Annotated in this window: 53 protein-coding genes and 1 tRNA gene (1 of these 54 running past the window's edge); 41 read left to right on the top strand and 13 right to left on the bottom strand. The window is 32.0% G+C overall.

The features are described 5' to 3' along the window. Window positions 1–265 precede the first annotated feature (265 nt). The 4 genes from galU to ACJMLB_RS06130 all read left to right on the top strand — a co-directional run bounded on the left by galU (window position 266) and on the right by ACJMLB_RS06130 (window position 3,557). Entirely contained in the window at window positions 266–1,111 is an 846-nt protein-coding gene (gene galU / locus ACJMLB_RS06145) for a UTP--glucose-1-phosphate uridylyltransferase GalU (RefSeq protein ID WP_295606195.1), read from the top strand. A gap of 115 nt (window positions 1,112–1,226) precedes the next feature. Next, a complete protein-coding gene (locus ACJMLB_RS06140; protein WP_405324542.1) occupies window positions 1,227–1,772 on the top strand; it encodes a hypothetical protein in 546 nt (181 codons plus the stop codon). 55 nt (window positions 1,773–1,827) lie between these two features. Next, window positions 1,828–2,799, top strand: a complete 972-nt coding sequence (locus tag ACJMLB_RS06135; protein ID WP_295606201.1) for an NAD(P)-dependent oxidoreductase — start codon at window positions 1,828–1,830, stop codon at window positions 2,797–2,799. 77 nt (window positions 2,800–2,876) lie between these two features. Further along, window positions 2,877–3,557, top strand: coding sequence for a glycosyltransferase family 2 protein (locus tag ACJMLB_RS06130; RefSeq protein WP_405324539.1), 681 nt, complete (start codon window positions 2,877–2,879; stop codon window positions 3,555–3,557). 204 nt (window positions 3,558–3,761) lie between these two features. Here ACJMLB_RS06130 and ACJMLB_RS06125 read toward each other — a convergent pair whose 3' ends face one another. After that, a complete protein-coding gene (locus ACJMLB_RS06125) occupies window positions 3,762–4,658 on the bottom strand; it encodes an ABC transporter ATP-binding protein (protein ID WP_405324537.1) in 897 nt (298 codons plus the stop codon). 39 nt (window positions 4,659–4,697) lie between these two features. Next, window positions 4,698–5,477 (bottom strand): ABC transporter permease, encoded by a 780-nt coding sequence (locus tag ACJMLB_RS06120; RefSeq protein ID WP_295606211.1) that lies wholly within the window; start codon window positions 5,475–5,477, stop codon window positions 4,698–4,700. 346 nt (window positions 5,478–5,823) lie between these two features. Between ACJMLB_RS06120 and ACJMLB_RS06115 the strand changes: the two genes are divergently transcribed. From ACJMLB_RS06115 to ACJMLB_RS06065, 11 genes are all read left to right on the top strand, one after another. Further along, a complete protein-coding gene (locus ACJMLB_RS06115; RefSeq protein ID WP_295606213.1) occupies window positions 5,824–6,042 on the top strand; it encodes a TIGR04165 family Cys-rich peptide in 219 nt (72 codons plus the stop codon). 72 nt (window positions 6,043–6,114) lie between these two features. Next, window positions 6,115–7,254: a TIGR04083 family peptide-modifying radical SAM enzyme gene (locus ACJMLB_RS06110; protein WP_405324535.1), complete on the top strand. Its 1,140-nt coding sequence runs from the start codon at window positions 6,115–6,117 to the stop codon at window positions 7,252–7,254. Between the two features lie 304 nt (window positions 7,255–7,558). Beyond that, window positions 7,559–8,056, top strand: coding sequence for a hypothetical protein (locus tag ACJMLB_RS06105; protein ID WP_405324533.1), 498 nt, complete (start codon window positions 7,559–7,561; stop codon window positions 8,054–8,056). Between the two features lie 59 nt (window positions 8,057–8,115). Next, window positions 8,116–9,342, top strand: coding sequence for a hypothetical protein (locus ACJMLB_RS06100; protein ID WP_296869265.1), 1,227 nt, complete (start codon window positions 8,116–8,118; stop codon window positions 9,340–9,342). Window positions 9,343–9,664: 322 nt separating this feature from the next. Further along, window positions 9,665–10,057 carry a DUF356 domain-containing protein gene (locus ACJMLB_RS06095; RefSeq protein ID WP_296856808.1) on the top strand — a complete coding sequence of 131 codons (393 nt, stop codon included), beginning with the start codon at window positions 9,665–9,667 and terminating at the stop codon, window positions 10,055–10,057. A 224-nt stretch (window positions 10,058–10,281) separates the two neighbouring features. Next, a complete protein-coding gene (locus ACJMLB_RS06090; RefSeq protein WP_296856809.1) occupies window positions 10,282–10,785 on the top strand; it encodes a multiprotein bridging factor aMBF1 in 504 nt (167 codons plus the stop codon). 351 nt (window positions 10,786–11,136) lie between these two features. Beyond that, a complete protein-coding gene (gene pan / locus ACJMLB_RS06085) occupies window positions 11,137–12,411 on the top strand; it encodes a proteasome-activating nucleotidase (protein ID WP_405324531.1) in 1,275 nt (424 codons plus the stop codon). Window positions 12,412–12,768: 357 nt separating this feature from the next. Beyond that, window positions 12,769–14,502, top strand: coding sequence for a PH domain-containing protein (locus ACJMLB_RS06080; RefSeq protein WP_405324529.1), 1,734 nt, complete (start codon window positions 12,769–12,771; stop codon window positions 14,500–14,502). Window positions 14,503–14,596: 94 nt separating this feature from the next. Beyond that, window positions 14,597–15,832, top strand: coding sequence for a geranylgeranyl reductase family protein (locus ACJMLB_RS06075; RefSeq protein ID WP_405324527.1), 1,236 nt, complete (start codon window positions 14,597–14,599; stop codon window positions 15,830–15,832). Window positions 15,833–15,924: 92 nt separating this feature from the next. Beyond that, a complete protein-coding gene (locus ACJMLB_RS06070) occupies window positions 15,925–16,959 on the top strand; it encodes a TIGR01177 family methyltransferase (protein WP_405324525.1) in 1,035 nt (344 codons plus the stop codon). A gap of 207 nt (window positions 16,960–17,166) precedes the next feature. Further along, window positions 17,167–18,540 carry an MATE family efflux transporter gene (locus tag ACJMLB_RS06065; RefSeq protein ID WP_405324523.1) on the top strand — a complete coding sequence of 458 codons (1,374 nt, stop codon included), beginning with the start codon at window positions 17,167–17,169 and terminating at the stop codon, window positions 18,538–18,540. 76 nt (window positions 18,541–18,616) lie between these two features. Here the strand turns inward: ACJMLB_RS06065 and ACJMLB_RS06060 are convergent, their stop codons facing one another. After that, entirely contained in the window at window positions 18,617–18,985 is a 369-nt protein-coding gene (locus ACJMLB_RS06060) for a hypothetical protein (protein ID WP_405324522.1), read from the bottom strand. Between the two features lie 463 nt (window positions 18,986–19,448). Between ACJMLB_RS06060 and ACJMLB_RS06055 the strand changes: the two genes are divergently transcribed. From ACJMLB_RS06055 to ACJMLB_RS06020, 8 genes are all read left to right on the top strand, one after another. Continuing rightward, a complete protein-coding gene (locus tag ACJMLB_RS06055) occupies window positions 19,449–20,000 on the top strand; it encodes a helix-turn-helix domain-containing protein (protein ID WP_394349906.1) in 552 nt (183 codons plus the stop codon). 114 nt (window positions 20,001–20,114) lie between these two features. Next, a complete protein-coding gene (locus ACJMLB_RS06050) occupies window positions 20,115–21,788 on the top strand; it encodes an AMP-binding protein (RefSeq protein WP_405324519.1) in 1,674 nt (557 codons plus the stop codon). A gap of 138 nt (window positions 21,789–21,926) precedes the next feature. Continuing rightward, complete coding sequence (locus ACJMLB_RS06045) at window positions 21,927–22,181, top strand: ferredoxin family protein (protein ID WP_296856814.1); 255 nt, start codon at window positions 21,927–21,929, stop codon at window positions 22,179–22,181. Beyond that, window positions 22,182–23,348, top strand: coding sequence for a 3-methyl-2-oxobutanoate dehydrogenase subunit VorB (locus ACJMLB_RS06040; protein WP_405324517.1), 1,167 nt, complete (start codon window positions 22,182–22,184; stop codon window positions 23,346–23,348). It abuts the gene before it with no gap. 12 nt (window positions 23,349–23,360) lie between these two features. Beyond that, window positions 23,361–24,854, top strand: coding sequence for a 2-oxoacid:acceptor oxidoreductase family protein (locus ACJMLB_RS06035; protein WP_405324515.1), 1,494 nt, complete (start codon window positions 23,361–23,363; stop codon window positions 24,852–24,854). Window positions 24,855–25,104: 250 nt separating this feature from the next. Continuing rightward, entirely contained in the window at window positions 25,105–25,824 is a 720-nt protein-coding gene (gene nadE, locus ACJMLB_RS06030) for an NAD(+) synthase (RefSeq protein ID WP_405324513.1), read from the top strand. Between the two features lie 76 nt (window positions 25,825–25,900). Next, window positions 25,901–26,332 carry a very short patch repair endonuclease gene (locus ACJMLB_RS06025; RefSeq protein WP_405324511.1) on the top strand — a complete coding sequence of 144 codons (432 nt, stop codon included), beginning with the start codon at window positions 25,901–25,903 and terminating at the stop codon, window positions 26,330–26,332. A 528-nt stretch (window positions 26,333–26,860) separates the two neighbouring features. After that, a tRNA-Ala gene (locus ACJMLB_RS06020) sits at window positions 26,861–26,933 on the top strand. Window positions 26,934–27,068: 135 nt separating this feature from the next. Here the strand turns inward: ACJMLB_RS06020 and ACJMLB_RS06015 are convergent. The 5 genes from ACJMLB_RS06015 to ACJMLB_RS05995 all read right to left on the bottom strand — a co-directional run bounded on the left by ACJMLB_RS06015 (window position 27,069) and on the right by ACJMLB_RS05995 (window position 31,946). Then, the gene (locus ACJMLB_RS06015) at window positions 27,069–28,661 is read right to left on the bottom strand and encodes a putative glycoside hydrolase (RefSeq protein WP_405324510.1); all 1,593 of its coding nucleotides are present in this window, start codon (window positions 28,659–28,661) and stop codon (window positions 27,069–27,071) included. Between the two features lie 224 nt (window positions 28,662–28,885). After that, on the bottom strand, window positions 28,886–29,854 hold the full coding sequence (locus ACJMLB_RS06010; protein ID WP_405324508.1) for an alpha/beta hydrolase: 969 nt from the start codon (window positions 29,852–29,854) through the stop codon (window positions 28,886–28,888). A gap of 72 nt (window positions 29,855–29,926) precedes the next feature. Next, window positions 29,927–30,364: a cyclophilin-like fold protein gene (locus ACJMLB_RS06005; protein WP_405324507.1), complete on the bottom strand. Its 438-nt coding sequence runs from the start codon at window positions 30,362–30,364 to the stop codon at window positions 29,927–29,929. A gap of 28 nt (window positions 30,365–30,392) precedes the next feature. Continuing rightward, on the bottom strand, window positions 30,393–31,544 hold the full coding sequence (locus ACJMLB_RS06000; protein WP_405324505.1) for a cyclophilin-like fold protein: 1,152 nt from the start codon (window positions 31,542–31,544) through the stop codon (window positions 30,393–30,395). Between the two features lie 12 nt (window positions 31,545–31,556). Then, complete coding sequence (locus ACJMLB_RS05995) at window positions 31,557–31,946, bottom strand: winged helix-turn-helix transcriptional regulator (protein ID WP_405324503.1); 390 nt, start codon at window positions 31,944–31,946, stop codon at window positions 31,557–31,559. Window positions 31,947–32,194: 248 nt separating this feature from the next. Here ACJMLB_RS05995 and gatD point away from each other — a divergent pair, with 248 nt between their 5' ends. The 3 genes from gatD (at window position 32,195) to ACJMLB_RS05980 (ending at window position 36,508) form a co-directional block, all read left to right on the top strand. After that, window positions 32,195–33,502, top strand: coding sequence for a Glu-tRNA(Gln) amidotransferase subunit GatD (gene gatD, locus ACJMLB_RS05990; RefSeq protein ID WP_405324501.1), 1,308 nt, complete (start codon window positions 32,195–32,197; stop codon window positions 33,500–33,502). Between the two features lie 11 nt (window positions 33,503–33,513). Continuing rightward, window positions 33,514–35,451, top strand: coding sequence for a Glu-tRNA(Gln) amidotransferase subunit GatE (gatE, locus tag ACJMLB_RS05985; protein ID WP_405324499.1), 1,938 nt, complete (start codon window positions 33,514–33,516; stop codon window positions 35,449–35,451). 118 nt (window positions 35,452–35,569) lie between these two features. Further along, a complete protein-coding gene (locus ACJMLB_RS05980) occupies window positions 35,570–36,508 on the top strand; it encodes an NAD(P)/FAD-dependent oxidoreductase (protein WP_296869259.1) in 939 nt (312 codons plus the stop codon). Between the two features lie 156 nt (window positions 36,509–36,664). Here ACJMLB_RS05980 and ACJMLB_RS05975 read toward each other — a convergent pair whose 3' ends face one another. Both ACJMLB_RS05975 and ACJMLB_RS05970 read right to left on the bottom strand, forming a co-directional pair. Beyond that, window positions 36,665–38,143, bottom strand: coding sequence for an Ig-like domain repeat protein (locus ACJMLB_RS05975; protein ID WP_295607755.1), 1,479 nt, complete (start codon window positions 38,141–38,143; stop codon window positions 36,665–36,667). A gap of 89 nt (window positions 38,144–38,232) precedes the next feature. Continuing rightward, window positions 38,233–38,379: a hypothetical protein gene (locus ACJMLB_RS05970; RefSeq protein ID WP_296856820.1), complete on the bottom strand. Its 147-nt coding sequence runs from the start codon at window positions 38,377–38,379 to the stop codon at window positions 38,233–38,235. Between the two features lie 215 nt (window positions 38,380–38,594). Between ACJMLB_RS05970 and ACJMLB_RS05965 the strand changes: the two genes are divergently transcribed. The 5 genes from ACJMLB_RS05965 (at window position 38,595) to ACJMLB_RS05945 (ending at window position 42,985) form a co-directional block, all read left to right on the top strand. Beyond that, window positions 38,595–39,164, top strand: coding sequence for a GMP synthase subunit A (locus tag ACJMLB_RS05965; protein ID WP_295607753.1), 570 nt, complete (start codon window positions 38,595–38,597; stop codon window positions 39,162–39,164). Between the two features lie 62 nt (window positions 39,165–39,226). Then, entirely contained in the window at window positions 39,227–39,469 is a 243-nt protein-coding gene (locus ACJMLB_RS05960) for a hypothetical protein (protein WP_295607750.1), read from the top strand. Window positions 39,470–39,584: 115 nt separating this feature from the next. Then, on the top strand, window positions 39,585–40,511 hold the full coding sequence (gene guaA, locus ACJMLB_RS05955; protein WP_405324494.1) for a glutamine-hydrolyzing GMP synthase: 927 nt from the start codon (window positions 39,585–39,587) through the stop codon (window positions 40,509–40,511). Window positions 40,512–40,705: 194 nt separating this feature from the next. After that, window positions 40,706–41,902 carry a hypothetical protein gene (locus ACJMLB_RS05950; RefSeq protein WP_405324490.1) on the top strand — a complete coding sequence of 399 codons (1,197 nt, stop codon included), beginning with the start codon at window positions 40,706–40,708 and terminating at the stop codon, window positions 41,900–41,902. Between the two features lie 66 nt (window positions 41,903–41,968). Further along, window positions 41,969–42,985 (top strand): DegT/DnrJ/EryC1/StrS family aminotransferase, encoded by a 1,017-nt coding sequence (locus ACJMLB_RS05945; protein WP_405324488.1) that lies wholly within the window; start codon window positions 41,969–41,971, stop codon window positions 42,983–42,985. A gap of 87 nt (window positions 42,986–43,072) precedes the next feature. Here ACJMLB_RS05945 and cgi121 read toward each other — a convergent pair whose 3' ends face one another. From cgi121 to ACJMLB_RS05930, 3 genes are all read right to left on the bottom strand, one after another. After that, on the bottom strand, window positions 43,073–43,600 hold the full coding sequence (gene cgi121 / locus ACJMLB_RS05940) for a KEOPS complex subunit Cgi121 (protein ID WP_405324486.1): 528 nt from the start codon (window positions 43,598–43,600) through the stop codon (window positions 43,073–43,075). 99 nt (window positions 43,601–43,699) lie between these two features. After that, entirely contained in the window at window positions 43,700–45,244 is a 1,545-nt protein-coding gene (locus tag ACJMLB_RS05935) for a (R)-citramalate synthase (RefSeq protein WP_405324484.1), read from the bottom strand. Window positions 45,245–45,318: 74 nt separating this feature from the next. Then, window positions 45,319–46,257, bottom strand: coding sequence for an SDR family oxidoreductase (locus tag ACJMLB_RS05930; protein ID WP_405324482.1), 939 nt, complete (start codon window positions 46,255–46,257; stop codon window positions 45,319–45,321). A 377-nt stretch (window positions 46,258–46,634) separates the two neighbouring features. Between ACJMLB_RS05930 and ACJMLB_RS05925 the strand changes: the two genes are divergently transcribed. The 10 genes from ACJMLB_RS05925 to ACJMLB_RS05880 all read left to right on the top strand — a co-directional run. Beyond that, window positions 46,635–46,949, top strand: a complete 315-nt coding sequence (locus ACJMLB_RS05925; RefSeq protein ID WP_405324480.1) for an energy-converting hydrogenase A subunit A EhaA — start codon at window positions 46,635–46,637, stop codon at window positions 46,947–46,949. Beyond that, on the top strand, window positions 46,949–47,449 hold the full coding sequence (locus ACJMLB_RS05920) for a hypothetical protein (protein ID WP_296856828.1): 501 nt from the start codon (window positions 46,949–46,951) through the stop codon (window positions 47,447–47,449). Before ACJMLB_RS05925 ends, ACJMLB_RS05920 begins: the two co-directional genes overlap by 1 nt. A gap of 110 nt (window positions 47,450–47,559) precedes the next feature. Then, window positions 47,560–47,835: a DUF2109 domain-containing protein gene (locus tag ACJMLB_RS05915; RefSeq protein WP_296856829.1), complete on the top strand. Its 276-nt coding sequence runs from the start codon at window positions 47,560–47,562 to the stop codon at window positions 47,833–47,835. Between the two features lie 62 nt (window positions 47,836–47,897). Beyond that, entirely contained in the window at window positions 47,898–48,224 is a 327-nt protein-coding gene (locus tag ACJMLB_RS05910) for a DUF2108 domain-containing protein (RefSeq protein ID WP_405324477.1), read from the top strand. Further along, a complete protein-coding gene (locus tag ACJMLB_RS05905) occupies window positions 48,224–48,484 on the top strand; it encodes an EhaE family protein (RefSeq protein ID WP_296856831.1) in 261 nt (86 codons plus the stop codon). Before ACJMLB_RS05910 ends, ACJMLB_RS05905 begins: the two co-directional genes overlap by 1 nt. A gap of 60 nt (window positions 48,485–48,544) precedes the next feature. Continuing rightward, window positions 48,545–49,150, top strand: a complete 606-nt coding sequence (locus tag ACJMLB_RS05900) for an EhaF family protein (RefSeq protein ID WP_405324475.1) — start codon at window positions 48,545–48,547, stop codon at window positions 49,148–49,150. 4 nt (window positions 49,151–49,154) lie between these two features. Beyond that, window positions 49,155–49,832, top strand: a complete 678-nt coding sequence (locus tag ACJMLB_RS05895) for an EhaG family protein (RefSeq protein WP_405324473.1) — start codon at window positions 49,155–49,157, stop codon at window positions 49,830–49,832. Window positions 49,833–49,939: 107 nt separating this feature from the next. Next, complete coding sequence (locus ACJMLB_RS05890) at window positions 49,940–50,608, top strand: hypothetical protein (RefSeq protein WP_295607444.1); 669 nt, start codon at window positions 49,940–49,942, stop codon at window positions 50,606–50,608. 77 nt (window positions 50,609–50,685) lie between these two features. Then, window positions 50,686–50,901 (top strand): DUF788 domain-containing protein, encoded by a 216-nt coding sequence (locus ACJMLB_RS05885; protein ID WP_295607447.1) that lies wholly within the window; start codon window positions 50,686–50,688, stop codon window positions 50,899–50,901. A gap of 21 nt (window positions 50,902–50,922) precedes the next feature. Further along, window positions 50,923–51,207 carry the 5' end (the start) of a respiratory chain complex I subunit 1 family protein gene (locus ACJMLB_RS05880; protein ID WP_405324470.1) on the top strand. It continues 576 nt past the right edge of the window, so the window shows 285 of its 861 coding nt (coding positions 1–285); its start codon is at window positions 50,923–50,925; its stop codon lies off the right edge, out of view.

Raw genomic sequence — 51,207 nt, 5'->3', positions numbered from 1 at the left:
GGTGGTCGAGCGGTCAAAGGCGCTAGGTTGAGGGCCTAGTGGGTTAGTCCCTTCGCGGGTTCGATTCCCGTCCCCTGCACCATTTTTATAAATTATTTTTTGACTTATTTTAATTTTTATCATTTATTTTTGCATTTATAGGATTTCTTATTTTTTAAAGGCTATTTTTTCATCATATTTATATATTTTTATTAATAAAATTAATAATATATAAATTCTTTAATATTTAAGAATTTTATAATTCTAATTTATTTGAGGTGTAATGATGAAGGCGGTAATTCCAGCAGCAGGTTTAGGAACAAGATTTTTGCCTGCTACAAAAGCTCAACCAAAAGAAATGTTGCCTGTTTATGATAAACCAACCATTCAATATGTAATAGAGGAATCCGTAAACTCTGGTGTAGATGATATATTAATTGTTACAGGTAAAGGTAAAAGGTCAATTGAAGACCATTTTGACAGGTCCTTTGAATTGGAGCATCATTTGAAAACAAAAGGCAAAGAAGACTTTTTAAAGGAAATTGAGTATATCTCTGAATTGGCAGATATTCATTTCATAAGGCAAAAAAAGCAAAAAGGTCTTGGAGATGCTATTTATTGTGCAAAAAAACATATTGGAAATGATCCTTTTGTAGTTATGTTAGGGGATACAATCACTAAAGATGCAGTCCCATGTACAAAGCAATTAATTGATATCTATGAAAAATATGGCAAATCAGTTATTGCATTAGAAGAGGTTCCGGATGAAAAGGTAGAAAGATATGGTATTATTGGTGGTGAAGAGATTGAACCTAATATCTATAAAATCGATAAATTAGTTGAAAAGCCACCTTTAAGAGTTGCACCAAGTAATTTGGCAATTATGGGAAGATATGTTCTCACTCCTGATATTTTTGATTGCATTGAGAATGTAGAGCCAGGTTATGGTGGAGAAATTCAATTGACTGATGCATTGTCTAAATTAGATGAAATCTATGGTCAAGTATTTAAAGGCCAATCCTATGATATTGGTAATCGTATTGATTGGTTAAAAACTTCTTTAAAATTTGCTTTAGAAGATGAAAAAGCTAAAGAAGATATTTTAAATTTCATAAAAAATGAAATTATGTAATTGTTTATTGAATGAATTTTAGTAATATTGGATAATTTTTATTTCAATATTTTTTTTAATATTGGATAAATTTTTTAATTAATTTATTTAAGATATCCTTAATTAAAGTGATTCAATGATTAATGAAAAAAGTCCTCAGGAAGAGATTGAAGAATTAAAGATACAACTTTCCAATTATCGCAAGGAAAACCGTATTCTTAAGGAAAGGTGTGAATCTTATGAAGATAGGATAGAGCATTTTGCCATTGAAAGGGAAAATCTTTCAAGGGATATAATGCGTTTTGAATCATTGGAATTGGAAGTAAGGCAATATGATATTGAAGAGTTGGCTCTGGAAACTAAAAAATTGAATCATAGAGTGGATGTACTTAGAAGATATCTTAAGTCTGAAAGGGAGGATAATGAAAAATTAAATGAATTGATTAATAAATTAACAAAGCAGTTGAATGACGCCAATTATGAAATTGCTAATCTGGAAAGAGACTTGAGGAAATCACGGATTCGTCAGAATCAAAGGACATTCTTTTTGGAAAACCGTTTGGACATAGCGTATACAAAATTGGCTGAGATGAAATACACTTTAAATGAATTTGATGAATTAGGATTTTTTGAAAGGGTAAGAGGTAAAAAACCTAAAAGCTTAGAGAAAAATGACATTTAGTTTTTTGTTTATTTGAATTGGAATTTTATAATATTTATTGTTAAAGGTGTTTTTTATGGAAACTCAAAGAATTATGGTTACTGGTGGAAGCGGATTTATAGGAACTAATCTTGTAAATGAACTTAGAAATAGAGGACATGAAGTTTTATCTGTTGATTTATTGCATCATGAGGATGAGGCTGATTTATACTCTGATTCTTATTCTGACTATGTAAGAGGAGATATTCGTAACTATCGTCAAATGGAAAGAATCTTTGATGATAACGAAAAATTTGATTATGTTTACAACTTAGCTGCAGAATATGGAAGATGGAATGGTGAAGGATATTATGAAAACCTTTGGGAAACCAATGTAATAGGTTTAAAGAACATGATCCGTCTTCAAGAGAAATTAGGATTTAGAATGATTTCATTTTCATCTGCAGAAGTTTATGGTGATTATGAAGGAATCATGACTGAAGATGTTATGGAAAACAGGCCGATTAAGGATACCTATCAAATGAATGATTATGCTATTTCAAAATGGGCTGGAGAATTGATGTGCATGAACTCTGCAACCATGTTTGGAACTGAAACTGTAAGAGTTCGTCCTGTAAATTGTTACGGTCCTCATGAAGCTTATTCTCCTTACAAAGGCTTCATTCCTATTTTCATTTATAAAGCACTTCATGGATTACCTTATTCTGTTCATAAAGGTCATAAAAGAATTATTGATTATGTTGAAGATACTGCAAATACCTTTGCAAATATAGTTGATAATTTCATTCCAGGGGAAGTCTACAATGTTGGAAGCAAACAGGAATGGGAAATGACTATTGAAGAGTATTCTGACTTAGTTTTAGAAGCTGTAGGAATTGATGATTCATTAGTGACTTACACTCCTGCTGAAGCTTTCACCACTAAAGTCAAAACTATTGACTTTTCTAAAGCTATCCGTGACTTAAAACATGATCCTAAAGTTGATCCTAAAGAAGGAATCAGAAGAACTGTTGAATGGATGAAATGGTATTATAGGATTGAAGATTAATTCTTAATCTCAATTTTATAATCAAATTTTTTTACTATTTTTTTAATTTTTTAATTAATACATTTTTAAGTGATAAAATGGAAAGGATAGTGGCTATCATACCGGCTTACAATGAGGAAGATGCTTTACCTGATGTCATAGGTGGAACTTTAAGGCATGTAGATGAGGTTATTGTTGTTAATGATGGAAGCAGTGATAAGACTGCTGAAGTAGCTATTGGAGCAGGGGCTCGTGTGATTAGCCATAGCATTAATTTAGGCAAGGGTGAAGCATTGAAATCAGGTTTTAAAGCTGTGGATGATGATTCTATCATTGTTACAATTGATGGTGACGGTCAGCATAATCCTGATGAGATTCCTGATTTGATAATGCCAATTATTGAAGATGGTGCGGATTTGGTTAATGGTAGCCGGTATATGAATGGCCCTGAGGAAAACACTCCTGCATATAGGAGAGTTGGACAAAAGGTTTTGGATATTGCAACCAACATCTCTGCAGGAATTAAGATCACAGATTCTCAAAGTGGTTTCAGAGCATTTTCTTCAAGCGCTAAAGATTGTTTCAGATTTAAAGATACTGGTTTTGGAATTGAAAGTGAAATGCTTGTTGATGCTGCAGAAGCCGGTTTAAAAATAGTTGAAGTTCCTATTACAGTTCGTTATGATGTTGATGGATCAACTAAAGACCCTATAACTCATGGAGTAGGTGTTTTATTCAATATAACTAAAGATAAAGTTCTCAGAACATTTAAAAGATAGTTGATTCATTCTTTTTTTTAAATAATTTATTATTTTGAAAGAAAAAATAGATTCCCAAAAAAATTTAAGATAATTAATTTTTTCGAATAATAAAAAATAGGGGTGTTATAATAAATTTAAAATTAATTAATTTTTTGATAATAAAAAAAGATTTAGCTTAAAAAATAAGCTAAATGAAATCTTTTTATGAATAAACTAAAAAAATTAGAAACGTTTAGGTTTCAGTTTTTTGGTTTTTTCTTTGCTTGCATTTTTAGCGGCTTCTTCATATTTGTCACAAACAGAATTTACTTCGCCAATATCCACTACTTTTCCTTTATCAATCCAAATAGCCTTATCACATATATTTCTAATCTCTTTAATTGAATGTGAAACAAGTAAAACTGTTGTATTTGATTCCATCAATGATTTAATTTTTTCTTTACTTTTCTTTTTAAAGTTAATGTCTCCAACACCAAGAACTTCATCAAGAATTAGAATATCCGGATCAACGATTGTTGCTATTGAAAATCCAAGTTTTGATAACATTCCAGAAGAATAATTTTTTACAGGAAGATTGATAAATTCTCCAAGTTCTGAAAATTCAAGTATTTCATCATATTTTGATTTTAAGAATTCTTCATCATATCCAAGAATTGCACCATTTAAGAATATATTCTCTCTTCCAGAATAGTTTTTATCAAAACCTGCCCCTAATGATAAAAGAGGGGCTATGTTTCCATGAATTATTACTTCTCCTTCATCAGGGGTGTATACTCCAGAAATAATTTTAAGCAATGTACTTTTTCCAGCACCATTAAAACCTATAATTCCGATTTTTTCACCTTTATAGATTTTAAATGACACGTCATCAGTAGCTTTAAAAATAGTTTTTTTCTCTTTAGTCCTATTTAATGTCCTAATGACATATTCCTTTAGGTTATCAATCTTATCATTGCCTATTTTAAAACTTAAGGATACATGTCTTAATTCAATTGAGACATTATCCTCAGCACTGCTTTCTAAAAGTTTTTCTTCTTTTTTAGGTGAGATAATATTCTTAAAAAAATTGATAATTCTTTTTAATGCATTATCTTTTTCTTTTTCTTTTTCTTTGTTCATATTATCTCTCCATGATTATAATTATTAAAATTTCAATGTTTAGAGTTCTAGAGTAAGCTTATCTTGATACTTTCTGAATAAGATGATTCCTATAATGAATATTACTATAGAGAAAACAAAAGTAGTAATCATTATTTTTTGTGAAGGGAATCTTCCAAACATTATAAATTCTCTAAATTGTGCAATAATACCATAAATAGGGTTAAGTTCCATATATCCTCTAACTGGTTGTGGGACGATGCTCATTGGGTAAAATATTGCACAGGCATAAGTAAGTAAACTTGTAAAAATCTTGTATAAGTATTCCATATCAGTAAATTTGGTACATACAATTGCTAAAATTAACCCTACCCCTGTAATTAATATAAATAAAGTTGCAATAGGGATTATTGCAAATAGGGACATAAAATAAAAAGGGGATTTTGTAGCGATCATAATTGCTATCATTACTATCAATGACATTAGGAAATTAAGAAATTCAGAGCAAATGTTACCTAAAGCAAATATGTATCTAGGAACATAAATTTTTTGTAAAATGCTTCTATTCCTTTTTATTGAAGTCATTGCGGATTTTGTACCTGCATTGAAAAAGTCAAGAGTACATCTTCCTGCCATAAAGTAAACTGGGAAATTTTCAATACTTTTAGCAAATATTGTAGAAAATATTGCTGTTAAAATAGCCATTTGTATTAAAGGATTTAGAAAACTCCAAAGAATTCCCAGTACTGAATCTTTATATTTGGAAGTAAAATTCTTTTTAATTAATTGTCTTAATAAAAAATTTTCGCTTGTTCCTTTTTTCAAAAGTTCTAATGTCATAATGTTTACCTTATTAAGTAGAATAATAATATATTAAATATATCTTTTATAAGTATATAAAATTATTTATAATCTTTTATAATATTTATTTAGTAAAAGATTATATAATCTTTTGGATTTAAGTTATGATTAAATTTTACAAATCTTGGTATGTTTTTTTAGGGAAAACCTATATGAAAAATAAATAATTGAATATCTAAATTAATTAATTATTTAAAATCATTAAATTATTTAAATTAATTGAATTATCTAAATTATTTAAATTAATTAAATTATATTAATAATGACAAACAATATTATAATAATAAAATATAATTTTATTTTTAAAAATTAAGGAGAGATAAAAATGAAATTTGAAGATTTAATTGCAAAATGTCCTAAATGCGGTTCTACTGATAAGACTGCTCACAGGAGATTCATTGATAATCATCATGCACATGCTGAATTAAAGGAATTTAAATGTGACAATTGCGGATATGTTTTTGAAACTGGTAATGATGTGGAAAAATCAGAAGAGGAAACAATTAAAAAAGACCTCATAGGTGAATTAAATAAAAAATTGTAATATTTCTTTAAAGGATAAAAGCAAGTGCTTTCATTTGCTATATCTTTTTAAATTTATTTTTTGAGGGATTAAATGACTTTTCATGTAATGATCATACCAACTTTAGGATGCCCATCTAACTGTGCCTATTGTTGGGGTTCTGAAGAAAATGCAGAATTAATGGATATTGATGTTATAAATCAAATTGTCAAATGGCTAGCTAATTTCAGGGATGAACCTGTACATTTTACTTTCCATGGTGGAGAGCCATTGCTTGCAGGTTATGAATTCTATGAAAAGGCACTTCCATTGCTTAATGATGCAACCACTCATGAAACTGAAGGTTTTTCCCTACAAAGTAATTTATGGCTTTTAGATGAAGATATGGCTAAATTATTCTCAAAATATAATATAGCTATCAGTACAAGTATTGATGGTCCTAAAGAGATTAATGATTATCAAAGAGGTGAAGGATACTTTGATAAAACTATGAAATCAGTTAAATTAGCTATTGATAATGGCATACAAATCAACTTTGTTTGCACTTTCACTTCATATTCCAAGGATTTCTCCGATGAGATTTATGATTTCTTTAAGCAAAATGGATTGAACTTAAAAATTCATGCTGCTTTGCCGTCCTTGCGTGGGGATAATGCAGATCCATGGGCACTTCCTCAAGAGGAACATGGAAAACTGTTAATCGATTGGTTAGATAAGTACTTGTACGACTTGGATAAGTTTGTTATAATGGACTTGGATCATATTGCAAAAAGCAGTCTTAGAAGAGTGGGAACTTTATGTACTTTTAATGATTGTATGGGTACTACTCTTGCTGTAGGTCATGACGGTTCAATTTACCCTTGCTATCGTTTTGTTGGAATGGATGAATACGTAATGGGAAATGTATACGATGAGCCTTCCATGGAAGACTTGGAGAAATCTGAGGCATGGGAAAAACTAATGGAATTCAAGAATTTTGTTGATGAGGACTGTGCAGATTGCAAGTTCATTAAATTCTGCAGAGGAGGATGCCCATATAATGGAATAGTGGCAACCCAATCTCCAAGAACTGTAGATCCACAATGTGAAGCTTATAAGATGATTTTTGGTGAAGTTTCTAAAAAAGCTAATGAAGACTTTAAGAAACATGCTATGGCCGCATTTGGTGGAGCTCCAAGAGTTAGAAAAGAAGGAGACCCATTTTCAATCATGGATTTAATGACTAAAATGTAATTTCTAATTACTTTTTCTATTTTTTTATTATTTTCATTTTCTTTATTTTATTTTCTATTTTCTTTTCTTATATTAACTTATTTTAACTCTTTCTATAATTGTACAAACTCTTTTTATAGATAACTATTAATAATATGTAAATTAAATAAATATTTATATTATACTTTATTTACGATTCTATTGAATTGTAGAGTTAATATAATCTTAATTATTTATAGATTTATTTAAAAAGATTTATTTAAAAGCTTTTTAAAATTTATTTAAAAATTTTTTAAATAATAATTTATATTTATAGAGGCATGTTATGTTTTTTAAAATTAGGAGAGATACTTTAATAATTCTATTATTAGCTTTTATCTTAATTGTTTGTGGTAGATTGATTATCTATGTAGCATATGCATCCTCTGCTGAAGTCGCTGAAGGTGTACCTATTGCAGGTATTATCGTTAAAGGAAATGATATAGTTCCTATTGACAGTATTCGTTATAATGTTCAGAACTCTGGTTTAAGAGAAGGCAGTTATATTGATGGAGATATCCTTAAGACATCCATACGGGAGCTGCCCGTGACTGAGGCCGAGGCAAATGCGGAGAAATTTGTTCGAAGATCAACAATTCCAGGTACAAAAATCGCCCCTATTGCTGGTGCGGATGTTAGTGTAAATAGAGACACTGGTATTGTTACAGTTACTGTTATTGAAGATTTCTCAACCATTAATATTACAGGTAATAAGACTACAGCTGCTGATAGTTCAAATCTAGAAAAATCAACAAGTGTTTATAATTATAGTATTGCTGGATAGGAGGTTAAAATTTGAGTAAAAAGTCTTATAAAATCATAGGTTTAATATTTTTAGTTTTAATGCTCTTTTCAGTAATGGCTGCTGCTTCAGCTACTTGTAATGTAATTGTTATTACTGATCCAACCGGTGAAGACCCAAATGGTGCTGCTGCAGGAAGTATGTCCTTTGCAAACAACATGTTCCAATCTTCATTCATCATGTCAAAGAATGATGGATATGCTATGCTTTCCGGGGGGGAAGGTAACGGTACAGAAAGGAACTATGCGATTATTGATGCACTTGGAGCTATGCAACATGGTTCCAGCCCAGCAGCGGCTGCTGCTTTAGCAAGCGGTTTTGATGGTATTCGTCTTGTTATTGGTGGACCTTCAATGGGTGCAGCTATTGGTGGGGACTATAATGCATATCTTGTAGTGGTGGATAATGATGGAACAGTCAGAATCACCCACCATGAAGGTGGTGTAGTGCAATTGCCACAAGGCTCTAAAGGAGCTATTATTCACTTAAGGAACAGTCAAGGTAACCCTAAGATGGGTACTGCAGACCGTGTACGTAGAGAAACTGCAGTAAACATCGGAAAAATGATTAGGGATGGATATCCTGCTACCTATATCGTTGGAAAAGCTATGGAAGAAGTAGCTAGAGATTCTGGTGAGAAATATGGTGGAGGTGCAGTTAACCTTGTATCATTAATCAGTACTGGAGACATGTTCGTACCTAAAGAAGTTAACACCACAGGTTATCCTATGGATGAAAATTACTCTAAAGTATGTCTTGACTGTGGTTGGGCTACTGGATACCCTGATGCGGAAAACTATAATGTCTGTCCAATCTGTAATCATGAACTGGAAGTACGTTCTGCTACAGATGTTTTGATTAATGAGATTACAATATCCAAGGATTCTGTTTCTGTTTCAGTTTACGGAAGTGAAAAAGCCGGTCTGGCGGATATTACCCGGGAGGTAGTAAAAGCATCAGTTAAGAAGTATGGTTATAATGCATCGACTATAGCGGGTTCAATTAATAAGGGTATCAATAATGGTCTTATCGTTGGTGTAGATTATGTTGAGCCTAGCGATTTAAACGTTAAACCTGATGTCCGTGCTGTAGGTGTATATTATAATCCATTGCCTAATGGTAGAACTTCTCCTGCATGGAATTTGCCTATCAATTCCATAGTGCTTACTATTTTAGGTTCTATTCAAACAGCAATCGGGTTTGTTTTAATAGTCTTAGTTGTATTTAGAACAAGATTATTGAAATCATTCAGAGACCGTGTTTCATAAATTGGTTTTTAATCAATTTTTATTTTTTTATTTTTTTAACTTTTCATTTTTCTTCATAACAATTATTTTTTAAATTTTTTGTTCATTAATTATACTGTTTTTTATCTATTTTTCTATTTATTTAATTATAATTATTTATTATTCAATTTTTTTAAATCTTTATTTGTTTTTATTCAATATTTTAAGTCTTATTGTTTATTTTTTAATTTAATAAGTTTTTAATAGTAATATATTTAAATAAAAAAATATAAATTAATATATAGATTTTTAAATAATGTAAATCATTTATTTTATTTTTTTATTATATGATTATAGGGATAATATGGCTTTGGTATTAATTAGAGGAGAAAACAATTCAAAAATTCTTAATGCAATTGCAGATGTTGAAAGACATGCGAATTTAAATTTAACTACAAAACCTAAAAAGATTGATGCAAAATATGCAGATAAAATTGTTGAAAACATTTTAAAGGCTCCATTAAGAACCAAATCAAAAGTTGCTACTGCATTTCGAATAAAGGAAGACACTGCAACTGCAATTGTTCAAATCAAAAAGATCCATCCCCCTGCTCATATTGTTGTAATCAGCAATGATTATGAAGATTATAAAGATTTAAATAGATCATTAAATGATGCAAAAGTATTCAGAGGATATTACTCTGGCAAAAAGCAATCAACCCAAATGAAGGATTATAAAGCTAATAAGAGTGAATAAATTAGTATAATCCCTTTACTTTTTTTAATTTTTCTACTTTTTATGGCTATTTCTATTTTAATATTCTCTACTATTTTATGGCTATTTCTATTTTAATTTATTTTCTAATCCCAATTTCAATGTCTATTTTTCACTTATCTTATCTAGTTTTCAGTTAACTTGGTAAATGCCTTATTAGAATTATTTAAAAAGTATTATATAATTCAAAAATCATATATTTAAACATGAATTGTGAAATATGTGGTAAACCTATAGAAGGCAGACCTATAAGAACAAAAATAGATGGTTCAGTTTTAGAAGTTTGCAAGGAATGTTCTAAATTTGGTAGAGTACAAAAGGACACTCCTCTTGAGAGGAAATTTGTTTCTAGAAACAAAAAGGGAAATCCTCAAAGACCTCAAGCAAACAAACAGAATGTTCAAAGAAGACGCAGAGAAGAACCTATGGATGAATTGGTTGAAGATTATAATGTATTAATCAGAAAGGCTAGAGAATCTAAAGGTTGGACTAGAGAAGAATTAGGCGCTAAGATGTATGAAAAGGTTTCAGTAATTAACAGGATTGAATCTGGCAAGATGGAACCTGACATTAAATTAGCTAAAAAGTTCGAAAAGACTTTGGGCATCACTATAATTGAAAAATATGATGAAATGGATTTGGAATCATTTAAAAGTTCTGCATCAGGTCCAAATACATTAGGAAGTATTGTAAAGATCAAAAGGAAATAATCCTTTCACAATGTATTTTACAATATTTTCAATTTCATTTTTTCATGATTATTGTTCTATTTTTTTACTATTGATTCGATAATTTTTCATGAAATTATTTTTCGAAATTATTTTTCTTACTAAAATTAAGAAAAACTTTATATATTACTATGTATAAATTATTTTATAATCTACGAATATTTAGATTTTAATAGAATTATAATATATAACAATTATTATAATCCTAAATCTATCTTAAAATGTAAAATTGTTGTAAAATTAATTTAGAATATCTTAGAGTATTCTAAAACAAATTTAAAAATTAATTGAAAATTATATTGATAATTCATAATCTTAAAGGAGGAGTATAATATGGAAGATTCTCCAAATGAAGTTCAAAATATCGCTAGTCCCACTAAAATAGATGAAGTGGATGAGCCAAAAACCGTTGAAGAACTTCAAAAAGAACTAGACTTGCTAAAGGCAGAAAATACAAAAACCAAACGTAATCTCATGTGGAAGGTTAGAAAGCTTGAAAAAGACAAGATTCTAACTGAAAATGAGAAAATACGTTTAGAAAGAGAGTTAAAATCATTAAGAGGTGAAGTTGAAAGATTCAGATCACCTCCACTTATATTGGCTACCATTACTGAAGTCATTGATGATTCAAGATTGACTGTAAAAAGCAGTACTGGACCAAGTTTCCTCATTAACTATTCAAAGTTCTTGGATGAAAAGTTATTGAAACCAGGTTCAAGAGTAGCTTTAAATCAACAAACATTTGGGGTTGTTGAAGTATTGCCTTCTGAAAAGGATGCAAATGTTTCCGGTATGGAAATTGACACCAAGCCTGATGTAACCTATGATGTGATTGGTGGTTTGGATGATCAAATCATTGAAGTTAAGGAAACAGTGGAATTACCTTTAAAACATCCTGAATTGTTTGAAAAGGTAGGTATTGACCCACCTAAAGGTATTCTATTGTATGGTCCTCCAGGAACTGGTAAGACCTTGCTTGCTAAGGCAGTGGCTAACGAAACAAATGCAACATTCATTAAGGTTGTTGCTTCTGAATTCGTAAAGAAATATATTGGTGAAGGAGCAAGAATGGTTAGAGAAGTGTTTGAGCTTGCTAAGGAAAAGGCACCAAGTATCATCTTCATTGACGAGCTTGATGCAGTGGCTGCACAAAGACTTAAAAGTTCCACCAGTGGAGATAGAGAAGTTCAAAGAACTCTCATGCAATTGCTTGCAGAATTGGATGGATTTGAATCCCGTGGAGATATCGGTATCATTGGTGCTACCAACAGGCCTGATATCTTAGATCCAGCATTGCTCAGACCTGGAAGATTCGATAGATTCATTGAAGTTCCAGCTCCAAATGAAGAAGGAAGACTTGAGATTCTCAAGATTCACACCAAGAGAATGAACTTGGCTTCCGATATTGATCTCAATGATATTGTAACTCTTACAGAAGGATTCGCTGGTGCAGACTTAAAAGCTATCTGTACAGAAGCAGGTATGTTTGCTATCCGTGAAGAAAGAGACCATATCATTATGGCAGACTTTGAGGATGCTATTAACAAGATTTTAGGTAAAAATAAGGAAGGCCAATTAGATGACAATGGCGGAGTAATGTTCGGATAATTTCGAACTTACTTTTCATTTTTTTAATTTTTTTATTTATTTTAATTCTATTTTTTATATTTTCATACTCATTAAATGGCCTGTGATGAACCCTATGAGCTCTGATACGTGATGAATGATGGGCGATCTGAGGCCATTTTATTCTTATTTTTTTTAAATTATTTTTATTTCTTTTTTTAATTCTTCTTTTTTTATTTTTTTATATTTTTATTCTTCTTTTTTTATTTTTTATTATTATTCTTTTAATTTATTTCACTTTTTTTAAGTTTATCTAACTTATTTTCTCTTGATTTATTCAATTTTAACCTATTCTTTTACATAAACTATATTTAAAATAAAAATTATAAATATAAACTAATGTTTGGTAAAGATAAAAAAGAAGAATTTCATGAAAAAATATTATATGAGGCACAACCTAATATTTTTGTCTATTCAAAAGGAATTTTAATATCAATGTTTGTTCTCGGATTTTTATTTTTCTTGTATTCTGCTGGTATTCAATATATTGGGAACATGAATGTCTATTTGATTGAATCAACCAAAGTTCCAATGACACGTTATTTTGCAATAGCTGTGTTTATCTTAATAATGATTGTATTGCTATACATCATATTAAAGCTTTTAATCTGGACTTCAATCAAGTATACAATCACTGAAAGCAGAGTGATTGTTGAGAAGGGCATACTATTGCAAAAGAAAAACTACATGCCTTTTAACACTATTCAAGATGTTAGCCGTTCCCAAAGTCTTTTAGGAAAAATATTTTCAGTAGGCACTATAACATTATACAGTGCTTATGATGGAAAGGATTTGGAATTGAAGGATGTTTCCAGCCCTAAAAAGATTGAAGATATCATATTTGAGAATATAAGGGGAACCCATTTAAGATCTCGCAATTTTTATGATGATGATTTTAATTCCAATTTCAATCCAATAAGGCCAAATCAGGAACCTGGCCATTATAGGCGTATGGAGGATTTGGATGATTTGGAATTGGTCGATGCGAAAGAGCGTAAAAGACAACTTAGAGAAATAAGACGCCAAGCTAAACAATCCAGAAACAATCCAAATTACAATTCCAATTATAATGCTCCATATGGCTCCAATGATCCTTATTATGATGATTATAACAGTTATAATGATTATGGCGGTTATGATTATGATGATTATTCAAGAGATAGGAACTATAGGGAAAGCAGAGCTCCTAGAGATAATTACAATAATCAATATGATTCCAGAAGGAGACCTGATTCACATCATCATCAGTATTCCGGAGCTATTAAAGACTCTTATTCAAGAAATCCTGATAAATACTTTGCAAACAATTATGAGGAATTCCATCAAAACAATCTAGATGCTCAAAGAGATTATGATGATTACATCCAAGGCAGAAATCAGTATGCAGAGGATTATAACGAAGAGCCTCAAAAGGTAGAAAAGAAATCCAAAGGCCTTTCAAGATTCAATCCATTTTCAAGCAATAAGGATGAAGATATTTATGAAGATATCTCTGATGCTGAGTTTGATACCACTATAAATCAAGCCATGCATGATATGGGGGATAACCTTAAATTCCAACCATCAAATGATAATCGCTTTAGAGATGATTATAATCATGGATCTAGAGGGCATGATAGAGTTTATGATAGAAATTATGATGGCTATGATGACAGATACTATGATGACTACTCTGATAGGCGTACTAATTCCCATAGATATCAGGATTCAAGACCTTTAAGGGACAATTATAGTAATCCTAACCATTATGATAATCGTCATGAAAGCTATAATCAAAGGGATTATAGGCAAAATGACAATTATAGGAAATCTAATTCAAGAAATCAGTATGGCTCCAATTCCAATCATTATGATGCAAATCATACAAGAGCATACTCTGGTGATGGTGAGATAGATTATAAGTATATGAGTCCTAGAGAATCCAGAAAAAGATCTGGACGCAATTCAAGTTCTCACTATGATGATCATAATCATTATAGGGAGGAATCTAATGCAGAATTGTCTGGAAAGGATAATAAAAACAAAACTTCAGATGATCTCTTTGAAAAGCATTCCAGAAAATTCAGGAGATAATTCTTATTGTTTTTATTAATTTCAATTCTTTTTTAATTTTTATTTTTTAATTTTAAAATTCTGAAGCTCTTTTATTTCAATATGTGGGTTAACTATGAGTTTTGATTATGATGTCACTATCATTGGAGCAGGTCCTATTGGTTCTACCTTAGCTTATGAATTGGCTAAAGAGGATATCAATGTCTGTTTGATAGATAAGAAGAAAGTAATAGGATTGCCATTGCAATGTGCAGGCATAATCAATAAAAGGGTTTTGGATGTCAATCAGTTTCCAGATGAATTGATATTGAATAAGGCTAAAGGAGCTGTTTTACATAGTAAAAATCATAGCTTAACAGTTTCTAAAGAGGAAGACCAAGCCATAATAATCGATAGGGTTGCATTGGATCAATTCATTTACAACAGAGCTATTGAAAATGGCGTCGATTCATATCTCTCTTCAAAAGTTCTAGCTATTGATGATGTGGAAGGGAAAGTCTCATTTAAAAATGAATCAGCTGAAAAAAGCATCAAATCCAAGATTATTGTAGGTGCAGATGGACCTCTTTCAATTGTTTCCTCTGCATTTGGAAATGATTTCGATTATTATTGTGCAAGCCAATATTTAGTTAAAATTGAAGAAGACAACAATCAGATGTCCTTTGTAGACTTATATGCATATGGAGATTTATTCCCAGGATTCATATGGCAAATTCCAGTAAGTAAAAATATATTTAGAATAGGATTGTTTTCAAATTATGATTATAAAAGACAAAATGAAATCTTAAATGATTTCCTAATGAATGAATTCCAATATGAAAATTATGAAATAATTGAAAAGTATAAGGGCAAGATTCCCATTTACAATAAGGAAAATAAATTGTTTAAAAACAGGGCTTTGATTATTGGAGATGCTGCTTCACAGGTTAAGCCAACTACTGGAGGAGGTCTTTTAATAGGTTTTGAAGCAGTGGGAATGGCTAAAAAGGCAATTGTAAATGCTTTAAATTCAGAAGATTTCAATTCATTAAACCTTGAAAAGGAGACTCATGATGACAAGGAGATATTACAGAATTGTCTCAAATCTTATCAAGATGATTTTGAAGAAAGATTCATAAAGGAATTTTCCTATCAGTTTAAGGTTCAAAAAACATTATGCACATTGTCAGATGATGATTTGGACTATTTCTTTGAAGAACTCAAGGAAAAGGAAGCCGATAAATTGATATCTGAATATGGTGATATGGATAATCAATCAATACTTGTTAAGGAATTCTTGAAAAGAGGTTTGGTTCTTACATTATTGCCCGCTATTCATAAAAGGGAATTGGCTAAAATTTGGTTATTATGATATTATAAATGCTTTAATGCTTATTATTTAATTTAAAAATTAATGTTATGCTTATTAAAATACTTTATTGATTTAAAAATTGGAGATAAAAAATGGATTTATTGTTAATCTTATCACAGGAACATGACAAACTACCATTGGCTGAACTTAGAGCAGTTTTGGAAATTGAGGAAATAGAGACAGAAATGGAGATAGTTTGTCCAGGATTGGTTATTTTAAGAAATCTTGATGACGATGTTTTTGATGATTACTACAGAATCTTTGTAAAAAGGTTAGGTTACACTCATGAGGTTCATCAATTGATAGATGAATGTGATTATGAAGACTTGGACAGTGCTGTCAAAGCTATTGACTGGTCAGAATACGTTGATGAGAACTTTGCAGTTAGAGTGAAAAGATTCAACACTGAAATAGATACAGTAGCTACTGAAAGAAGAGTAGGCCATTTGATCTTAACAAGCACCGAAAACATTTCAGTTAACTTATCCGATCCAAAATCATTCATTAGAGTCGTAGCACATCATAGCCATGTCTATTTGTGTTTCGGTAAGTATCAGCTCAATAAGAAGTATTTTGAAGAGATGAAACCTCATAAGAGACCATTCTTCCACCCTGGGTGCATGAGTCCTAAACTTGCTAGATGCATGGCTAATTTGGCTAGAGTCAAGGAAGGTGACACTGTGCTTGATCCTTTCTGCGGTACTGGAGGAATCCTTATTGAAGCCGGTCTTATTGGATGTAAGGTAATAGGTTGTGACATTGATTGGAAAATGAAAAAAGGAACTGCAACTAATTTGGAATATGCCGGAATCACAGACTATAAGACTCATGTTGTTGATGTCCGTGAACTTGAAATGTATGAAGAGGTTGATGCAGTTGTTACAGACCCGCCTTATGGAATTTCCACAACCACTTGCGGTGAAGGAACTTCTGGAATATTCAGTGAATTCCTGCAGTCAATTGAACACAGTATGAAGGAAGATGCACTTTTAGTCATGGCTAGTCCACATACATTGGATATCGATTCACTGCTCAATGATGTAGGGTTCGAATTATTGGAAAGGTATGAGATTAAAATGCATAGGAGTTTAACTCGTATCATTTCTGTGATAGCTAAAATTCATTAAATTGAATCATTTTATTTTTTTAATTAATAATTAGTTTACTATGTAGATTACATAGTAAACATTTTTAAATTTATCCTATTTTTCTTATTTTTCAAAATTTTCATTTATTTTCTCTTATTTTTCTAAATTCATCTTTCCATTTTCACATCTACTTATCCTATTTACCTATTTTTAATTTTTTATACTATAAAAACACAATATATTCTTATGGAAATCAATAAGAATATTGAGTCAATAATCGGAGACCCGAAAAAAGCAATAAACAGATTGGCTTATCCCACAATATTGTCCATGCTATTGATGTATGCCAATAACCTAATTGACAGCATGTGGGTAAGTGGACTTGGCTCTGGACCACTTGCAGCTTTAGGATTCATGTCTCCATTGTACTTGGTTATTATTGGTTTTGGTGTAGGAATTGGTGCAGGTGCCAATTCTTTGATTTCACGATTGATTGGTGCCAAACAATACGAGGAATCCAACAATGCAGCTATTCACAGTATTGTGCTTGCATCAATTGTATCCATTCTTATTTTATTAATTGGTGTTTTCTTTTTAAGGGATTTGCTAATTCTCTTCGGAGCCAGTGAAGTAATTGATCTTGCAATGGATTATGGGATGATTATCTTTTTAACCAGTTATATTATACTCTTTCCTGCAGTTGTTTCAAGTCTTTTTAGAGCAGAAGGGGATATTAGTAGAGCTGCAGTGCCTTTGGTTGTCAATGCAATTTTGAATATTATCATGGACCCTATCTTCATTTATTATTTTAATTGGGGCATTAAGGGAGCAGCTATTGCAACCGTATTGTCCACACTTGCAAACTTGCTTATGATGCTTTACTGGTATCTAATCAAAAGGGACACTTTCATAAAATTAAGCTTAAGATATTACCACAGAAAAATGGAAATATATAAGGAAATCCTTTTGGTAAGCTTGCCTGCAAGCTGTGAAGAGGTTATTTATTCAATTGTAGCCATTTGCTTCAATTACTTGATTTTCATAACTGCCGGCACAATGGAAGTGGCTATCTTTACGGTTGTATGGAGATTTGTTTCAATTGGATTCTTACCATGCATAGCTATTGGAGTTGCTACAATTACCGTTTCAGGAATTGCATATGGGGCCAGAAATTATGAAAACTTCAAGACAACAATCAATTATTCAACTTTCATAAGTTTTCTCATAACCTTGATAATTTGCGCTATATTCTTTGTCTTTGCATATCCGATTTCAGAGGGATTCAATTTCATAAACGGAAATCCTCAAATGATTTCAAGAACTGCAGAGGTCCTTAGGATAATGGTTTTCTATAATCTTTTTATACCATTTGGAGCAACTGCAGCATATGTTTATCAAGGTGTAGGTTCTGGATTCAAGTCATTGGCATTGACAATTTTAAGAGAATTGATTTTAAGCGTTTTCTTTGCTTATATCTTTGCGATTCCACTTAAAATGGGAATATTTGGAGTTTATTTAGGTGCAATAATCGGTATGATCTTAGGTTCTTTCATTGGATTTGTATGCATAAAACTCTATGAGAGAAGCTTTAAAAAAGAGTGTGAAAAAACAGTTGTATAAAAATAGAAAATTTATTTAAAAAAAGTAAAAAAAGTAAAAGTTGGTAAATGTTTTACAAAAAGTTCAAAAGCTTGAACTAGTGTAAACCACAGCCAACACATTCATGTGCAGGAATACCGATTTCCTGTTCTTCATCAACTATTTCCTGTTTTAATTCTTGAACAGTAACTGAAATAAATGAGTATTCAGGTTTTTCAATCACTGGTGAAATTCCCTTAAAGTAGCAGTGGATATTTCCAGTGCATGCAATGTCAATGAGAATTGGTTCAGGGATTTTAAATCCTTTAAAGTATGATTCAATTTCGTTGATTTGATCTTTAGGAACTCTGAGGTTAAAAGACATCATTCCATCTTCTTTTGTTCTGATTCCAACGTGTGCTTGATTAACTAATAATTCATTTCCGTATTCTTGTTTAAATATTACGCAGTCTTCTCTATTTACCATACTAGTCCCTCCATTCGTTTTGTAATTAGTTTAATGTATTTGTCAGTATAATGTAAATTTTTAAAGTTTTTATTAATTAGTTTATTATTATTGTTTTATTTAATATAAACTTTTTTATAAAAATCATTTTAAATTTTAATTTTCTTGTTGAAATTCCATGAAATTTTCCTTTATTTTCAAAAAATATAACCATATCAAGTCTTTATTTCAATATTGCTTGAATAATATTCTTAATTTAGTTAATAAAGCAAAATCTCTTAATTTTATTATTTTTTTATAGTTTCTAAGTGGTTTTTACCATAATATTTATATTAGTTTAATTACAAATCTACTTAATGCTATGCATTATATAATTAGTTATATAATATTATAAGATTTATAAATTATATGAGACATGGCAGTATAAAAAAATTAATGTACAAATTGAATTTATTTAAAAAACAAAAATCAAAAGATGGTTAAAATGAGTGACGTAAACAAAGATATCGGTATGAGAATTAGAGAATTAAGAGAATTATCCGATATTACAACAGAAGAAATTGCTAAAGAACTTGATGTAGACGAAGAAACTTATATTTCATATGAAAATGGTATTATTGACATTCCAGCTAGTTTCTTATACCAAATTGCACAGATTTTCAATGTTGATTTAGCTTTGATTCTTACTGGTGAAGAAACTCGTATGACTTATTTTGATGTAACAAGAGCAGACAAAGGTTTTGCTGTTGACAGAAGGAAAGAATATAAGTATGAAAACTTATGTAAGAAATTTGTTCATAAAAAAGCTGAAATGTTTATTGTAACTGTTGATCCTAAAGAAGATGCTATTCCTTCTTTGAATTCACATGCAGGTCAAGAATTTAACTATATTCTTGAAGGAACTGTTAAAATATTCATTAAAGACAATGAGATTATTTTAAACGAAGGCGATTCTATATTCTTTGATGCAACTTGTGAACATGCAATGATTGCTTTAAACGATGAAAAAGCTAAATTTTTAGCAGTAATTATGTAATTAAATAGAATATTAAAAAAATGAATATTTGACAGAAAAATTTACAATAAAATAAGAAGGATTAATGGCTATATTCAAGGGGAGTATTAGCTTAGATTAAAATAGAGTGATATAATGACATCTTTAATAGGAAACTTTGTAAACAGAGTTGATTTTAAATCGTACAAGGATTTTTACGATAATTTTGAATTTACTGTACCAAAGGACTTTAACTTTGGTTTTGATGTAGTGGACGAATATGCAAGAATAGACCCAGAAAAGCTTGCATTGATTTGGTGTGACGATAACGAGAAAAAGGTCTTCACCTTCTTGGATATGAAAAAATTATCCAATAAAGCTGCAAACTTATTTAAATCCCAAGGAATCAATAAGGGAGATGCAGTATTGCTTACCTTAAAAAACAGGTATGAATTCTGGATCTGCATGACTGCACTTCACAAAATAGGTGCAATAGCTATTCCAACCACTCACATGGTAAAACTTCATGATATTATATATAGAGTGGAAAATGCAAGCATTAAAATGGTTGTATCTGTTGAAGAAGACCAATTGATTCCAGATTATGAAGCTTGTGAACAAGAGTTAGGCATTGAGCTTAAAAAGGCTCTTGTAGGAAATATTGATAAGAAAGGTTGGTTAAACTTCGATAAGGAACTCGCTAAGATGAGTGATGAGTTCGAAAGGCCAACTGGAGAAGACGCTACTCATGAGGATGAGACTTTCCTCATTTACTTCTCAAGCGGTACCACTGGAAACCCTAAAATGGTTGCACATGCTCACACTTATGCAATTGGACACTTAATCACTGCAAAATACTGGCACAATGTTGTAGAAGACGGAGTTCACCACACTTCTGCTGATACCGGATGGGGTAAAGCAGTATGGGGTAACTACTATGGCCAATGGATTGCTGGTTCTGCAGTATTTGTTTACGATTATGTTAGATTCAATGGTTTGGATTTAATGGAAAAGATCATTGAAAACAAGGTAAACACTTTCTGTGCACCTCCAACAATCTACAGATTCTTGATTAAGGAAGACTTATCCCAATTTGACTTTTCAAATGTTCAATATGCAACTACTGCTGGAGAGCCATTGCCTCCTGAAGTATTTAAAAGATTCAAGGAATTCACTGGATTGGAGATTAAAGAAGGATTCGGTCAAACTGAAACCACCCTTTCATTGGCTACATTCATTTGGATGGAATCAAAAACAGGTTCTGTAGGAAAACCATCCCCTGCATTTAAAGTAACCCTTTTAGACTCTGACCACAATACTGTAGATATTGGTTCTGAAGGAGAAATCTGTTTTGATATAACTGGAGAAAGATCTGTAGGTTTATTTAAGGAATATTACAGAAACCAAGAGAAGACTGATGAAGTGTGCCATGATGGTTATTACCACTGTGGAGACACTGCATATATAGATGAAGACGGTTATTACACATTTGTTGGAAGAAATGATGATATAATCAAGTCTTCCGGTTACCGTATTGGGCCGTACGAAGTGGAAAACGCTGTAATTTCTCACCCTTCAGTATTGGAATGTGCAATTACCGGTGTTCCTGATGAATTGAGAGGCCAAATCGTTAAGGCAACAATTGTTCTTGCAAAAGGATTCGAGCCAAGTGAAGAGCTTAAAAAGGATATTCAAAATCATGTAAAGCATGAAACCGCTCCTTATAAATATCCAAGAATGATTGAATTTGTTGAAGAATTGCCTAAAACAATTAGTGGTAAGATTCAAAGAAAGATAATCAGAACTGAAGATGAGAATAAACTTAAATAATTATTTTTCTCTTCTTATTATTTTTTTTAAACTTTTCAATTAATAATCAGATTAAGTTTAAAAATCAATAATCAATCTTATTAAATTATACAATTTCAAAAAATTAAAAAATTAAATTTATTGTAGGATAGTGAATAAATGAATGTAAATCAAATTAAACCATATCCTGTCATTAGCAAAAACAATTGTAAGGCATGTTTAAGATGTATAAGCGCTTGCAAAGAGGAATGCCTTAAATTAAGTGAAGAGATTAATGATAGCGGATATCAATATGCAGAATATACTGGAGAAGGCTGTATTGGTTGTGGAGATTGTTATTACACTTGTCCTGAACCATTAGCTATTGAAGTTCATATTCCTAGAAGGACTAGAAAACCTAAAGGAGATGCTTAAATGAGTAACCAAATTGTAAAAGGAAATACAGCTGTAATCATTGGAGCATTATATGCTGGCTGTGATTGTTTCTTTGGTTATCCAATCACCCCTGCAAGTGAGATTCTCCATGAGGCATCCAAATATTTCCCTATGGTAGGAAGAAAATTTGTACAGGCTGAAAGTGAAGAGGCTTCTGTAAATATGATCTATGGTGGAGCTTCAACTGGTCACAGAGTTATGAGCGCATCATCTGGACCTGGAATCAGCTTAATGCAAGAAGGATTCACCTTTTTAGCTGGTGCAGAATTGCCTGCAGTTATTGTAGATGTAATGAGAGCAGGTCCTGGTTTAGGTAATATCGGTCCTGAACAAGGAGATTACAATCAAATAGTAAAAGGTGGAGGTCATGGAAACTATAGAAATATAGTATTGGCACCTAACAGCGTTCAGGAAATGTGTGACTTCACCATGAAGGCATTTGAGCTTTCAAACAAATACAGAAACCCTGTAGTTGTCCTTGCTGATGCAGTATTAGGTCAAATGGCTGAACCTTTAAGATTCCCTAAAGAAGCTATTGAGCCTAAGATTGATGAATCATGGGCTGTAAGAGGCAATAAGGAAACCATGAACAATTTAGTGACTTCAATTTTCCTTGACTTCAATCAATTAGAGGATTTCAACTTCCAAATTCAGGAAAAGTATGAAACCATCAGGCAAAATGAAGTTGTTTATGAAGAGTATATGGTTGAAGATGCTGAAATTGTCATTGTAGCTTATGGAACAAGCAGCAGATTATCCAGAACTGCTGTTGATGTTGCAAGAGAAAAAGGCATTAAATTAGGTCTCTTAAGACCAATCACCTTATTCCCATTCCCAGAGAAAAGAATTAAGGAATTGGCAGATAAAGGTGTTCAATTTGTTTCTGTTGAAATGAGTAACGGTCAATTAAGAGAAGATGTAAAGGCAGCAGCTAATTACGATGATGTCCATTTGGTAAACAGAATGGGTGGAAATGTAATTGAGCTTAAGGATATTCTAAATGAAATCTATAAGATGGTAGGAAGCGATGAACGTCACAAGGTTCACAGTGACGAAAAGGATTATGATGCAAGTTACCTAAATGATAAGGAATATCAGGAAGAATTAGACAATGATAACTATTATAATCATAGGGTTGTAGATTAGGGAGGTGAAAGAATGGATAATATTAAAGTAACTGATGAAAACACTGAAAAAGTTCAAATGAGCGAAATCGAAGAAAAAGTTATTAAAAAACCAGAATCCTTATATGACAGCTTCCCTAGAAAAGGAAATGACATTTACAATACTCATTACTGCGCTGGTTGCGGTCATGGTATTTTACATAAATTGATTGCAGAAGTGATGGATGAATTGGATATTCAAGAAAGATCCGTAATGATTTCTCCTGTAGGATGTGCGGTATTCGGTTATTACTATTTCAATTGTGGAAATGTACAGACTGCACACGGAAGAGCTCCTGCAGTAGCTACTGGTATTTCAAGAGCTGAAGACAATGCTATTGTAATGAGTTATCAAGGAGATGGGGATTTAGCTTCCATTGGATTGAATGAAACATTGCAAGCTGCAAACCGTGGAGAAAAATTAGCAGTTTTCTTTGTAAACAACACTGTTTACGGAATGACTGGTGGTCAAATGGCACCAACCACATTGATTGGTGAAAAGACTGTAACCTGTCAAAACGGAAGAGACGCTAACTTTGCAGGATATCCATTGCACTTATGTGAATTATTGGATAACTTAAAGGCACCTGTATTCATTGAAAGAGTGTCCCTTGCAAACCCTAAACTTATTAGAAAAGCTAAAATAGCTATTAAAAAAGCTTTAATGATTCAAAAGGAAGGTAAAGGTTATGCTTTCGTTGAAGTTTTATCACCTTGTCCAACCAATATAAGAAGAGATGTTAAAGGTGTTGAAGACTTCTTGGTAAATGAAATGGGTAAGGAATTCCCTGTAAAAAGATTTAGGGATTTATCCAAAGAAAGAGAACCTAAAGAAAGACCTGTAAGCGATTTCTCTATTGAAACTCTTGATAAGGTCTTTGGAATAGACAGAACTAAGGAAATCAAGGAAATCGAAGAGGACTTTGATGACATTAAAGTTAAAATAGTAGGTTTCGGTGGTCAAGGAGTATTAAGCACTGGTCTTACCCTTGCTCAAGCAGCATGTAGTGAAGGTAAGGAAGTATCATGGTACCCAAGCTATGGGCCAGAACAAAGAGGAGGAACTTCCAACTGTTCTGTAACCATTTCAGCTAAAACAATCGGTTCTCCAGTTGTTGAAGAATGTGATATTCTTATTGCAATGAACAAGCCTGCTTTAGAGAAATACTCAATAGACGTTAAGGAAAAAGGAATAATCCTATACGATTCCCGTGCAGGAGATTACAATAAGGACAATCTTCATGTAAAGGATGATGTTGAAATCATTGCTATTCCAGCAAGAGCTATTGCAACTGAAGTGGGTAATGCAAAGGCTATGAACACTGCAATCTTAGGTGCTTTAATGGAATTAGGTGCAGATAGCCCTATCTTATCTAAAGAAGCATTTGAAAACGGTATTAAGGATACCTTTGCAGCTAAACCAAAACTCATTGATGTAAACTTAAAGGTTTTAGAAGCTGGAGCAACTTGGTTAAGAGAAAACAGGTAATCTCTTAACTATTTTTCTTTTTTTAAATTATTATTTTTATTTTTTCACTAATTTTTTATGCTATTTTTTTCATTTTTTATTCTATTTTTCTATTTTTATTACTATTTCTTTCAATTTAACTCATTCTTATGATTTTAATTTTTTTAAAAAAGTTTATTATATAAAAAATTGAAATTATTATTTGAAAATAACCTATTTTTAAAATTATATGTGAGGAGATATTATCACTAAAGATTACGAATTTGATGCATTGGATGCTAAAGATCAATGCGTTAAATGGATTCAGGAATTCTTTGAAGAAAATGGAAAAGGTTGCAATGCTGTTGTAGGCATTTCTGGAGGTAAGGATAGCTCTGTAGTTGCTGCCCTATGTGTGGAAGCTTTAGGTAGAGACAGGGTTATTGGAGTCCTCATGCCTAATGATGTTCAGTCAGACATTGATTTTGCAAAGCTTCTTGTAAATCATTTAGGAATTAAGCATTACATTATCAATGTCAAGGATGCTGTAAATGGAGTTTTAGATCAAATGAAAAAATCTGATATTGAAATATCCGAACAGACCATGATAAATCTTCCGCCTAGAATCCGCATGTCTGTTTTATATGCAGTGTCACAATCCAATAATGGTAGGGTAGCAAACAATTGTAATTTGTCTGAAGATTGGGTAGGTTATGCAACAAGATATGGTGATGGAGCCGGAGACTTTTCACCACTTTCAAACCTAACTGTAACTGAAGTTAAGGAAATAGGAAGAAGCCTTAATTTACCTGATGAGTTGGTTGATAAAGTACCAATTGATGGACTCTCTGATCAATCTGATGAAGAGAAGCTTGGATTTACTTATGATGTATTGGATAAGTATATACGAACTGGTGAAATTAGTGATAAAAAGACAAAAGAAAGAATTGATTACCTCCATGAATTGAATAAATTCAAGTTGGAATTGATGCCAAGTTTCAAATATAAATAATTTTTATTTTTTTAAGTGAATATTAAATAATAATTTGAATATTCATTCATTGTGATGTTTTTTTAGGGATGATTTCATGGCTGATAAATTTAGCAAGGAGACCCGTAGTTACATTATGTCAAGGATTAGGGGAAAGGACACCAAGCCGGAAATTCTTGTTCGCAAGTATCTTTTTGCAAGGGGACTCAGATTCCGTAAGAATGATAAAAGGTATCCTGGACGTCCTGATGTTGTATTGCCTAAGTACAAGACTGCTGTCTTTGTTCATGGCTGTTTCTGGCATCTTCATGAAGGTTGCAAGTATGCTAAAATGCCAAAATCCAATGTTGAATATTGGGAAGAGAAACTCTATAGAAACAGGGAACGTGATGCACGAAATCAGGCAGAGCTTAAAGCGATGGGATGGACTGTCCTTACAGTGTGGGAGTGTGAATTGAAAAAGGACAAGCGTGAAGAGACACTTGAGATCTTATACGATAGAATAACCTCCCAAGATAATGGAGAATAGAAAAATTATTACAATTTCTTCTAATTTTTTATCTTTTGTAATAATTTATAACGATTTATAATTATTTATAATGATTTAACACGATTTTTTTTCTAAAATAAAAGATTTTTCGTAGTTTATATTGCAAAATACGAACAATCAGAGGATTAAATAGTATGTATTTATATACCAGTTCTTTTATAATAGTAAATAATATATGATTTTTTCATTTTTAAAAATCATGTATAATTATTATGTTCTATTTAATATAGAACTTTAAAAATGGAGTCGCTAAATGTTTATGACTGTATTTTTTAGTTTCTTAGTATTTTTAGGAATGTTAATTTTCCTAAACGAAGGAGATATTATCCTCGATTATATATAAGCGATATATAATAATACTAATACCTGTACTATTGTACAATGTATTCATTAGAATGATAGATGTAACTATTGTTCTGTTTTATTTTTTCAATTAAGTTTTTTAAAAAAACTTAATTCTTTAATTCTTTTTTTAAATTTAATTAATTATTAATTGTTAATTCTTGTGGGCTGGTAGCTCAGATGGTAGATCGTCGCCTTGGCATGGCGGAGGCCCCGGGTTCAAATCCCGGTCAGTCCACTTCTTTTTTTATTTTATTTTATTTTATTTTATTTTTATTATTGAAAAAATATTTTCTAAAATTAGTGTTTATTTGCTAAATAAAATAATGATATAAAAAGAAGTTTTGAAATAAAAAAAGAAATTAAAAAGGCATTAAACCTTTTTAAAATTTAAATTGCAACTTATGCCAATTCTAAATAATAAGACGCCTTTTGCTCCACCTTTCATAGCTGCTTTAGCATCTTTTAGAAGAGCTGCATGAGATAATTTTTTAGCATTCTTATCAGAATGATATGATTGCAAACCAACCCAAATTTGAGCTCCATTTGATTGGCTAACGAATTTTTTTGTTACAGAGGTGAGCCATGTCCTTTTTTTCTTGTAATTGCCTTTATATTCCATTGGAGTCAACACATCAGCGTATTTGCTCATTGTTGATACATCTTGGCCAAAAGAACGGGTCATTGCACTTGGTTCAGGCATTATTGCTGCTGAAACAATGCAATTCTGTTTAACCTTACGGACTTCAGTTGAAGCTTTTTTCATGAAGTAGTTTATTGCACGATTAGGGTCTTTATATAAATGTGCAGTACCTCCGAAACGGACATAATCAAAGTGAATGCCGTCCACTCCTTTAATCTTTGCATAGCTCTTTGCTTCTCTGATCCTTTTATTTAAGAAGGAATACTTGATTTTGTTATTTTTGTCGATAGGTCTAACCCATTTTCCTCCCCTATAACAGACTTGCATCCATAAATGGACTTTAATTCCATGTTTATGTGCTTTTTTAATAAAGGAAGCAACACCTGATCTTCCATACAGGGATATTGCATGAACATGAAGGAAAATGTGTTTGGTGCCTCTTTTTGCAAGGCTTTTAAGATTCACCTTTTTCATATGGTTTGACCATAGCCAATAACCGTCTCCTTTAGTCATTTTAGGTTTGACTTTTATTTTAAAGGAACCGTTTGAAGCTAAATAAGGAGAAGTGCTTTTAACTGAATATTTGATTTCATGCAATCCTTTCTTAAGACTTAAATAGATTTTAGCGTTACCGTACTTGTTAGTTATAGCAGTATAGGTTTTTCCTGCAACCTTAAATGTGACTTTCTGATTTTTTAAGGTATTGTTTTTTGCATCAAGCAATTTTACATAGAATAAGGATTTTAATCCTTGACGATAATTGATGTATTTATCTCCAACTCTTAATTTGGTTTTAATTGCAGATGAGATAGTCACTTTACAGGTTTCAGTTGCATCAGTTGTTAAATCATCACCTAAATAAGTTATTTCAGCATAATAAGTTCCCTTATTCAATTTGACATTCAACTTGACTTCACCATTTGCATCAGTGGTTTTAATATAAGTGATTCCATCTAATTCAATTTGAACTTGTCTTGAAGATAATGCAGTGTTATTTGCTGTTAATTTGATGCTTATTGTAGTTGTAAATGACTCATATCCTTTAACATCTGAAGTGGTTATTGTGGAATTTGCCTTTTCTTCTATAAGCTCATCTTCCTCATCATTTTCGTTATCTGTTGTGTCTTCAGGAAGCGCATCACTTGGATTCTCAGCAATTATCTCTTCACTGCTTTCTTGGTTTGCTTGATCTTCAATTTGAATCTCCTGCAATCCATCAACTGCATTTTCATCAGCAGATGCCATTAGATTATCCTCTGCTGAAACTGCAGAAATAGATAGAATTAATAAAGTGAAAATCATTAATAAAAATATTTTTTTCATATTAAAACCTTTATTTTTCTTTATTTTTATATGTACTGTTTCATTATTGGTTTTGTTTGTTTCACTAAACCAGTCTTTTTTAGGGATATAATACATTTTTGCAGAAGCGATTATTCAAGAACAATTTAGAATAGGATCCTCTTAATTATCAGTGATGAAAAAGGATATTGTAAATTAAAAATAAAAAAGAAGAAAAAAAGAAAAAAGTTACCATTTAAAGTAACTTACAAGTTTTCATTATAAAATTCTGCAATCTTTTTAAATGGGATTACATCTGTCTTATAGTATAAATCAGTATGCACAGCATCTGGAATGATCATTAGCTCCTTGTTGTCGCCAGTCAATTTAGCGAATTCATCTTCTGAGAAATATCTGGAATGAGCCTTTTCTCCATGAATCATTAAGATTGGTGTTCTGATTTCATCTGAGTAAGCTATGATTGGTTGAGATATGAATGACATGCATCCAATTACATTCCATCCATCATTTGAACCTGGAGACCTTGGGTGATATCCTAAAGGTTCAATGTAAAAGTCATGATAATCCTTCACGAATTGAGGCAAGTCATCAGTTACTTCCTTAATGACTCCTCCCGCTTTTGCATACTCTCCATTTTTAAAGTCTTCAGTTCTTTGATTGTTTAAAGCAACTTTCATTTCATATCTTGCATCAGCGTTATCATCTGCATCATAATATCCTTTAGCGTTAATACGGGTCATATTATACATTGTTGAGGTTACAGTTGCCTTAATACGAGTATCAATGGATGCTGCATTTAAAGCCATTCCTCCCCATCCGCAGATTCCACAGATTCCAACTCTTTCACCGTCAACTTCATCTGATGTGACAAGATAGTCAACAGCAGCTTGGAAATCTTCTGTATTTATATCAGGGGATGCCATATCACGAGGTTCGCCTAAGCTTTCCCCTGTAAATGAAGGGTCAAAAGCTATTGTCAAAAAGCCCATTTCAGCTAATGTTTGAGCATAAAGGCCTGAAACCTGTTCTTTTACAGCACCAAATGGTCCTGCACATGCAATAGCAGGCAATTTGTCTTTGGAATCCTTTGGTTTGTATAGATCTGCAACCAATGTGATTCCATATCTATTTTTAAATGTCACTTTTTTGTGGTCTACTTTATCGCTTTTAGGGAAAACTTTATCCCATTCTGTTGTTATTTCAATGTTATTCATAATAAACACCTTTTTAATAATTAAATAATATTTATATTTCAAATTATCTTTAATTTGGAATAATCGTATAGACTATTCTAAACTAAAAACTAATGTAACATTACCCGGTCCTAGAACTTCTTTTAGCTCATTGGAGCTAATATTGTCTATTTTGCCTAATTTTGTATAGCTCCATGAATGAGAGCCATAAAACAAGGATATCTTATCCCCTTGATATAAGACAATATCGCCAGGTTCTGTATTGATATTTTCATCACTTGTTGGAAGTGAAAAACCTAATTCCCCTACTTTTTCAAAGCCACCATATTCTGTTGCATTAACAGTAATGTTTCCTTTTTCCAATTCTTTAATTAATTCTTGTGCAGCAGAATTATTTTCCAATTCAACATCGAAAATATCCTCATTAATTTGGACTTTAACTGAATCATTCACACTATCATCTCCGCTCACTGCAGTGCAAGCAATTAAACCCAATATTATTATAAAGCAAATTTTTTTAATGAAATGCATTGCATCACCTTAAAATGGAACCTTTATTTTATTTTAAACTAAAGACTAATGTAGCGTCTCCGGTTCCTAAAATATTTTTCAAGTCTTTTGTATTTTGCACTTTACCTAATTTTGTATAAGACCATGAATTTGAGTTATAGAATAAGGATATCTCATCTCCATTATAAAGCACAATATCTCCAAGTGAAGTGGTTATGTACTTATCGCTTCTTGGAAGTGAAAAGCCTAATTCTCCCACTTTCTCAAAGTTTCCATAATCTTCAGCATAGATTGTTATGTTTCCTTTTTTTAGCTTGGCCATCAATGCTTTTGCTGCTGAATTGCTTTCCAATTTCACATTAAAAACATGATTATTGACTTTAAGTTTTATTATATTTGGGCGAGCAATTGTTTTGATATATCTTATTTTAGAAGCTGATTTAACTTTAGTTGTAGCTTTAACTGTAATGATAACCTTGTGTTTGCTTTTATTCAATGATTTCATGTTGAAACCAACAGTTCCGTTTTCATCTGTTTTCAAGGAATATTGCTTATATTTCTTGCCTGTGTAAACTTTAATTAATACTTTAATATTCTTCATCGGTTTTTTAGATTCCTTGTTCTTAATAATTATCTTGTATTTTTTGCTTTCCTTATAATAGCTTGTTTTATTAGATGCGGAAATTATTGGTTTTGCTTTTGAAATTTTTATCAAGCTGGTTTTCTTCTTTGAGATATACAGTTTTGAATCCTTTACATTGACTGTAACTTTATGGCTGCCAATGCTTAAAGTAGATGCATATAATTTTGCAATTCCCTTGGAATCAGTTGTTTTGATGAATTTCTTATATTTTTTGCCAGTATATACTTTTAAGACAAGCTTAACTTTTGCTACAGGCTTTTTAGTTTTGCTGTCAATCACTTTCACCTTGAAATATTTTCCTGATCTGTATGTTGTTGATAGTTTTGAAGGACTTAATGTGACTGATTTAGGTCCTGTGGAAGTGTTTTTTGCCAAAACTGTTTGTGTACTATCATTTAAATTTAGGTCAGATGCAGTGACATTTTGAGTACTTTCAACTATTATGGGACTATCATCAACAATATCTGAATTACCACTATCTTCAACAGCATTAACTGCAGAAATACTTAATATTCCTACAATGAAAATCAAGATTAAAGCAATTCTTTTATCTAACAATTTTACCACCAATTATAAGTTAAGAATATCAATATAAGTTTCCTTTATGAAATTTATTTCCTCGTCTGTGTAAAAGTCTTCCTCATGGGTATCCAAAGCAAAAATAATCAATTCATATAATACCTTATTTAGTTTCATTCCTTTTGGAGTTAAATAATATTCAGTTTCATTATTTTTAACAGTTTTTTCAATTAAATTGTTCTTTTCCATTGATTTAAGGCATCTTGTAAGGGTTTTATTATCTAGATTTGGGCGGTTTTCTTGAAATTGTGTGAAACGCTTTTTTCCCAAAAACAGATCTTTTAAAATGTAAAATGTCCATTTATTGCTTATGGACTTAATTGCACTACCTACAATGTTTCTTTCAAATTGATTCCCATACAATTTTTCTTCCAGAACCATGATGATTTATTTGTTTTTTTATAGTTTAATAGTTTTTAGTGGCAAAAATGCCACAAGGATTAACTGAATATCAGTGAGTATCATTGAATATTAATTGAATATTAATTGAAAATTATAATATTAACTAAATATTATATACTTTAATAAATATATTTAAATATAATATAGATTTTTAAACGATTTGAAATCTATTTTAATAATACTGATATTTTAAAATTAATTTATAAAAACGAATCAAGAGGAATTAAATGACTTATAAAGAAATTTCCAAAGAGTTTTTAGATAAGGCTAATGTTACCATTGGTGATACAATAAAGGTAACTAAAGAAGATATTTCCTATGAGGGAATATTGCTTGACAGATCTGAAGATGCAAAAGACGCTTATATTGTAATTAAACTTGACAGCGGATACAATGTTGGAGTGAACATTGAATCTGCAAGCATTGAACTTATTGAAAAGGGAGACAAGCCAAAGATAGGATTTGAAGGGGATAAAATAGAAAAAGACCCTAACAAACAAAACATCTCCATCATATCCACTGGTGGTACAGTATCCTCCATTATCGATTACAAGACTGGGGCTGTACACCCTAAATTCACTGCAGAAGACTTACTTAGAGCAAATCCGGAATTATTGGATCTTGCTAATTATGATGTTAAAGCGTTATATAACATTTTATCTGAAAACATGCAACCTGAATATTGGGTAAAGGCAGCAGAGTCCATTGCTGATGACATCAATAATGGTGCTGATGGAATAGTGATTGCTCATGGTACAGACACTATGCATTACACCTCAGCTGCATTGAGCTTTATGATCAAGACACCTGTTCCTATTGTAATTACCGGTGCACAAAGAAGTTCAGACAGACCTTCAACAGATGCTTTCCTTAACATTTACAACTCCTGCGGAGCTGCATTGTCAGACATTGCAGAGGTTACAGTATTGATGCACAACACATTGAATGACGGTGACTGTGCACTTCATAAGGGAACTAAAGTGCGCAAGATGCACACAAGCAGAAGGGACACTTTCAGAAGCATCGATAGTGAGCCAATAGCTCTTTTAAGAGACGGTAAAGTGAAATCAGTCAATCTTCCATATACAAAACGTGGAGAAAATGAATTGGAATTGAATACAGCTATTGAAAGCAAGGTTGCTTTAATCAAATCATTCCCTGGAATCAAGTCTGACATAATTGATTATCACATTGACAAAGGATACAAAGGATTGCTTATAGAAGGAACCGGTCTTGGACATGTTCCTGATTATATGGTTGATGCTCTTCAAAGAGCTAACGATGAAGGAATTCCAGTTGTAATGACTTCCCAATGCCTATATGGAACAATAAACATGAATGTTTACAGTACAGGAAGACTATTGCAGGATGCTGGTGTAATTTCCGGTATGGACATGACTCCTGAAACCGCTTATGTAAAATTGGCATGGGCTTTAGGACAGACTGAAGATGTAAATGAAGTTAAAGACATTATTCAAACCAATGTTGCTGGAGAATTGAATGAAAGTTCTTCACTTAAATATTTCTTGAATTAGGAGGATAGAAAATGGCTAAAAACAAATCTAAAAAAGGAAACAAAGGAAACAAAAGCGGTAAGTCTGAAACTCCTAAGATTGAAAGAAATTGGGAAGAGCTTGGACTTATGATGGGTTTAGAAATTCACCAACAATTGAATACAAAGCATAAGCTTTTCTGCCCATGTTCAACTGAACTTATTGATGATGAATTCGATGATGGAATCATAAGAAACTTAAGGCCAACTCAAAGTGAATTAGGTCAAATAGACAGAGCTGCATTGCAAGAGTCCCTAAGGGACATGACCTTTAAGTATGAGTCATTCAATAATCACACTTGCCTTGTTGAAACTGATGATGAGCCTCCTCATGCATTGAATAGGGAAGCATTGGACATTTGTATTACAATAGCTTCACTTTTGAACATGAAGATGGTGGATGAGTTCCATACTATGAGAAAACAAGTAATTGACGGCAGTAACACCGGTGGTTTCCAAAGAACCGGTCTTGCAGCAACTGACGGTTACTTAGACACTCCATATGGTAGAGTAGCTATTGAATCATTAGGGCTTGAAGAGGATGCAGCAAGAAGAATAGATTCAGATGATGAATTTACCGAATTCCGTCTTGACAGGTTAGGAATTCCTCTTGCAGAAATCACTACAGATCCTTCAATGCACCATCCAGAGCAAATAAAGGAAGTTGCTTATATGATTGGTCAGGTATTGAGAAGCACTAATGTAAAAAGAGGAATCGGTACAATCCGTCAGGATGTAAACATCTCCATTACAAGAGGTGCAAGAGTTGAAATCAAAGGTGTGCAAGATCTTGATTTAATGCCTGAAATTGTAGAAAGAGAGGTTCAAAGGCAATTGGCACTTGCAGACATTAAAGATGAACTCATAAAAAGAAATGCGAGTGTTGAAGATACCATTTATGACCTTGATGAAGTATTTAAAGACACTTCCTCAAAAATATTGTCCTCTGCAAAATGCATTAAGGGTATTATCTTAAGAGGATTTGATGGTCTTATCGGTAAAGAGATTCAACCTGGAAGAAGATTTGGTACTGAATTGTCCAGCTATGCTAAGAAAATGGGAGTTTCAGGACTTTTCCACACAGATGAATTGCCTGCATATGGTATCGGTGCTGAAGAAGTGGATGCTATGAAAGAGTTCCTTAAAATAGGTCCTCAAGATGCAATCATCATTGTAGCTCATGATGAGGATGTTGCTGTAAATGCATTGAATGAGGTCATAAGAAGAGCAAACATGGCATTTGATGGCGTGGTTGAAGAAACCAGAAAGGCATTGGATGATGGAAATACCGAATACATGAGACCACTTCCAACTGCAAACAGAATGTATCTTGAAACTGACATTCCATTGTTCCAAATCACTGATGATATGGTTGAACCTATTAAGAACAACCTTCCGGAACTTCCTGATGAGAAGAAAGAAAGAATCAAGGCAGAATACAAGCTAAGTGAAGATTTAGCTAGCCAAATCGTTAGAAGATTGCTTGGAGACACTTTTGAATCATTATTAAGCAAGGTTAAAGTTGATCCAACTACCGTTGCTTCAGTGCTTGTTTCAGATTTAAGAGACCTAAGAAGGGAAGGAATAGATGTTTCAATCTTTGATGAGGATAAATTGGTTGAAGTCTTCTCACTTCTTGAAGAAGGAAAAATCTCTAAGGATGCTATTAAAGACTTGATGATTGCAGTTAGCAAAAAACCAGATGCTGATGTAGCAGACATTGCTGAAGAAGCTAATTTAACTCTTTTAAGTGAAGATGCAGTTAGAGACATTATCCATGAGATCGCTACCCAAAACGAATCCATGATCAAGGAACGTCAGATGGGTGCTATGGGTCCTTTAATGGGAATGAGCATGAAAAAGCTTAAAGGAAAGGCTGATGGTAGTTTAGTGAATAAGATTGTTAGAGAAGAGATTCAAAATCTATTATAGATTTTGACCTAATTTATTCTTTTAAATAAATTCTTGTCAGTTTTAAAAACTTCAAATTCATATTTTAAAATAGTCAATTTTAAAAAAATTTAAATTCATATTTATTTAGGTGTGTAATATGGAGAATTATGACATTGTAATTATTGGTGCAGGTCCAGCAGGATTGACTGCAGGAATGTATGCTGGAAGACAAAACTCAAAAACTTTAGTCATTGATAAAGGAATGGCTGGAGGATTAGGTTTGGAAGTCCCTATGATGCAGAATTATCCTGGTTTTGACTTGATTGCTGGAATGGAACTCATTCAAAAGATGAAGGCCCAAAGTGAAAATTATTGTGAAATTCTGGAAAATACTGTAATTGAATCAATTGAAAAAACAGATGATGGCTTTAATTTAAAGACTAAAAATTCTCCTTTATTGATGACATCTGATGATGCCGGTGAAAATGAATTCTTCACTAAAACAATCATTTTTGCAACTGGATCAAGCCATAGGCATTTGAATGTTCCTGGTGAGGAAGAGTTTTTAGGTCGTGGAGTGGCATACTGTGCAACCTGTGATGGAATGTTTTTCATTGGAAGGGATGTTCTTATGGTAGGTGGAGGAAACAGTGCTGCTCAAGAGGCATTATACCTTAAGAACCTTGGTTGCAATGTTAAATTGGTTCACAGAAGAGATGAATTGAGATGTGAGCATCATCTCCAAAATGCTTTGAAGGAAAATGATATTGAAGTTCTTTGGAATTCAACTATCGAAGAGATTAAAGGAGATATGGCTGTTGATTCAGTTACTCTTTTAAGAAATGGCAAAGAAGAGGATTATAAAACAGATGCTGTCTTTGTAGCTATTGGTGATGATCCTTCCAATGAATTGGCTAAGGAATTAGGAGTGGATTTGGATGAGAACGGTTACATAATTACTGACAAGAATCAGGCTACCAATGTAGAAGGAGTTTTTTCTGCAGGTGATATAACTGGTGGTGTTAAACAGTGGATTGTAGCTTGTGGAGAAGGTGCAGTAGCTGCTATTTCCGCTTATAATTATATAAATCTTTGAAAGATATTTTTTTATTAATTTCTTTTTATTTTTTATTTTCATTTTTTTTATTTTAATAGGGTGATTTTCAATTTTTTAAATTCTTTTTTTCATTCGTCTTTTAACGAATAATTATTTCTATCCAAAAAAAAAAATAAAATAAGATATTTAATTGTTTTAGTCAAATACCTTATCTATTGCTTGAATTAAGATTTTTGCCCTTTTATCAGTTTGAGATTTTTTCTCATAACTCCAAGTCTCAAATACAAATGTAGGTGTTCCTGCCTTAATAAGAGGTAAATGAATATAAGGAGGACTTGTTTGAGTTGGAGGAGACCAATATAACATTTTAGACTTGCTCTCAATTGATTTAATTATTTTAATGGTCTTTTTAGCTAATTTCATTGAAGGAGCATGTTGATTCTTAGGAACATGTATGAAGTAAGTTTGCTTATAACTTATTCCAGATGTAGAATGAATATCAACCACTAAATCATAGTTTTTATTTTTAGCATGAGGAACAATATAGTTTTTAGCAAGCTTTTGACCCCTCATTCTTAATGTGGAATATGATCCTTTTTTATTGGTTAGGATGATTCTATAAATATAATATTTATATTTCATATTCACTTTATTGATCATCTGTTTATAAAGTGAATCATGAATTTTATGTTCCATGGAATGCAATCCTACAACATAAGCTATTTTTATATTAGAGCTGCGGTTTCCAATAACTCCAATGAAATATACTTTCCCATAATTGGTTTTTCCTATAAGTTTGCTTGAAAGAACATTGACTTTAGTGCTTTTGCTTACAGGTATGTAATTGCCTTTCCCAGCATACTTAATGCTAACGCTATAAATGTTAGATTTTAAGCTAATTTTTAATTTAGCTAAACCGTTCTTATTGGTTATTTTTGTATAGGTTTTTCCATTGATTGTTATTTTAATGGTTTGATTTGCTATTGCCTTGCCAGCAGTTGTTTTCAAGTATACATTCAAGTAATTGCCTCTAAAGATACCATATTGTGCAATGGTTATTTTTGTATAGATTGGTTTTGCAATAACTCTTAAATTCAATGTTTTTGATGAAGACTCGTATTTGTCATTTCCTTTAAAATTCAATGTAATCTGATATTTTTTAGCAGCATTTGTTATATTGAATCTAGCTATTCCCTTATTGTTGGTAATTGCAGAAAGGGTTTTTCCGTTTATGGTAAGTGTAACTTTCTGATTTAAAATAGCATTATTGGAGCTGTCTTTCAAATAAACATTTAAATAATTGTTCTTTATGACATAATCTGCAGAGCTTAATGATGTTTTTTCCAATATCACTTCTTGAGGTTCATCGCCTGTTGAGTCAGTTGAATCTGTCTCTTCAGGTGTTGGATTTGCATTGCCCTCTTGGACCTCTGTCTCTTCAGGTGTTGGATTTGCATTGTCCCCTTGGACTTCTGTCTCTTCAGGAGTTGTGTCTGTAGAGCATCCATCAGGTTCAACAGTGTGGATTTCATCCATTCCAGAGCCATCACTCAGAATTTGATTTGAAAAAGAACATGTGCTTTGATCTATTTCACTTGCAGATATGATGCCAATGTTAATTATAAAAAGTATAATTGAGATAGCACATAAGAATCTGAACATTTTTTTATTCATTTAATACCCCCTTCAGGAGTTTTAATAATATTCTGTATTAAATGTATTAATTAAAATAGCAAATAAAACATTGTTATTTTAGTTAAAAATTAATATTCTTTTTCAGTTATAAAAATATATAAGACATAAGCTATTGCTAAAACAACAAGGATAGGCAGTAGCCATGCAAATAATTTAATTAAAACTGCTACTACAATAATAATTATCAAATAAGTAATTAATTCATCGATTTTCATAATCTTTTATATATCTTTTAATAGTATTTATATTTATTTAAGTTGTTATTTAATTTTAAAATATAGTGAAAAATGTATTAAATTTATATATTATATTAAATATATATTAAATTAATATAATATTATACTATATATAAAGCATTTAATTTTTTTGCTTTAATTGTAATATTATACTAGGAATTTATTCGAAAAAAAAAATGATTTTGAGAGATTATATGACAATTTTAGTTATTAATAACAAGGGACAATACAACCATAGAATCCAAAGAAGCTTACAATATCTTAAGATTCCTTCTCAATTGGTCAGCAATGATTTATCCATTGAAGAGATTGAAGCAAAAGAGCCTATAGGCTTGATTTTAGGTGGAGGTCCTTCTATTGATGATGTTGGAAATGCTGCGGAATTCATTAAGCACTTTGATATTCCAATTCTTGGCATTTGTTTAGGTCATCAGTTAATAGCTAAAACCTTTGGTGGTGAAGTTTCCACTTCAGACACTGAAAGTTATGCTCAAGTAAAAATTGATCTTTTAGATACTTCCAGTCTCTTTAAAGGACTCGAATCTCCTCTTGATGTTTGGAGCTCCCATAAGGATGAAGTTCACACTCTTCCTGAAGAATTTGACATTATTGCAAGTTCATCCCTTTGTGATATAGAAGCTATGAAACATAAGGAAAAAGAGATATATGGAATTCAATTCCATCCAGAGGTTCATCATACTCCTAAAGGGGAATTCATCTTTAAGAATTTTTATGAGATTTGTCAGAATTATAAAAATGAGTAAATTAAATAAAGATTTAGATTATATTTATTTTTTATTTTAATTTTAAAAAAAGGGTTGATAAAATGTTTGATAATTTAGATGACTTTAAGAAAAAGGCAATTGACAACAAAGCTAACTTAAAATTCAAAAACATCACTATTCCTATCGGTGATGGAGAACAAGATTTCAGAATCACCGGTATTGGTGAAAAAGCTATTAAAATTGAAAAATATGTCAAATACGAAGATATGATGGATGCTGTAATGGATGGCAAAGACGAAGGTTTAGAAGCTATCATTATGGAATTTATCGAAGATTTCGAATAAATCTAAGGATTCTTAAATAATATTTTTCATATTGTTCAAAAATTAAATTTCATAAACAAATTTACTAAACAATAGTTTTTTAAATATTTTTTTAAATAATTTTTAAGGTATTTTTATGTTAAGCCCAAAAGAATTTATTGAAGATGCTATTATTAAAATCAAAGATGAAATTGGTGATGAAAAAACTATTATTGCATTATCCGGTGGAGTTGACAGTTCTGTCTGTTCAGTTCTTACTCAAGAGGCTATCGGTGACAACTTAACTGCAATATTCGTTAACCATGGATTGCTCAGAGAAGGAGAAGCAGAACAGGTTTGCAGTGTTTTCGAAGAAAGATTAAACTTCAAGTATGTTGACGCATCTGATGAATTTTTATCCGAGCTTGAAGGTGTGGATGATCCTGAAGAGAAAAGGAAAATCATTGGAAGAGTATTCATTGAAGTCTTTGAAAGGGAAGCACAAGCAGTTGATGCTAAATACTTGGTTCAAGGTACCATTGCTCCTGATTGGATTGAAACTGAAGGAGAAATCAAGACTCACCACAACATGGCATTGCCAAGCGGTATGGTTTTAAAAGTAGTTGAACCTGTAAGAGATTTATACAAAGATGAAGTAAGAGAAGTCGGTAGGGAATTAGGTCTTCCAGATAGCATTGTACAAAGACAACCTTTCCCAGGTCCTGGACTTGGTGTAAGAGTTGTTGGAGCTTTAACAAGAGATAATTTAGCTGTTTGTAGAGCTGCAGATGCTATTGTAAGAGAAGAAGTGGAAAAAGCTGGCTTGGATAAGGAATTATGGCAATACTTTGCAGTGCTTACCGACACTAAGGTTACTGGTGTAAAAGGTGATGAAAGAGACTTCGGCTATCTTATTGTAATCAGATTGATCAGTTCAATTGATGCAATGACTGCAACCGTCCCTGAAATGCCTTGGGATGTAATCAGAACCATTTCCAGAAGAATCACTTCTGAAGTTTCTGAAGTTACTCATGTTGCTTTATCCATTAGTGATAAGCCACCAAGCACTATTGAATTCTGTTAATAATTAATTTTTTATTTATTAATTGACTAATTAAATTAATTTTCTATAAATTATTAACTAATTACTTATGAATTCTATTAGTGTAAATTCTCTTAATTTAAGTTAAATTAGTTTTTAAAACTAATTTTAACTATTTTATTTTTCATCATACTTAATTAGCAATCATCATCATTTATTTTATTTAAGGTATTATTATGAGAACATCTAAGACTACTAAAAATGCTTATTTAGCAAAATTAACTGAGAATATACAAATGAAATCAGTTGATGTTGGAAAGGATTTAGATGGCAGTACACCACCATCTGTTTTTATAGGTCGATGGAGCTATCCTAAAGTGTATGCTGGACCTATGATGGTTCCTCAACTTGGAGATACATATATAATGGACTCTCCAGAGCAGTGGATAGGTGAAAATAAAACTCAAGATGACATTATTGGTTACAGATTAAATCTTGTCCGTGGAAAACAATTGATTGACATTAAGGATTTGGAGAATCCATTTGTTGAAAAGCTTCAGGACATTTCCCTTGCATCAAAATCCATTGACAGCGAAGCCACTTTTGGGTCAAGGCCAAGTGGGGCAATGTTCAGTGAAGAAAGTACACCTCATGGTCCAAGCGCTTTGATTGAAAAATTCGATATTGATGCAGTTAAATGGGATAAGCAACTTGAAAAAAGCTTCTATGATACTGATTTAAAGGCTCGTGAAGCAGTGATGAATCTCCATAATAAGGATGTTCCATTTTCAGCAATGCAAAAGGCGTTCTCTGTTGGTGCATTTGGTCTTAAAAAGAATCGAAGATTGGTTCCAACAAGATGGTCAATTACAGCTTGTGACAGTACAATTGCAGACAACCTATTGAAGGAAGTTAGACATTATGATATTATGGATTCCTATAGGGTTTATGAATTTTCAAGCTTGAAGAATTATTATGCAATTATTTTAACACCTACAGAATGGCAATACGAATGGTTTGAAGCATTTATTAAGATACTTGGTAAAGAGGAAATGATTTTCTCAGATTATGAAACAAATGCTGATAAAACTGAGTATTCCTGTGTAGGGGGATGTTATTACACTGCTAAAATGGCAGTATTGGATAAATTGGCTAAACTTAAGCTCCAATCTGGTGTTATTATACTTAGAGAAGCTTATTCAGGTTATGTGCCATTAGGAGTGTTTAATGTTAGAGAGAATATTAAATATGCAATGAATGGTGAGTACAAGGAGTTTGAATCACTAAAAGAGTCTCTTGTTTACTGTGGAACCAAATTAAAGATTCCAATCAGCAAATATGTGAAGCAAAGCAATTTACTAAAGGAATTATTGCATTCAAAGCAGACAACATTGGATTCCTTCTTCAAGAAATCTCCAGATTTGCAACAATAATAATATGCAACAATAATAAATTTATATAAAATTAATCATTTAAATGAAATGACTTTAGGTAAAAATATGAATCTCAAATTTAAAACACCTTCAAAGGAAACTCAAATGGCCATGTCTAATGTAGCAAGGGGCGAGGATAATCAGGATTATCACAGTTTGGCTGAAGAGAAATTAGCCAAAATCACTAATCAAAGTCATGCTAAATTGGTAAATAGTGGAAATTCCGCTATTCTTTCTGCAATGAATTCTATTGATGGTGCTATTTTAATTCCAGATCAAGGAGCATGGAATGGATTTAAGCAAATAGCTAAATTTTTAAAGAAGGATTTAATTACAGTAAAGACAGATAAAGGATTGATAGATTTAGATGAGCTCAATGAATCAATTATTTCCTCATCAAATGATAATGTCATTGATTTAGATGATGAAAACAATAAATCTGCTCTCTTTTTAACAAGCTTTGCAGCTTATACTGCTGAACAGGACTTGGAGGCAATTTGTGATTTTGCCCATAAGAACAATATTCTTGTTGTGGAAGATGCATCAGGAGCTATTGGAGATTATGAGAACAGATTGGCAAATGGTAATTATTCAGACATCATTATTGGATCTACTGGTTCTCCAAAGATAGTCAATGTTGAGGACGGAGGATTCATAACAACAAATGATGATGGATTTTTTGATAATTCAAAGCTTCTTCTAAAAACAAATAAGGCAAGCAAAATAACTGCATGTGGAATCTATAATGAACTGGATTTCGCTAAGGATAATCTTAAAAAGACTATTGATGCATGTTTATACCTTAAGGAAGCTATTGGAGATGAAACAGATTTTAATGTATTCCACAAGGATAAAAGAGGAATCAATGTAATAATGGAAACAGAAGACCCTAAATCATTATCCTATAAATTACGTCAGGAATTTGTTTTAGACAGTCATGGGATGATTACCAAATGTCCTAATTACAATAGATTAAAAGAAAAGGCAGTTGCTTTGGAAATCAAGAATTTGGATATTGAATGTTTAAGTCAAGATAATTTGGATGAAATCATCAAAACCTTAAAGGGCTTTGATAATAAATAAAAATAGATTTTTTTAAATAAAATTGTTTTGACAATTTAATTAAAAATAGATTTTTTAGATTTTTAATAATTTTTTTAATAACTTTTTTCATTGATCTACTAGTAATCTGGTAGTTTTATCAATTAATATGTCTGTTATATGCATCTTCTTTAACTCTTTTTCAGGAATATCATATAAGTTCAATAATATTGATTCATCAGCTTCTAAAACAGCATCATTTCTTACAAACATATCAGATAATTCATCGATAAAGTAATCTGGACAATCGATTAGAACAACCACTATATTCATCTTACCTTCCTTAAGACCAAGTATGTTAAATGCCTTGGAAATTTGCCTTTGAGCGGAAGTTCTTATCAATATTTCAATACCTAAATCCTTAGCTAAATTTTCCCCTCTTTTGAATGCATTGATTGCATGAATGACTCCTTGCTGAAGGTGTTCCTTTCCCGCTATTGCATCTGCATTCATAAGTTGAATAATGCCAACATCACAACAGCTGTTTCTAATGTCTTCAACTTGTTTTAATGTTTTAGGAATACTTTCTATCTCTCCAGTGAATCCTAATATTTCAACATTATCCAAATTAGCCAATTCATTATTGTATTCTTTCATTTTATCGCTCTATTTTATCAATCTATTTTATCAATCTATAAGATTAAAATTTAATTTATAAAAAATATAATTGATTAAATTATAATTATAATTCAAAAATTAGTTTTTCTTATTCTTCTTGGATTGTTTTTTATCCAAAGAAAAATGATTGTTTTCAAGCAATCTGTTTACACCATCAACATAGGCTTCCACACTTGCATTGATAATATCTGGTTCAGTTGCTCTTGCAGATATGATCTTATCTCCTGATGAGAGCTTTACAATTACCTCAATCAATGCATCTGTACCACCTGTAACTGCATCTACATGGTATTCCTCAAGCTTTATGTCTGCAAAGTTTTTAATTCCCTTATTCACTGCATTGATTGCTGCATCAACAGGACCGATACCTACATCTGCCTCTATGACTTCCTTATCCTCAATGTTCATCTTAATTGAAGCAGTTGGTCTGATCTTATTGCCTGAAACGATTGTAAGTTCATCAAGATTGATTTTCTTTTCCTGCTCGATGTTTAGGACATGCTCTGCAATAGCTTCCAAATCAGTGTCGGTAACGGTTTTTCCCTTGTCTCCAAGGTCCTTTACCTTAAGGAAGATCTCATTCAATTGTGCACTGTTCACTTCAATGCCTAATTCCTTCAATCTGTTGTCCAATCCTTTGGTTCCAACATGCTTTCCAACGATAAACTTACGCCTATGGCCTACAAGCTCTGGCATAATAGGTTCATATGTGGCACTGTTTTTTATAACTCCATCTGCATGAATTCCTGATTCATGTGCAAATGCATTTTCACCTACGATAGGCTTGTTTGGAGCAAGATAAGCATTGCTTAATCTTGAAACCAATTTGGAAGTGCTGTAAAGTTGATTTATCTTAATGTCAGTGGTGTATTTGCTTTCCTCATCATCTTCACTATATTTGTACAATGTGTTCAATGAGACTACAACCTCTTCAATAGCTGCATTTCCAGCTCTTTCACCGAGTCCATTGATGGTTCCATGGAATCTGGTAGCTCCTCCATCAATAGCGGATAAGGTGTTAGCTACTGCAAGGCCAAAGTCATTATGGCAATGAGCACTTACAGGAACTCCCAAATCAGTGAATTTCCTATAGAAATTAAATGATTTGAGTGGTGTAAGCATTCCTAAAGTGTCACATGGACAGATTCTATCCGCTCCTGCATCGATTGTTGCCTTGAATATTTTCCTTAAGTATTCGACATCAGTTCTTGTTGAGTCTTCAGCTGCAAGCTCTACAGAAAGTCCATGGTCTTTAGCGTATTCAACCACTTTTACTGCATCTTCAAGCATTTCGTCTTGTGATTTTTTAAGCTTATATTTCAAATGCAAATCGGAAGTGGGAACTACAACATTTACAGCATCGACATCACATTCCAGGCAGTAATCCACATCCTTAAGCAATGTTCTTGAGAAGCTTACAATCTCTGCATTCAAGCCTTGAGATGTAATCAATTTGATAGCTTCCCTTTCTCCTTCAGAGGTAATGGCTGAGCCTGCCTCAATGGAATTAACTCCTATTTCATCTAATTTGGTAGCTATCCTTAATTTTTTAATTGCATTTAATGAGATTCCTGGAGTCTGTTCTCCATCTCTTAATGTGGTGTCTAATACTTCTATTTTCATTTTTCCACTTCTTCTTGATAAATAATATTAGTATGAGTTTTTTATCCTTTTTCTTTTTTTTAATTCGATGAGGATTATTTTTCCATTTCTTCTTTAAACCATTTTACCGTTTCCCTTAATTGCTCTTCAAATTTATCTTTATCAGGATTAAAGTTAATTTTTTCTTGATTGCTTATGTCTGCTAATGAGTGTTTAATGTCTCCTGGGCGTTCATCAAGATAATTGACTTTTAAGTCGGATTCCAAAACATCACTTACGATATCAAATAACTGATTTATGGTCATTGATTTGCCTAATGCAACGTTGACTACTCCATTGTAGTCAGATTCGCATGCTGCAATATTTGCTTTAGCTATTTCCTTTACAAAGATAAAGTCTCTGCTTTGCTCTCCATCGCCATAAATGACAGGGCTTTCCCCTTTTAGGATTGCAGAGATGAATTTAGGAATCACTGCAGCATAAGGTGAGTTTTCATCTTGTCTAGGACCAAAGACATTGAAATACCTTAAAGCTACATAATTCAATCCATAGCTTTCGTAGAATGATTTCAAATATAATTCCCCACTTGCCTTTTGAGCAGCATAAGGGGATGAAGGCATAGGAAGTTCAGTTTCCTTTAGTGGCATATTTGGATTTTCGCCATAAACTGCAGAAGATGATGAGAAAACAATCTTTTTGATGTTGTTGTTTTTACATGCTATGAGCAATTTTAAGGTAGCGTCAATGTTTGTTTCGTTGTAATCTAAAGGCTCTGCTACACTTCCAGGTACGCTTACCTTTGCTGCAAGGTGGAATACATAATCCTTGCCTTTTAAAATCTCATCTAAATCACAGTCTAAAAGATCTTCTTTGATTAAAGTTAAATTTTCATGATTTGGATTTTCCAAGTTTTCCATTTTTCCAGAGGATAAGTTGTCTATAATGGTTACCTTGTTGTCTTTCAATAGTTCTTCAACAATGTGTGAACCGATAAATCCACATCCTCCAGTAACTACAATTTCCTTATTTTCCATTATATCTGGTCCTTTAATTAATAATGTAAAATGATTTTTCAATGATTTAATGCTTATGATTTTTATCATCGGTTAATTATTTTATTTTCTATATTAGTATAAATTTATAATTTTAATACTATTTTAATATTTTGTAATTTATATATGAAACAAATACATACAATGTTGAAAATATTAACAATTCAAACTTTTAGGGATGCCTAAATTTTTATCCTTTTTTATGCCTTATTTTCCTTGATTGTTAATAATAATTCTTTATTTTGTATTATTTCTTTAATTTATTTTCGATTTTAAAAATAATCAAAAATTCGAGCCATTTTTTCGGCTTGGCAATAAGTAATAAAAGATATATATTATATTATAACATAATTATAATTATGATTAGTATAGGTGCTAATGGATTTCAATTACTAATGAATTATATAGTGGCTATCATAGTAGCAGTAGCTTTAGCGTTAGCTTTAAAATTGCCACTTCTTCCAGAAAAGCCAATCAGGTTTTCCTGGACCAAAAGCGCACTATTTCCAACTCCTGTATTTGCTATAGGAATTCTAGCTATTTTTTATTCATTAAATGTGTTTTGGATTTATAATGGATTGTTAATTGCAATTTTAGTAGGAGTGTTTTCAGCTATTTTTGTAAAGTATCTATTCGATTATGTTTTTCCAAATCCTCAAGGAGGTAGCAAATAATGAATCTAATACTTGGTTTGATTTTAGCAACCATCATCTCTTGGCTTAATTTTGTGATAGTGGATACATTCCTTGGACTTCCTGAGGCTCCAGGTGTTAAAGGGGCGGAAACTGTAGGATATTCCATAAAAAATAGGAAAGGGGATTTGGCAGGAGGATTCTTCCAAGGAAACATCTTATGTTCCCCAGATGCATCAGCAGGAACATTGATTGCTTCAATAGGAGTTTACATTCTTGGAATTCAAGGCGGTTTAATAGCTGCATTGCTTGTTTACATTGGAAATAGATTATGTGCAGATCCTGGTTATGCTGGAACAACTGGCGCTTTGACCATGACACTACTCATATTCATATTCTCATTCATTGGAATCACTCCAGAGATGTTCATTTGTGGAATGGTAATTGCAATATTCACTATTCAAGGAATTCACCATCCTACAAGTTCCAGATTAATTGGAAAAATAGCAAAATCCTTTGGCAGATATACTAAATATGAATAATTAAGAAGTAATTTAATAAAATAAATTATTAAAATAAATTATTAAAATAATTTATTAAAATAAATTAAATTGATTAGATTTAAAAAATTAAAAAAATACAAGGTTAAATCATGTTTATTGAAATTATTGGAGTTATTGCAATTTTAATGGCTTTAAGAGCAGTAATAACCAAAGATAGAGCAGAAAAATTGCTTTACATAAATGTAATAGGATTCTGTGTCTCTGCACTCATTGCATTGTATATTCAAACTCCGTTTGGTCTTGTATTAGCTGCAACTTTCTTTATCTCTTCAACAATTGGTGCAAATGCAATTGCATACAGTCTAAAGGATTTGGAAGATGAAATCACCTATGACAAGAATATGGAAGAGCATAAGGAAAACTAGTGAAAAAGATAAATAAAATTATACTTACTCATTATTTTTAAAATAATAGAAATGGGATTTAAATGTTAGAATTTATTGACTTGACAACAATATCAATTGCTTTGATGATAATAGGTGCTATTGGAGTTGTCCTACTTAAAAAACCATTGGATAAGGTAATAATGGTTTCAATCTTGGAAGCAGGATTGTTTTTAGCTATAGTCAGCTTTAAATATTTGGATGTTGCTTTTTTAACTGCTGTCCTTGATCCATTATCTATTATTGTATTCTTGCTTGCTTTGATTAAGATAAATGAAGTGCGCAAATCAAAATTAAAGGATTTTTCCACACTTCCTAAAATGATTCAAAGCAGTGAAAATGAAACAAGAAACTCTGAAGGTGGTAAATAATGTTTAATCTTGCTCTTTGGGTTTATGTAGGTTTAGCGCTTGCCATTTTTGGAAGCCTTGCTGCCGTTTGGGGTCCTGGAGTGAAAGACCCAATCATAAGAACCATCAATACTGAAGTGGCATCTGTAGGAGTTTCATTGATTTTACTTACTTACAATTCTACATTAGCTCTTTTGACTTTAATTGCAACTACAATTATTGTAACATTGATCTTGTTTAGAGCTATTTCTCGTTTAGAAGAGATAGGGGCTGATGTATAATGCTTATCAATTTATTAAAAAATGAAATTCAGTTTCAATTAATGCTGGGAGGAATCTAAAATGCCTAAAATAGCTCAATTATGGAATAAATTGGCAGATCCGAAGAATATTCCTAGATTATTCGCTCTAATTTTAGGTTTGCTTTTAATAGCAGGATTCCTGATTCCTGTAGGATTGGATACAGACCAAATCTACACTCGTCCAGCTCCTCAAAGTCAAATGGATGCAGGCTTGGCTATTGCTCCATATGATAGGGGTGGAGAGATTTTGGAAAGTCCTGGTGTTACTGAAGCTCAATATCCTGAGAATTCACAAAATCTAGGTTGGATCAATTCATATATGACTCCAATCGCTGAAATGCTAAAAGATATTTCCCCATACTTCGGTACAAGTATCTGTGCATCTCCAGGTGGAGTGATAGATGAAATCCTTTACTATACAAGAGGTTTTGACACTATCTTGGAATCTTCCATCCTTATGATGGCATTCATTATTGCATCATGGCTTGCTATCAACTTTACCATGGATAGAAAAGAGAAAAAAGGTAAAGGAGACATTAAGGAAGATGTAAAAAGAGCTATTGCAAGTTCTGACAAGATTGCAAGTGAAGTTGAAATGAGCAATCGTAAAGCTCGTGAAAAACAAGCTAAAAAGGAGTTCAGGTGATTAGATGGTTGCAAGTATAATTCCACAATTCGTTCCTGCATTCTATAGCTCAATGTATACCACAGCTTTATACGGCGGTTTGATTGTAGCTTTCATTGGCTTGATGGGAATTGCAATGGAGAAAAGGGATATTCAAGTTCTTATCTTAACTGACATTGTCGGTTTGGCTATGCTTATTGTTGTAGCTGCTGTAGGAACTGATTTGTCTGAAGCTTTGATTCTTCCGGGATTGGTAGTTGAATTGGCAGAGATCATGGCAATATCCGAGATTCTAATATCTCGTGAAATGAGAAAGAAAGATGTAGATACCTCATTTGCACCAATGCCATTAAATATAGATATGGAGATTATGACTACTGCTCCTAATTTCATTGCATTGTTATTAATAGGTTATGGTGTGTTCCTATCCGGATTTACTGGTGGTGCAGTAGCTGGAGGAGGTATTGTAATTTATGTTTTAAGCAGAAAGGTAAGAGGATTGCCAATAGTTGTTCTCGATGGAGTGGGAGCAATATCCGGTATCTCTTGGTGCTTATGGATTATTGGATTCCTATTCTTCTTTATCTTGCCTCAATACTGGTTACTCAGTTTATTCCTAGCTGCTTTAGGATTGCTCTTGAAAGTGGCTTCCAAGATTGGATTGATTGGAATAATGATGAGAGAGGAATACGGAAGAAAATGATATTATTTCTGATATTATTCATCAGATAAAATATTTAAAAAATTCAAAAAATTATATTTATCAATTTATTATTCAAAAATGAACTTATAATTAAAAAGGAGATTTAAATGCTTATAGAGAGTTTAGGCGGAGACGTGATGGGAACAATTCCTTTAGGAGATATTGTTCTTTATTTAAACCCTCTCCACATATTCTTGTTTGTAACTATACTTGTATTTACAGCATTGATAGCCATGAGCCGAACTGAAACTCAAGTTGAAGCAATGTTTGGTTCTCTTGATGAAAATAAGGTTGCAGTTGGCAAAAAGGAATTCAAGCATAGAAGATTCCTGGCTATTATCTGCGGTATAGCTACTGCAGGAGCTATGATTACTGGAGATTTATTTAACTTTACCTTATTTATGGCATTAATTGGTATTGTTAACATTGGTATTGTTTCTGCTGTAAAGCAAGTTGAGGTTTTAAATTCCGCTTATCAATACGGTTTGATTGCTATGATGTGCGGTTTGCCACTCTTTGGTGGAGCAGCTATGATTTTAGCTGCTACCGGTACATTAAGCCTATTTGAGCTCGCAGCAATCCCTGCAAGTCCAATGATGATATTTGGAGCGCTTGTAATGCTAATTGGGGTCTGTGGTGAAAGCGGTATAGCGCCATTCTTTGCAAGTAAGGCAGAAATGTTTAGAACTCCTGGATCTCCATTCATATTGATTATCCACTTAAGTTCATTGTTCATTATTGTAAGATTTGTTGAAATCTTATTAACAATATTATAATCAAAAATAGATTAAATTAAAATTTAATTATTAAAATCATGTTTATTAATTTATTATTAAAATAGAAGGTCGATAAAATGAATAAAATGAAAATAGCTAGTTATATTATCTTGATTGTGTCAGTATTAGCTATCCTTTACGCTTTAATCTTCAATCCTGCTGATTGGATAGTCTATGCAATAGCTATTGTTTGTATACCATTTTTAGTACTTTCATTTGGACTTTTAACAATGTCCAAACCAATAAAAGAGGAAGAGGAGGAAAGAAGAGAAGAGCCTTTTACAGGTTACTAATAGAATCTCTTTGCAGATATCATGAATTTAATGGCTCAAATTTTAATCAATGTAATAATCGCTTTCCTTGCAGGTAGTCTTTTATTAGGTTTCCATAGAAAGGTTATGGCAAGAGTCCAATTGAGGCCGGGACCTCCTATTATACAGTATTTATTGCATTCATTGAAATTTTTCTTTAAGGAAACTTCATTCCCAAAAACTGCTGCAATGCCTTTTTATGTAGGTATTACAGTTATTTTAGCAGCTGTTTGGGTAACTGCAGTTATTGTAGGTCCAGTAGCTCAAGGTTCCTTAATGATTATATTC

The organism is Methanobrevibacter sp., assembly GCF_045114555.1.
GTDB lineage: Archaea > Methanobacteriota > Methanobacteria > Methanobacteriales > Methanobacteriaceae > Methanobrevibacter.
The sequence above is the reverse complement of the archived record's forward strand: the minus strand, read 5'-3'. Positions and strand labels throughout refer to the sequence as shown.

What these genes read in the sequence shown, in the direction of transcription:
- galU (WP_295606195.1), top strand. Translation starts at nt 266, where the DNA reads ATGAAGGCGGTAATTCCAGCAGCAGGTTTAGGAACAAGATTTTTGCCT.
- ACJMLB_RS06140 (WP_405324542.1), top strand. Translation starts at nt 1,227, where the DNA reads ATGATTAATGAAAAAAGTCCTCAGGAAGAGATTGAAGAATTAAAGATA.
- ACJMLB_RS06135 (WP_295606201.1), top strand. Translation starts at nt 1,828, where the DNA reads ATGGAAACTCAAAGAATTATGGTTACTGGTGGAAGCGGATTTATAGGA.
- ACJMLB_RS06130 (WP_405324539.1), top strand. Translation starts at nt 2,877, where the DNA reads ATGGAAAGGATAGTGGCTATCATACCGGCTTACAATGAGGAAGATGCT.
- ACJMLB_RS06125 (WP_405324537.1), bottom strand. Translation starts at nt 4,658, where the DNA reads ATGAACAAAGAAAAAGAAAAAGAAAAAGATAATGCATTAAAAAGAATT.
- ACJMLB_RS06120 (WP_295606211.1), bottom strand. Translation starts at nt 5,477, where the DNA reads ATGACATTAGAACTTTTGAAAAAAGGAACAAGCGAAAATTTTTTATTA.
- ACJMLB_RS06115 (WP_295606213.1), top strand. Translation starts at nt 5,824, where the DNA reads ATGAAATTTGAAGATTTAATTGCAAAATGTCCTAAATGCGGTTCTACT.
- ACJMLB_RS06110 (WP_405324535.1), top strand. Translation starts at nt 6,115, where the DNA reads ATGACTTTTCATGTAATGATCATACCAACTTTAGGATGCCCATCTAAC.
- ACJMLB_RS06105 (WP_405324533.1), top strand. Translation starts at nt 7,559, where the DNA reads ATGTTTTTTAAAATTAGGAGAGATACTTTAATAATTCTATTATTAGCT.
- ACJMLB_RS06100 (WP_296869265.1), top strand. Translation starts at nt 8,116, where the DNA reads ATGCTCTTTTCAGTAATGGCTGCTGCTTCAGCTACTTGTAATGTAATT.
- ACJMLB_RS06095 (WP_296856808.1), top strand. Translation starts at nt 9,665, where the DNA reads ATGGCTTTGGTATTAATTAGAGGAGAAAACAATTCAAAAATTCTTAAT.
- ACJMLB_RS06090 (WP_296856809.1), top strand. Translation starts at nt 10,282, where the DNA reads ATGAATTGTGAAATATGTGGTAAACCTATAGAAGGCAGACCTATAAGA.
- pan (WP_405324531.1), top strand. Translation starts at nt 11,137, where the DNA reads ATGGAAGATTCTCCAAATGAAGTTCAAAATATCGCTAGTCCCACTAAA.
- ACJMLB_RS06080 (WP_405324529.1), top strand. Translation starts at nt 12,769, where the DNA reads ATGTTTGGTAAAGATAAAAAAGAAGAATTTCATGAAAAAATATTATAT.
- ACJMLB_RS06075 (WP_405324527.1), top strand. Translation starts at nt 14,597, where the DNA reads ATGAGTTTTGATTATGATGTCACTATCATTGGAGCAGGTCCTATTGGT.
- ACJMLB_RS06070 (WP_405324525.1), top strand. Translation starts at nt 15,925, where the DNA reads ATGGATTTATTGTTAATCTTATCACAGGAACATGACAAACTACCATTG.
- ACJMLB_RS06065 (WP_405324523.1), top strand. Translation starts at nt 17,167, where the DNA reads ATGGAAATCAATAAGAATATTGAGTCAATAATCGGAGACCCGAAAAAA.
- ACJMLB_RS06060 (WP_405324522.1), bottom strand. Translation starts at nt 18,985, where the DNA reads ATGGTAAATAGAGAAGACTGCGTAATATTTAAACAAGAATACGGAAAT.
- ACJMLB_RS06055 (WP_394349906.1), top strand. Translation starts at nt 19,449, where the DNA reads ATGAGTGACGTAAACAAAGATATCGGTATGAGAATTAGAGAATTAAGA.
- ACJMLB_RS06050 (WP_405324519.1), top strand. Translation starts at nt 20,115, where the DNA reads ATGACATCTTTAATAGGAAACTTTGTAAACAGAGTTGATTTTAAATCG.
- ACJMLB_RS06045 (WP_296856814.1), top strand. Translation starts at nt 21,927, where the DNA reads ATGAATGTAAATCAAATTAAACCATATCCTGTCATTAGCAAAAACAAT.
- ACJMLB_RS06040 (WP_405324517.1), top strand. Translation starts at nt 22,182, where the DNA reads ATGAGTAACCAAATTGTAAAAGGAAATACAGCTGTAATCATTGGAGCA.
- ACJMLB_RS06035 (WP_405324515.1), top strand. Translation starts at nt 23,361, where the DNA reads ATGGATAATATTAAAGTAACTGATGAAAACACTGAAAAAGTTCAAATG.
- ACJMLB_RS06025 (WP_405324511.1), top strand. Translation starts at nt 25,901, where the DNA reads ATGGCTGATAAATTTAGCAAGGAGACCCGTAGTTACATTATGTCAAGG.
- ACJMLB_RS06015 (WP_405324510.1), bottom strand. Translation starts at nt 28,661, where the DNA reads ATGAAAAAAATATTTTTATTAATGATTTTCACTTTATTAATTCTATCT.
- ACJMLB_RS06010 (WP_405324508.1), bottom strand. Translation starts at nt 29,854, where the DNA reads ATGAATAACATTGAAATAACAACAGAATGGGATAAAGTTTTCCCTAAA.
- ACJMLB_RS06005 (WP_405324507.1), bottom strand. Translation starts at nt 30,364, where the DNA reads ATGCATTTCATTAAAAAAATTTGCTTTATAATAATATTGGGTTTAATT.
- ACJMLB_RS05995 (WP_405324503.1), bottom strand. Translation starts at nt 31,946, where the DNA reads ATGGTTCTGGAAGAAAAATTGTATGGGAATCAATTTGAAAGAAACATT.
- gatD (WP_405324501.1), top strand. Translation starts at nt 32,195, where the DNA reads ATGACTTATAAAGAAATTTCCAAAGAGTTTTTAGATAAGGCTAATGTT.
- gatE (WP_405324499.1), top strand. Translation starts at nt 33,514, where the DNA reads ATGGCTAAAAACAAATCTAAAAAAGGAAACAAAGGAAACAAAAGCGGT.
- ACJMLB_RS05980 (WP_296869259.1), top strand. Translation starts at nt 35,570, where the DNA reads ATGGAGAATTATGACATTGTAATTATTGGTGCAGGTCCAGCAGGATTG.
- ACJMLB_RS05975 (WP_295607755.1), bottom strand. Translation starts at nt 38,143, where the DNA reads ATGAATAAAAAAATGTTCAGATTCTTATGTGCTATCTCAATTATACTT.
- ACJMLB_RS05970 (WP_296856820.1), bottom strand. Translation starts at nt 38,379, where the DNA reads ATGAAAATCGATGAATTAATTACTTATTTGATAATTATTATTGTAGTA.
- ACJMLB_RS05965 (WP_295607753.1), top strand. Translation starts at nt 38,595, where the DNA reads ATGACAATTTTAGTTATTAATAACAAGGGACAATACAACCATAGAATC.
- ACJMLB_RS05960 (WP_295607750.1), top strand. Translation starts at nt 39,227, where the DNA reads ATGTTTGATAATTTAGATGACTTTAAGAAAAAGGCAATTGACAACAAA.
- guaA (WP_405324494.1), top strand. Translation starts at nt 39,585, where the DNA reads ATGTTAAGCCCAAAAGAATTTATTGAAGATGCTATTATTAAAATCAAA.
- ACJMLB_RS05950 (WP_405324490.1), top strand. Translation starts at nt 40,706, where the DNA reads ATGAGAACATCTAAGACTACTAAAAATGCTTATTTAGCAAAATTAACT.
- ACJMLB_RS05945 (WP_405324488.1), top strand. Translation starts at nt 41,969, where the DNA reads ATGAATCTCAAATTTAAAACACCTTCAAAGGAAACTCAAATGGCCATG.
- cgi121 (WP_405324486.1), bottom strand. Translation starts at nt 43,600, where the DNA reads ATGAAAGAATACAATAATGAATTGGCTAATTTGGATAATGTTGAAATA.
- ACJMLB_RS05935 (WP_405324484.1), bottom strand. Translation starts at nt 45,244, where the DNA reads ATGAAAATAGAAGTATTAGACACCACATTAAGAGATGGAGAACAGACT.
- ACJMLB_RS05930 (WP_405324482.1), bottom strand. Translation starts at nt 46,257, where the DNA reads ATGGAAAATAAGGAAATTGTAGTTACTGGAGGATGTGGATTTATCGGT.
- ACJMLB_RS05925 (WP_405324480.1), top strand. Translation starts at nt 46,635, where the DNA reads ATGATTAGTATAGGTGCTAATGGATTTCAATTACTAATGAATTATATA.
- ACJMLB_RS05920 (WP_296856828.1), top strand. Translation starts at nt 46,949, where the DNA reads ATGAATCTAATACTTGGTTTGATTTTAGCAACCATCATCTCTTGGCTT.
- ACJMLB_RS05915 (WP_296856829.1), top strand. Translation starts at nt 47,560, where the DNA reads ATGTTTATTGAAATTATTGGAGTTATTGCAATTTTAATGGCTTTAAGA.
- ACJMLB_RS05910 (WP_405324477.1), top strand. Translation starts at nt 47,898, where the DNA reads ATGTTAGAATTTATTGACTTGACAACAATATCAATTGCTTTGATGATA.
- ACJMLB_RS05905 (WP_296856831.1), top strand. Translation starts at nt 48,224, where the DNA reads ATGTTTAATCTTGCTCTTTGGGTTTATGTAGGTTTAGCGCTTGCCATT.
- ACJMLB_RS05900 (WP_405324475.1), top strand. Translation starts at nt 48,545, where the DNA reads ATGCCTAAAATAGCTCAATTATGGAATAAATTGGCAGATCCGAAGAAT.
- ACJMLB_RS05895 (WP_405324473.1), top strand. Translation starts at nt 49,155, where the DNA reads ATGGTTGCAAGTATAATTCCACAATTCGTTCCTGCATTCTATAGCTCA.
- ACJMLB_RS05890 (WP_295607444.1), top strand. Translation starts at nt 49,940, where the DNA reads ATGCTTATAGAGAGTTTAGGCGGAGACGTGATGGGAACAATTCCTTTA.
- ACJMLB_RS05885 (WP_295607447.1), top strand. Translation starts at nt 50,686, where the DNA reads ATGAATAAAATGAAAATAGCTAGTTATATTATCTTGATTGTGTCAGTA.